This window comes from Aestuariimicrobium soli, assembly GCF_051192575.1.
Classification (GTDB): domain Bacteria; phylum Actinomycetota; class Actinomycetes; order Propionibacteriales; family Propionibacteriaceae; genus Aestuariimicrobium; species Aestuariimicrobium soli.
Genome location: NZ_JBPJSQ010000006.1, coordinates 1 through 56,052, shown reverse-complemented (window position 1 = coordinate 56,052; position 56,052 = coordinate 1). Strand labels below are relative to the sequence as shown.

At 70.7% G+C, this 56,052-nt stretch carries 52 protein-coding genes and 1 pseudogene (1 of these 53 only partly in view); 24 read left to right on the top strand and 29 right to left on the bottom strand.

Translation table 11 applies throughout. The annotated features are described in order from the left end of the window. On the bottom strand, positions 1-255 hold the 5' portion of the coding sequence (locus ACSDQ9_RS07065) for an NAD-dependent epimerase/dehydratase family protein (protein ID WP_435145439.1). It extends 30 nt beyond the left edge of the window; 255 of the gene's 285 nt are visible here — the first part of the coding sequence; the start codon lies at positions 253-255; its stop codon lies off the left edge, out of view. Next, on the bottom strand, positions 252-614 hold the full coding sequence (locus tag ACSDQ9_RS07060; protein ID WP_435145436.1) for an NAD-dependent epimerase/dehydratase family protein: 363 nt from the start codon (positions 612-614) through the stop codon (positions 252-254). The genes ACSDQ9_RS07065 and ACSDQ9_RS07060 overlap by 4 nt, the downstream gene beginning before the upstream one ends. Between ACSDQ9_RS07060 and ACSDQ9_RS07055 the strand changes: the two are divergent. Together ACSDQ9_RS07055 and ACSDQ9_RS07050 are read left to right on the top strand one after the other, a co-directional pair. Further along, positions 540-836 (top strand): annotated as a pseudogene (locus ACSDQ9_RS07055) (TetR-like C-terminal domain-containing protein); the annotation flags it as partial. The gene ACSDQ9_RS07060 and the pseudogene ACSDQ9_RS07055 sit on opposite strands and share 75 nt — an antisense overlap. Before the next feature lie 29 nt (positions 837-865). Beyond that, the gene (locus ACSDQ9_RS07050; protein WP_435146356.1) at positions 866-1,027 is read left to right on the top strand and encodes a hypothetical protein; all 162 of its coding nucleotides are present in this window, start codon (positions 866-868) and stop codon (positions 1,025-1,027) included. 6 nt (positions 1,028-1,033) lie between these two features. Here ACSDQ9_RS07050 and ACSDQ9_RS07045 read toward each other — a convergent pair whose 3' ends face one another. Together ACSDQ9_RS07045 and ACSDQ9_RS07040 are read right to left on the bottom strand one after the other, a co-directional pair. Then, positions 1,034-1,897, bottom strand: coding sequence for a DUF4097 family beta strand repeat-containing protein (locus ACSDQ9_RS07045; protein WP_435145433.1), 864 nt, complete (start codon positions 1,895-1,897; stop codon positions 1,034-1,036). 14 nt (positions 1,898-1,911) lie between these two features. Further along, positions 1,912-2,367 (bottom strand): toxin-antitoxin system HicB family antitoxin, encoded by a 456-nt coding sequence (locus ACSDQ9_RS07040; protein WP_435145430.1) that lies wholly within the window; start codon positions 2,365-2,367, stop codon positions 1,912-1,914. Between the two features lie 150 nt (positions 2,368-2,517). Here ACSDQ9_RS07040 and ACSDQ9_RS07035 point away from each other — a divergent pair, with 150 nt between their 5' ends. Together ACSDQ9_RS07035 and ACSDQ9_RS07030 are read left to right on the top strand one after the other, a co-directional pair. Beyond that, positions 2,518-3,270, top strand: a complete 753-nt coding sequence (locus tag ACSDQ9_RS07035) for a spermidine synthase (protein WP_435146328.1) — start codon at positions 2,518-2,520, stop codon at positions 3,268-3,270. A gap of 30 nt (positions 3,271-3,300) precedes the next feature. Then, a complete protein-coding gene (locus tag ACSDQ9_RS07030) occupies positions 3,301-3,951 on the top strand; it encodes a class E sortase (RefSeq protein WP_435145427.1) in 651 nt (216 codons plus the stop codon). Between the two features lie 6 nt (positions 3,952-3,957). On the opposite strand, the gene pyrE is transcribed toward ACSDQ9_RS07030, so the two are convergent. Further along, entirely contained in the window at positions 3,958-4,491 is a 534-nt protein-coding gene (gene pyrE / locus ACSDQ9_RS07025; RefSeq protein ID WP_435145425.1) for an orotate phosphoribosyltransferase, read from the bottom strand. Positions 4,492-4,605: 114 nt separating this feature from the next. Between pyrE and ACSDQ9_RS07020 the strand changes: the two genes are divergently transcribed. Further along, entirely contained in the window at positions 4,606-5,637 is a 1,032-nt protein-coding gene (locus ACSDQ9_RS07020; protein WP_435145423.1) for a LemA family protein, read from the top strand. A gap of 167 nt (positions 5,638-5,804) precedes the next feature. Here ACSDQ9_RS07020 and ACSDQ9_RS07015 read toward each other — a convergent pair whose 3' ends face one another. Continuing rightward, on the bottom strand, positions 5,805-6,515 hold the full coding sequence (locus tag ACSDQ9_RS07015; RefSeq protein WP_435145420.1) for a DedA family protein: 711 nt from the start codon (positions 6,513-6,515) through the stop codon (positions 5,805-5,807). A gap of 72 nt (positions 6,516-6,587) precedes the next feature. Here ACSDQ9_RS07015 and ACSDQ9_RS07010 point away from each other — a divergent pair, with 72 nt between their 5' ends. From ACSDQ9_RS07010 to ACSDQ9_RS06995, 4 genes are all read left to right on the top strand, one after another. Further along, positions 6,588-7,196 carry a TrmH family RNA methyltransferase gene (locus tag ACSDQ9_RS07010; RefSeq protein ID WP_435146326.1) on the top strand — a complete coding sequence of 203 codons (609 nt, stop codon included), beginning with the start codon at positions 6,588-6,590 and terminating at the stop codon, positions 7,194-7,196. A 39-nt stretch (positions 7,197-7,235) separates the two neighbouring features. After that, on the top strand, positions 7,236-7,778 hold the full coding sequence (locus tag ACSDQ9_RS07005; RefSeq protein WP_435145417.1) for a hypothetical protein: 543 nt from the start codon (positions 7,236-7,238) through the stop codon (positions 7,776-7,778). Between the two features lie 126 nt (positions 7,779-7,904). Next, complete coding sequence (gene fbaA / locus ACSDQ9_RS07000; protein WP_435145415.1) at positions 7,905-8,930, top strand: class II fructose-bisphosphate aldolase; 1,026 nt, start codon at positions 7,905-7,907, stop codon at positions 8,928-8,930. A gap of 140 nt (positions 8,931-9,070) precedes the next feature. Continuing rightward, on the top strand, positions 9,071-10,375 hold the full coding sequence (locus ACSDQ9_RS06995) for a hypothetical protein (RefSeq protein WP_435145412.1): 1,305 nt from the start codon (positions 9,071-9,073) through the stop codon (positions 10,373-10,375). On the opposite strand, the gene ACSDQ9_RS06990 is transcribed toward ACSDQ9_RS06995, so the two are convergent. Continuing rightward, the gene (locus ACSDQ9_RS06990) at positions 10,332-11,102 is read right to left on the bottom strand and encodes a dienelactone hydrolase family protein (RefSeq protein ID WP_435145410.1); all 771 of its coding nucleotides are present in this window, start codon (positions 11,100-11,102) and stop codon (positions 10,332-10,334) included. The two genes, ACSDQ9_RS06995 and ACSDQ9_RS06990, sit on opposite strands and share 44 nt — an antisense overlap. 82 nt (positions 11,103-11,184) lie before the next feature. Here ACSDQ9_RS06990 and ACSDQ9_RS06985 point away from each other — a divergent pair, with 82 nt between their 5' ends. The 3 genes from ACSDQ9_RS06985 (at position 11,185) to ACSDQ9_RS06975 (ending at position 14,973) form a co-directional block, all read left to right on the top strand. Then, a complete protein-coding gene (locus tag ACSDQ9_RS06985) occupies positions 11,185-12,126 on the top strand; it encodes a hypothetical protein (RefSeq protein ID WP_435145407.1) in 942 nt (313 codons plus the stop codon). A 294-nt stretch (positions 12,127-12,420) separates the two neighbouring features. After that, complete coding sequence (locus tag ACSDQ9_RS06980) at positions 12,421-13,515, top strand: hypothetical protein (protein WP_435145404.1); 1,095 nt, start codon at positions 12,421-12,423, stop codon at positions 13,513-13,515. A gap of 219 nt (positions 13,516-13,734) precedes the next feature. Continuing rightward, a complete protein-coding gene (locus tag ACSDQ9_RS06975) occupies positions 13,735-14,973 on the top strand; it encodes a vWA domain-containing protein (protein ID WP_435145401.1) in 1,239 nt (412 codons plus the stop codon). A gap of 151 nt (positions 14,974-15,124) precedes the next feature. Here the strand turns inward: ACSDQ9_RS06975 and ACSDQ9_RS06970 are convergent, their stop codons facing one another. The 12 genes from ACSDQ9_RS06970 to ACSDQ9_RS06915 form a co-directional block, all read right to left on the bottom strand. Beyond that, positions 15,125-15,340 (bottom strand): hypothetical protein, encoded by a 216-nt coding sequence (locus ACSDQ9_RS06970; protein ID WP_435145400.1) that lies wholly within the window; start codon positions 15,338-15,340, stop codon positions 15,125-15,127. Positions 15,341-15,352: 12 nt separating this feature from the next. Next, positions 15,353-17,248 (bottom strand): gamma-glutamyltransferase family protein, encoded by a 1,896-nt coding sequence (locus ACSDQ9_RS06965; protein ID WP_435145398.1) that lies wholly within the window; start codon positions 17,246-17,248, stop codon positions 15,353-15,355. 130 nt (positions 17,249-17,378) lie between these two features. Next, positions 17,379-18,965 (bottom strand): peptidoglycan-binding protein, encoded by a 1,587-nt coding sequence (locus ACSDQ9_RS06960; RefSeq protein ID WP_435145395.1) that lies wholly within the window; start codon positions 18,963-18,965, stop codon positions 17,379-17,381. A gap of 45 nt (positions 18,966-19,010) precedes the next feature. After that, entirely contained in the window at positions 19,011-21,650 is a 2,640-nt protein-coding gene (locus ACSDQ9_RS06955) for a hypothetical protein (protein WP_435145392.1), read from the bottom strand. A 7-nt stretch (positions 21,651-21,657) separates the two neighbouring features. Next, the gene (locus tag ACSDQ9_RS06950) at positions 21,658-23,919 is read right to left on the bottom strand and encodes a hypothetical protein (protein WP_435145391.1); all 2,262 of its coding nucleotides are present in this window, start codon (positions 23,917-23,919) and stop codon (positions 21,658-21,660) included. Positions 23,920-24,119: 200 nt separating this feature from the next. Continuing rightward, entirely contained in the window at positions 24,120-26,552 is a 2,433-nt protein-coding gene (locus ACSDQ9_RS06945; protein ID WP_435145389.1) for a CHAT domain-containing protein, read from the bottom strand. After that, a complete protein-coding gene (locus ACSDQ9_RS06940; RefSeq protein ID WP_435145386.1) occupies positions 26,553-27,020 on the bottom strand; it encodes a hypothetical protein in 468 nt (155 codons plus the stop codon). 5 nt (positions 27,021-27,025) lie between these two features. Continuing rightward, a complete protein-coding gene (locus ACSDQ9_RS06935; protein WP_435145384.1) occupies positions 27,026-27,595 on the bottom strand; it encodes an RNA polymerase sigma factor in 570 nt (189 codons plus the stop codon). Continuing rightward, positions 27,592-29,169: a S8 family serine peptidase gene (locus tag ACSDQ9_RS06930; protein ID WP_435145381.1), complete on the bottom strand. Its 1,578-nt coding sequence runs from the start codon at positions 29,167-29,169 to the stop codon at positions 27,592-27,594. Before ACSDQ9_RS06930 ends, ACSDQ9_RS06935 begins: the two co-directional genes overlap by 4 nt. A 201-nt stretch (positions 29,170-29,370) precedes the next feature. Beyond that, positions 29,371-30,804, bottom strand: a complete 1,434-nt coding sequence (locus ACSDQ9_RS06925; protein ID WP_435145379.1) for a glycoside hydrolase family 32 protein — start codon at positions 30,802-30,804, stop codon at positions 29,371-29,373. A gap of 126 nt (positions 30,805-30,930) precedes the next feature. After that, positions 30,931-31,629 carry an N-acetylmannosamine-6-phosphate 2-epimerase gene (locus tag ACSDQ9_RS06920; protein ID WP_435145376.1) on the bottom strand — a complete coding sequence of 233 codons (699 nt, stop codon included), beginning with the start codon at positions 31,627-31,629 and terminating at the stop codon, positions 30,931-30,933. A gap of 8 nt (positions 31,630-31,637) precedes the next feature. Next, positions 31,638-32,570 carry a dihydrodipicolinate synthase family protein gene (locus ACSDQ9_RS06915; protein WP_435145373.1) on the bottom strand — a complete coding sequence of 311 codons (933 nt, stop codon included), beginning with the start codon at positions 32,568-32,570 and terminating at the stop codon, positions 31,638-31,640. A 145-nt stretch (positions 32,571-32,715) separates the two neighbouring features. On the opposite strand from ACSDQ9_RS06915, the gene ACSDQ9_RS06910 reads away from it, so the two are divergent. The 4 genes from ACSDQ9_RS06910 to ACSDQ9_RS06895 all read left to right on the top strand — a co-directional run bounded on the left by ACSDQ9_RS06910 (position 32,716) and on the right by ACSDQ9_RS06895 (position 36,526). Beyond that, positions 32,716-34,227 carry a methylmalonyl-CoA carboxytransferase subunit 5S gene (locus tag ACSDQ9_RS06910; protein WP_435145371.1) on the top strand — a complete coding sequence of 504 codons (1,512 nt, stop codon included), beginning with the start codon at positions 32,716-32,718 and terminating at the stop codon, positions 34,225-34,227. 68 nt (positions 34,228-34,295) lie between these two features. Continuing rightward, entirely contained in the window at positions 34,296-35,843 is a 1,548-nt protein-coding gene (locus ACSDQ9_RS06905; protein ID WP_435145368.1) for an acyl-CoA carboxylase subunit beta, read from the top strand. Between the two features lie 14 nt (positions 35,844-35,857). Continuing rightward, entirely contained in the window at positions 35,858-36,133 is a 276-nt protein-coding gene (locus ACSDQ9_RS06900) for a hypothetical protein (protein WP_435145367.1), read from the top strand. A 30-nt stretch (positions 36,134-36,163) separates the two neighbouring features. Then, entirely contained in the window at positions 36,164-36,526 is a 363-nt protein-coding gene (locus ACSDQ9_RS06895) for a biotin/lipoyl-containing protein (RefSeq protein WP_435145364.1), read from the top strand. A 169-nt stretch (positions 36,527-36,695) separates the two neighbouring features. On the opposite strand, the gene ACSDQ9_RS06890 is transcribed toward ACSDQ9_RS06895, so the two are convergent. From ACSDQ9_RS06890 to ACSDQ9_RS06860, 7 genes are all read right to left on the bottom strand, one after another. Further along, positions 36,696-38,678, bottom strand: coding sequence for a PhoX family protein (locus ACSDQ9_RS06890; protein ID WP_435145361.1), 1,983 nt, complete (start codon positions 38,676-38,678; stop codon positions 36,696-36,698). A gap of 216 nt (positions 38,679-38,894) precedes the next feature. Next, entirely contained in the window at positions 38,895-40,604 is a 1,710-nt protein-coding gene (locus tag ACSDQ9_RS06885) for an NAD(P)/FAD-dependent oxidoreductase (RefSeq protein WP_435145358.1), read from the bottom strand. A 35-nt stretch (positions 40,605-40,639) separates the two neighbouring features. Further along, positions 40,640-42,499, bottom strand: a complete 1,860-nt coding sequence (locus ACSDQ9_RS06880) for a cation:proton antiporter domain-containing protein (RefSeq protein ID WP_435145355.1) — start codon at positions 42,497-42,499, stop codon at positions 40,640-40,642. Between the two features lie 67 nt (positions 42,500-42,566). Beyond that, the gene (locus tag ACSDQ9_RS06875) at positions 42,567-43,136 is read right to left on the bottom strand and encodes a Gfo/Idh/MocA family oxidoreductase (protein ID WP_435145352.1); all 570 of its coding nucleotides are present in this window, start codon (positions 43,134-43,136) and stop codon (positions 42,567-42,569) included. After that, positions 43,064-43,420 carry a Gfo/Idh/MocA family oxidoreductase gene (locus ACSDQ9_RS06870; protein ID WP_435145349.1) on the bottom strand — a complete coding sequence of 119 codons (357 nt, stop codon included), beginning with the start codon at positions 43,418-43,420 and terminating at the stop codon, positions 43,064-43,066. The genes ACSDQ9_RS06875 and ACSDQ9_RS06870 overlap by 73 nt, the downstream gene beginning before the upstream one ends. 2 nt (positions 43,421-43,422) lie before the next feature. Next, positions 43,423-44,178, bottom strand: coding sequence for an SDR family NAD(P)-dependent oxidoreductase (locus ACSDQ9_RS06865; protein ID WP_435145346.1), 756 nt, complete (start codon positions 44,176-44,178; stop codon positions 43,423-43,425). A gap of 18 nt (positions 44,179-44,196) precedes the next feature. Continuing rightward, positions 44,197-45,192, bottom strand: coding sequence for a phosphotransferase family protein (locus ACSDQ9_RS06860; protein WP_435145343.1), 996 nt, complete (start codon positions 45,190-45,192; stop codon positions 44,197-44,199). 222 nt (positions 45,193-45,414) lie between these two features. Between ACSDQ9_RS06860 and ACSDQ9_RS06855 the strand changes: the two genes are divergently transcribed. After that, on the top strand, positions 45,415-46,164 hold the full coding sequence (locus ACSDQ9_RS06855) for a phosphoglyceromutase (RefSeq protein WP_435145340.1): 750 nt from the start codon (positions 45,415-45,417) through the stop codon (positions 46,162-46,164). 95 nt (positions 46,165-46,259) lie between these two features. On the opposite strand, the gene phoU is transcribed toward ACSDQ9_RS06855, so the two are convergent. Then, on the bottom strand, positions 46,260-46,928 hold the full coding sequence (phoU, locus tag ACSDQ9_RS06850) for a phosphate signaling complex protein PhoU (RefSeq protein WP_435145337.1): 669 nt from the start codon (positions 46,926-46,928) through the stop codon (positions 46,260-46,262). Positions 46,929-47,211: 283 nt separating this feature from the next. Between phoU and ACSDQ9_RS06845 the strand changes: the two genes are divergently transcribed. Both ACSDQ9_RS06845 and ACSDQ9_RS06840 read left to right on the top strand, forming a co-directional pair. After that, positions 47,212-48,465 (top strand): sensor histidine kinase, encoded by a 1,254-nt coding sequence (locus ACSDQ9_RS06845; protein WP_435145334.1) that lies wholly within the window; start codon positions 47,212-47,214, stop codon positions 48,463-48,465. Then, entirely contained in the window at positions 48,462-49,139 is a 678-nt protein-coding gene (locus ACSDQ9_RS06840; protein ID WP_435145331.1) for a response regulator, read from the top strand. Before ACSDQ9_RS06845 ends, ACSDQ9_RS06840 begins: the two co-directional genes overlap by 4 nt. Before the next feature lie 3 nt (positions 49,140-49,142). Here the strand turns inward: ACSDQ9_RS06840 and ACSDQ9_RS06835 are convergent, their stop codons facing one another. Further along, positions 49,143-49,646 carry a hypothetical protein gene (locus ACSDQ9_RS06835; protein WP_435145328.1) on the bottom strand — a complete coding sequence of 168 codons (504 nt, stop codon included), beginning with the start codon at positions 49,644-49,646 and terminating at the stop codon, positions 49,143-49,145. A gap of 247 nt (positions 49,647-49,893) precedes the next feature. Between ACSDQ9_RS06835 and ACSDQ9_RS06830 the strand changes: the two genes are divergently transcribed. From ACSDQ9_RS06830 to ispF, 3 genes are read left to right on the top strand one after another with little or no spacing between them, the layout of a single operon-like run. Next, on the top strand, positions 49,894-50,379 hold the full coding sequence (locus ACSDQ9_RS06830; protein ID WP_435145325.1) for a CarD family transcriptional regulator: 486 nt from the start codon (positions 49,894-49,896) through the stop codon (positions 50,377-50,379). A 36-nt stretch (positions 50,380-50,415) separates the two neighbouring features. After that, positions 50,416-51,153, top strand: coding sequence for a 2-C-methyl-D-erythritol 4-phosphate cytidylyltransferase (gene ispD, locus ACSDQ9_RS06825; protein ID WP_435145322.1), 738 nt, complete (start codon positions 50,416-50,418; stop codon positions 51,151-51,153). Further along, a complete protein-coding gene (gene ispF / locus ACSDQ9_RS06820) occupies positions 51,150-51,620 on the top strand; it encodes a 2-C-methyl-D-erythritol 2,4-cyclodiphosphate synthase (protein ID WP_435145319.1) in 471 nt (156 codons plus the stop codon). Before ispD ends, ispF begins: the two co-directional genes overlap by 4 nt. A 44-nt stretch (positions 51,621-51,664) precedes the next feature. Here ispF and ACSDQ9_RS06815 read toward each other — a convergent pair whose 3' ends face one another. Continuing rightward, on the bottom strand, positions 51,665-52,876 hold the full coding sequence (locus tag ACSDQ9_RS06815) for a neutral zinc metallopeptidase (protein ID WP_435145317.1): 1,212 nt from the start codon (positions 52,874-52,876) through the stop codon (positions 51,665-51,667). A gap of 147 nt (positions 52,877-53,023) precedes the next feature. On the opposite strand from ACSDQ9_RS06815, the gene ACSDQ9_RS06810 reads away from it, so the two are divergent. Together ACSDQ9_RS06810 and ACSDQ9_RS06805 are read left to right on the top strand one after the other, a co-directional pair. After that, positions 53,024-54,763, top strand: coding sequence for a DUF2207 family protein (locus tag ACSDQ9_RS06810; RefSeq protein WP_435145314.1), 1,740 nt, complete (start codon positions 53,024-53,026; stop codon positions 54,761-54,763). A gap of 390 nt (positions 54,764-55,153) precedes the next feature. Beyond that, the gene (locus ACSDQ9_RS06805) at positions 55,154-55,969 is read left to right on the top strand and encodes an endonuclease domain-containing protein (protein ID WP_435145312.1); all 816 of its coding nucleotides are present in this window, start codon (positions 55,154-55,156) and stop codon (positions 55,967-55,969) included. The last annotated feature ends 83 nt before the right edge of the window (positions 55,970-56,052 follow it).

The following is a 56,052-nucleotide window of genomic DNA, read 5'->3' as shown; positions in this document are numbered from 1 at the left end:
CATGGCGGCGGCCAGGTCGGGCACGTACGTCCACGAATGCGGCTGACGAGGGTTGCCGATCATGGTCAGAGTGCGCTCCTTCAACAGCGGGACCATCAACCGCTCCCCGGCATGAGCCCCCCGCACACGCGGCCCGTAGAAGTCCGAGGCCACCACGCTGACGGTCGCGGTCGGGCTGGCCGATCGGGCTCGCAGCAGGTCGGAGCGCACCCCGGCCTTGCCCCCCGCCGCGACCCGCGGCGAGGCCTCGGTCATCGTCCGGCCGTGGGTGTCGCCGTAGGAGTACAGGCTCTCGGGAAGATCGCCGGCAGGTCGTGGTCGCCGGCTGCGGCCAGCACCACCCGTTCGGCGGCGGGCAGCTCGCGACGCCAGACCTGGGCGTCGTAGGCCGAGCCATGAATGCAGTGGAACACCGCGCTGCCGGGGCCGGCCCCCTCGAGAGCGGCGTCGAGCGCGGTGCGGTCGTTCACGTCGGCCCGGCGGCGTTCGATCAGGGGGTGGTCGGGCCCGCTGCCCGAGCGGGTGAGCAGGCGCACGTGATGGCCGGCGTCGGCCAGTGCGAGGGCAACGGTGGCGCCGACGGGTCCGGCGCCGGTGACGAGCTGGTGGTTCATGACATCTGCTCACCCTGCTGCTGGTCGACGGCTACACCGAGGCGGCCGATGCCGTGGGAGGCGCTGGCCGGCCTCGAGCAGGCACCACCCCGGCAGCGGTTCATCGTCCTCGGTCGGACGCTACGGGAGTGGTCGGCGCGTGAACCGGCGACGTGGGCGCTGCTGCACGGCAGCCCCGTGCCCGGGTATCTGGCGCCGGTGGAGCGGACGACCGGCCCCGGCACGCGGGTGGTGATGCGCCTGGTGGAGATTTGGCAGGCCGCCCACGACGCCGGTGCGCGTGTTGGGTCGGGCTGGTCGGCATCATCTCGGCCGAGCGGTTCGGGCTGCTCGGCGGCGACACCGTCCGCGCGACGGACGACCTGTTCGAGTACCAACTCGCCCGGCTGGGCGATCAGGTCGGCCTGCGCTGAGGGATCTCAGCTGACGGGAGACGTCTCCCGCAGCGAGATGTCGCCGGTGACGGTGGTCGCCCGAATCTCGAGGTGATCGGCACCCTCGCGCGGCTGGCCCGCCCCCTGCAGGTTCGACGACACCCGCCCGGTCAGGGTGTTCACGTCGGTCCACACGGGAATGCCCGGACGAACGCCGATGGTGATGTCGCCGGCGGCCGTGTTGGCCTTGAGGCCACCCCCGGTGAGCTCGCGCACGGTGATGTCGCCCGAACCGGTGTTGAGCTTGGCCTGGGCCTCGGGTGCGGTGTGCACGGTGGTGATGGTGATGTCGCCCGACCCGGTGTTGACGGTGCCGTCACCGGTCACGCGGGCCAGGGTGATGTCGCCCGACCCGGTGGATGCCTTCACCGACGCCGAGTTCTGGGCGACGCTGATGTCGCCCGACCCGGTGGTCAGCTCGAGGGTGCCGTGCACGGTCTGCACCGAGATGTCACCCGAGCCGGTCTTGGCCACCAGTTCGTGGGCCTCCGCGACGGTCACGTCGCCCTGGCCGGTGGTCATCCGTCCGCCGCCGAGGCGACCACTCACGCTGATGTCTCCCTGGCCGGTGTTGCCACGCACTCCCGAGTCGGCCGGCAGGGTGACCTTGATGCTCACCCGGTGGTTCTCGAACCAGCCGGCGCGCTGCAGGCGGCTCAAGTCGACCACCAGCTGGCCGTCGTCGAAGGTCGGCGTGAACGGGGTGAGGTCGAGCTCACGCTCGCTCTGCAGGTCGACGGTCGCCTCGGTGACCTCGGGCCGCAGGTCGACGACGATGTCGCCGCGCTGGGTCGAGAGGTTGGCCTGGATGGGGCCCTCGACGGCGAAGGTGGTGTGTTGTGACGTCATGATGGTGCTTCCTTTCAGACCCATCCGGTCATGCGGCGACCGGGATGGTGGTTGGTGCGGGGGGTGAGGGCCTGGCGCACCGCGTCGGTGATCCAGGTGTTGAGGGATTGGCCGAGGCCGTTGGCAGCCTCGTCCGCGCGATTCTTGAGCGATTCGGGCAGGCGCACCGTGATGCGGGTCAGCGAGCTGTCCTCGTCGTCGACCACGGGCTGATGAGGGATTTCGGTGCCGGTGCGGGTCACCGCGAAGTGCGGATCCCGGCCGGCCATACGCACCTCGACCACGGTGTCGCCCAGGGTCGCGGAGAGTTCCGCGGCGGCAGTGGCGAGCAGGTCGACGAGCGTGAGTCGCACCGACGGATCGAGTGCGACGAGCAGACGAGCGGCGGCGGCCTGGGCCTCGTCATTGCCCAGCGATGCGGCATTGGCGAGGTCTCGGCGGAGCGCCTCGACGTGGGGAGCAAGTTCCATGACATCAGTCTGACGTCACAATGACGCCATGTCAAGACATTGATGACGTCACGTGGTGTCAGGTCGTCCGTGGGTGGCTCGTGACACCATCGGAGGGTGAGTTTCGAACTGCTGCCCGACCCTGCCCAGCCGGGGTGCTGGATCGTGCGGATGGGCACGACCGACCAGTCGCACGTCGACCCGGACGACCCCACCCATCTCGAATTCGACTACATGCAGCGCATCGCGGTGCACCTCGATCACCACGCTCCGCCGGGGGAGCGGTACCGGGTGGTGCACCTGGGCGGCGCCGGGCTGACCTTGGCGCGCTACGTGGCGCACACCCGCCCGACCTCGCCGCAGATCGTCTGCGAGCCCGACGAGGCCGTCACCGCGGCGGTGCGCGAACAGATCCCGCTGCCGCGCAACTCGGGCATCAAGGTGCGGCCCGTCGACGGGCGAGCCGGGGTGGCGGCGATGCCCGACGACTACGCCGACGTCGTCATCGTCGATGCCTTCGCCGGCGCGCGTGTGCCGGCCGACCTGGTCACCGCGGAGTTCTTCGCCGACCTGCGCCGCATCTGCCGACCCACGGCGCAGGTGCTGATGAACGTCACCGACACCCATCCCTTCGCCTGGACGAGGCGAGTGGTGGCCGGGCTGCAGCTCTACTTCGGCGAGGTGACGCTGTCGACCGAGTCGGCGACGTTGAAGGGACGACGCTTCGGCAACGTGGTGATCGGCGCCTCGCGGGCGGCTCTGCCGATCGATGCGCTCAACCGGGCGGCGGCGGGCGCGCCCTTCCCCTACCGCGTGGTGACCGGTGACCACCTGACCTCGCTCGTCGGCGGGGCGCAGCCCTTCCACGACGGCGCCTCGGAGCAGTCGCCGCCGCCACCCTCGGGACGACTCGCGTTCCTCTGAGCGCCCCGGCGGTCGGGCAGAATGGCGCGCATGCCCCAGCCACGCCCGAAGGACTCCGCCCGACACGGGTGGTGGCGGTGGACCCTGATCGGACTGCTGGTGGTTGCCGTGGCCGTGGCGGGGGTGGGCGCCTGGTTCGGATTCGGATCGGATCTGCTGGCCCGCAGCCGGGCGCGCGAGGCGATGTCGAGATTCGCCGCCGGCCCCGCCCAGGCGCCGGCGGAATCGGCCCAGGCTCGTCCGGGGCAGGTGATCGGGGTGATCACGATCCCGCGGCTGGGACTGACCTGGCCGGTCGTGGCCGGCACCGACCGGCTCGGTCGAGGGCTGGGTTGGAACCCCGGCACCACCTGGCCGGGGGAGCCCGGCAACGCTGTGCTCGCAGGGCTGCGGCTCACCGGAGGCTCGCCGTTGCGGCACTTCCCCGACCTGCGCACCGGTGACCGCATCGTCCTGCGCATGTCGGACGGCTCGGGTGCCCTGCGCACCCTGACCTACGTGGTGAAGGTGGCTCCCGCGCAGCTCACGGTCGACCGCGACGACACCTGGGTGATGGATGCCGTGCCCGGGCACCCGTCCGCCGTGCCGACCGAGTCACTGCTGACGCTGGTGAGTTCGCAGGACCTCTTGGCCACCCGCGAACGTTCGGTGGCCTTCGCGGTGCTGCAGCCCTCGGCCTGAGCCGGGTCAGCCCTGCTGGTCGGCGGCGTCGAGGTCGGCCCGGGTGAGCACCGAGCGCACCTCGAGGCCCACGTCGGCGAGCGGATTCTCGCCCGCGGGGGAGCGGTCGATGGCACAGACGACGAGCTCGACGATGGCCCCGGCCTCGCGCAGCGCCCGGGTGGCGTCACGGACGGCCCCGCCGGTGGTGATCACGTCTTCGACCAGGGTGACTCGGCGGCCGGCGACGTCGGGGCCCTCGGCCAGCTTGCAGGTGCCGTACGTCTTGGCCTGCTTGCGCACGAACAGCGCCGGCAGCCCGGTCTTCGCGCTCACCATCGTGGCGATCGGCACACCGCCGAGTTCCAGACCACCCAGCAGCTCGGTGCCCTCGGGAACCAGACCGACCATCTCGGACGAGACCCTCTCCAGCAGCGCCGGCTGGGCCTCGAACAGGTACTTGTCGAAGTAGGTGTCGGCGACCTGTCCGGAGCGCAGGGTGAAGGTGCCCCGCAGGCGGCAGGTGGCGTTGATGTCGTGGGCGAGGGTCGGGTCAGCCATGTCGCCGAGCCTAGGGCCTGAGCGCCCGGACGAGTGATCGCTGACCACATCGACCGCCATCGGGGTTCGCCGATCACCGCGGTCGGGACCCACCCGGGCGCTAGGGTTGCGGGCATGGAATGGGTCATCCTCATCGTTGTCATCGCGCTCATCGCGATCGCCCTGCTGCTCTTCGTGGCTCCCTACAACAGCTTCGTCCGCATGCGGAACACGATCCAGGAGTCGTGGCGCCAGGTCGACGTCGAGCTCAACCGACGCTACGAGCTGATCCCGAACCTGGTCGAGACCGTGCGCGCCTACGCCGCCCACGAGCGCAACACCCTCGAGGAGGTCACCCGACTGCGCAACCAGGCCGCGTCGCTGGCCCACCAGGGTGGCAACGGCGAGGTGCCCTCGGAGCAGCGGGCCCAGGTGGAGGGTGCCCTGTCGGGTGCCGTGCGCAACCTGCTGGTCTCGGTCGAGGCCTACCCCGATCTCAAGTCGAACCAGAACTTCCTGGAGTTGCAGCGCGAGCTGACCGACACCGAAGACCGCATCGCCGCCGGCCGCCGGTTCTACAACGCCAACGTGCGGGCCTACAACACCAAGGTCGAGCAGGTTCCCAGCAACATCGTGGCGAACCTGTTCCACTTCGAGAAGGCGACCTACTTCGAGGTGAACGACCCGGCGGTGCGTCAGGCTCCCGACGTGAACTTCGGCGAGATCAGCTACCGCGCCGGTGACCCCCAGTCGCAGCCGTCGGCCCCGCAGGCGCTGCCGCAGCAGGCCAGCCAGCCCACCTGGCAGCAGAGTGCTCCCGAGCAGGCTCCGCAGCAGCAGTACCAGCAGGCTCCCCAGAATCAGGCTCCCCAGAATCAGGCTCCCCAGTACCAAGCTCCCCAGTACCAGCAGTCGGCGCCGCAGCAGGACTACCAGGCTCCCCAGTACCAGCAGCAGGCTCCTCAGTACCAGCAGGAGCAGGCCCCGCAGCAGCAGTACCAGCAGGCCCCGCAGCAGGCTCCCGAGCAGGGGGGCTACCAGCCGCCCCAGTATCAGCAGGGTGGCCAGTACCAGCAGGGTGGCCAGCCGGACCCCCAGTCGCAGGCGACTCCTCCCCAGCAGGGTGGTCAGCAGGGCTACCAGCCGCCCACGTACAACCAGAACTGAGCCCATCCGGCCAGAACCACAGACCGGCACCACATCCGGCCAGAATCACAGACTGGCACCGAAACGTTCGGCCCCCAGGAAAATTCCTGGGGGCCGAACGTTTTCCTGCGAGTTTGCGTGCAGCGGCGGCGGGGGAGAGGTAGCGGGGGAGAGGAACCCCGAGGGCCTCAGGCCGCCGCCGACTTCCTTCGGCCCATCAGGAACTCCACCGCCATCGGAATCACCGAGACCACCACGACCGCGATCAGCACCATCTCGATGTGGTCGTGAATGAAGGGCACCTGCCCCAGGAAGTAGCCGAGCACCGTCACTCCGGTCGCCCACAGCACCCCGCCGACGGCGGTCCAGGCGATGAAGGTGCGGAAGTCCATGCGGGCGACCCCGGCGATCAGCGTGACGAAGGTGCGCACCAGAGGCACGAATCGGGCCAGCACCAGCGCTCGGGCGCCATAGGAGTCATAGAAGTTCTGCGTCCGCTGCACGTGCTGCGGGTCGAAGACCTTGCCCATGAACCCCGTCCGTGGCTTGAACAGGGCGGGGCCGACGGCTCGTCCGAGTTGGTAACCGGCGACGTTGCCGAGCACGGCCACCACGCTCAACACCACGCAACTCACCACCAGAGTGGTCACCGGGGATCCGTACGCGATGGCGGGGGTCTGGGTGCCGACGCCCGCGATCAGCATGCCGACGGTGAACAGCAGCGAGTCGCCGGGCAGCAGCGAGAAGATGCCGCACTCGGCGAAGATGATGATCGCGACCACCCACAGGGCCCAGGGGCCAGCGAGTTCGATGATGCGTTCGGGGTTGAACCAGCTGGGCAGGAGCAGCGGGTGCAGGGCCACGAGGCCGTGGGCCGCAAGGGTCTGGAGAGCAAGCACGGCCCAACGGTAGCTTTGGGCGGCGTGAATGACGTCACCGGCAGCGAACCCGAAGACCCCACGGCGCCCACCGTGGGCGTGGGCCCCCACCCGAGTCCCTGGCCGGTCGGACCGGAGTCGGATCCCGACCGTTACGACCCCGACCTGCTCGCCCACGGTGACCGTCGCAACGTGCTCGACCGGTATCGGTACTGGCGCATCGAGTCGATCGTCGCCGACCTCGACCGCAGCCGGTCGGGGCTGCACATCGCGATCCAGAACTGGGAGCACGACTTCAACATCGGCTCGATCGTGCGCACCGCGAACGCCTTCAACGTGGGCGGGGTGCACATCATCGGACGACGTCGCTGGAACCGCCGTGGGGCCATGGTCACCGACCGCTACCTCAGCGTGCACCACCACGCCTCGGTCGCCGCGTTCGCCGACTGGCTGCACGAGCGGGGCATCACCCCGATCGGGGTCGACAACCTGCCGGGCTCGGTGCCGCTCGAGACCACCGACCTGCCCGCGGACTGCTGTCTGGTCTTCGGGTCGGAGGGTCCGGGGCTGACGGACGACCTGGTGGCGGCCTGCGACCGGCTGGTCGCCATCACCCAGTACGGTTCGACCCGCTCGATCAACGCTGGGGCCGCGGCCGCCATCGCGATGTGGGCCTGGGCCCAGCAGCACCGACGAGGCTGAGCTCGGCCACCACCCCGCCCGCCCCTCTAGCATGGGCCCATGCAGACACCCGAGGCATTCGTCGTCGGCTTCAACCCGGTGGCGAGCGCGACCCGCGTGGCGAAGGCCCAGTCCCAGCTGAAGTGGTCGTTGTGGATGCTCGTGCCCTACGTCGGGCTCGGCATCGTCTACTACTGGCTGGGGTCGGGCCCTGGGCGCACCACCACGGTGATCAGTGCGCTGGCGGTCAGCTTCGTGATCTGGGCGGCCTTCCTCGTCTGGCGCATCGTCAACCTGCGGTCGGCCCGCGCCGCCCTGGCCAAGGTGGGCTCCGGTGAGGCCTTCCGCATCGCGCACCCCGGGCTGGTCGTCGCCGAGTCGGGCGAGCAGATCGCCTGGGGCGACATCGCCGAGATCAAAGCTGTCGGACGACCTGCGGGTGCCGGCCCCGAACTGCTGGTGCGCCATCGTGGCGGGGAGTACCGGGTGCCGCTGAGCTTTCTCGACGCCATGCCCGGCTCGATCGATTCCGCCCTGCGCGCCTATTCCGGGGGCCGACGCGGGCTCGACCTGAACGAGCTCGACAGCGTCTTCTCGCAGTGATCGCGCCACCCCGGCGGTGAGCCGCAGGCTCGTCCGTCACCCACATTCCGACCCCGGCACCTGCCGACGCCTGGGGTTTGCCAGAATGGGACTCGAAGGCAGAGTCCGCACGTAGAAAGAGGCACCATGCCCATTGCAACTCCCGAGGTCTACACCGAGATGATCGACCGGGCGAAGGCCGGTTCGTTCGCCTACCCGGCGATCAACATCACCTCGTCGTCGACCATCACCGCGGCCATCCAGGGCTTCGCCGAGGCGGGCTCCGACGGCATCATCCAGGTCTCGACCGGCGGCGCCGAGTACGGCTCGGGTGCCACCATCAAGGACATGGTCACCGGTGCCACCGCTCTGGCTGCCTACGCCCGCGAGGTCGCCAAGAACTACCCGGTGAACATCGCGCTGCACACCGACCACTGCCCCAAGGAGAAGCTGGACGGCTTCGTCCGCCCGCTGCTGGCCATCTCGGAGGAGCGCATCGCCCGCGGCGAGGAGCCCCTGTTCAACTCGCACATGTGGGACGGTTCGGCCGTCGAGCTCGGTGAGAACCTCGACATCGCCGCCGAGCTGCTCGAGCGCACCGCCAAGGCCAAGGTCATCCTCGAGATCGAGGTGGGCGTCGTCGGTGGCGAGGAGGACGGCGTCTCGAACGAGATCAACGACAAGCTCTACACCACCGTCGAGGACGGGCTCGCGACCGTCGAGAAGCTCGGTCTGGGCGAGAAGGGCCGCTACCTGACCGCCCTCACCTTCGGCAACGTGCACGGTGTCTACAAGCCGGGTTCGGTCAAGCTTCGTCCCGAGGTGCTCAAGGAGATCCAGGACGCCGTCGGCGCCAAGTACGGTCGTGACAAGCCGTTCGACCTGGTCTTCCACGGTGGCTCGGGCTCGACCCCCGAAGAGATCGCCGCCTCGGTCGACTACGGCGTGGTCAAGATGAACATCGACACCGACACCCAGTACGCCTACACCCGCCCGGTGGTGGAGCACATGTTCCGCAGCTACGACGGCGTGCTGAAGATCGATGGCGAGGTCGGCAACAAGAAGCAGTACGACCCCCGCGCCTGGGGCAAGCTCGCCGAGGCCGGCATGGCCCAGCGTGTGGTCGAGGCGTGCGAGTACCTGCGCAGCGCCGGCACCTCGCTCGGCAAGTGAGCTGACACCCTTCGGGGTGAACCGACGACGGGGCCGCTCCTTCGGGGGCGGCCCCGTCGCCCTGTCTCCCGACGATGCGTCGCCGGCCGAATCGGCGGATTTGTGCGTCGAGTCGTGAGGTGGGGCCCAGATGGGGGCCGATGTCGCACAATGAGAGGGCCGCGACGCTGGTCGGGGCTTTCAGCTCGGGGGTGCTGGCAATGGGGGATGGTCGGGGAGCCACGCTGGCCGCACGCTGCGGTGTCGTGGTCGTGGTGATGGCGTTGTCGGCGTGCAGTCTGGTCACCCGGGCGAGCACCGCCGGTTCGAGTGTGTCCGGAACGCAGGTCACGCCCTCGTCCGCGGCGAGCGGGGAGCAGAGCTCGGCGTCCGAGCCGCCCAACTCGAGTGCCGACCCGTCGACGGGTGGGTCTGCGTCCAGCACCAGCGCGCCGGGCGGGCCCACCTCATCAGCGAGTTCGTCCGCGGGTTCGGGTTCGGCGCCGTGGATCACCCAGCCCGACGGCTGGAGCGCCGTCACCGTGGGCGACGTCGACGGGCCCGTCGACCTGCGCATGCTGCACCTCGACGGCCGGTCCACCACGGTCAACCGGCAGCCGGCCGGCACCATCGCCGCCGACCTGTCGCCCGACGCCCGCACCGTGTTGCTGGCTCGCCCCGCAGGTGACGACGCCATGACGGTCACCGTGGTCGACACCACGACCGGACGAACCCTGCACTCCTTCACCGGGCCCGTGATGCAACTGAGCTTCACCCATCCGCAGGGGCGGGCGCTGGTGATGCGCACTCGTCCGGACGCGCCGTGGACGCGGGTCAGCCTCGACGGGGAGACCCAGGTGGCGTTCACGGGCGCCAGTGCCGAGCACCAGTTCGTGCAGACGGCCGACGGAACCCTCGGCGTGGGGGTCAGCGGCGACCACCGCCTGACGGTGCACGACAACGCCACCGGCAAGGTCGTGCGCACCGTGCGCTGGCCGGCGGGGGCCACCGAGTGCGAGCCGCAGCGGCCGTTGGAAGACAACAGCGTCACCGTCGGCTGCGTCGACGGGGTGGTGTCGCAGGTCTACCGGCTCGACCCGCGCTCGGGTGCGCTGGCCTCCCTGACCCAGAACCTGCCCGACCACGACTCCGGCTACGGCCAGGTGTGGCAGACCGACCGCGGGCTGGTGGCCGCCCAGGCCACCTCGTGCGGATCGGGGCTGGCGGGCTTCTTCGGCGCCGACGCGGGTGTGCCCGCCGGCCAATGGCGACCGATTCCGGGGGTGGGTGGCGAGAACGTCATCGTCGGGTTCTTCCGCGGAGGTCAGACCGTGCTGATCGCCACGGCCGGCTGCGGCGGCGACGGCCCCCTGCAGCTGATCGTGCGGGCCAGCGACGGCTCGGGGTCCCCGACGACGCTGGTCAGTGACCAGACGTCGGTGCAGCCGTGGGAGAAGCTGGGGTGAGGGTGCGCCGCAGCAGGTGCTCCAGCTCCCGGTAGTGCCGCTCAGCTCCGGCCTCGTCGTAGGAGCTGGCATCGCTCATGGTGTAGCCGTGGGGTGACCCCGGGTAGATCTCGTTCGAGGCGGTGAGCCCGGCATCGGCGAGCGCTCGTCCGAGGTCGGCGACGTTGTCGGGGGTCATCGAGCGGTCCTGGTCGGCGTGGCCGAAGACGAACTCGGCCCTGGCGTGGGCGAGCGCGTGGTGCGGGCTGTCGGGGGCGTCGGTCACCAGGCCGCCGCCGTGGAAACCGCCGACCGCGACCACCTGCGGGTCGATCCCGGCGGCGCGCACCGCCAGCCGGGCTCCCATGCAGTACCCGGTCACGCCCACCTCGTCGCCGTCGCTCGCCTCGCGCAGGGCGGCCAGATAGAAGGGGATGTCGTGCTCGGCGAGGTCGGCGGTCAGCGACTGCACCCGCGGGCCGGCGTGCTCGAAGAAGGCCGCCCGGTTCTCGGGAATCGTCAGGTCGGTGGTGGGCGAGGTCTCGGCCGCCGTGCCCGAGCGCCAGAAGACGTTCGGTGCCAGCACCGTGAACCCCCAGGACGCGATCCGATCGCACATGCGCCCGATCTGGTCGCGGAGCCCCAGAGCGTCCATGAACAGCAGCACCCCCGGGCCCGCTGGGGTGGGGGTGGAGAGCCAGGCCTCCACGGGAGTGCCGTCGACGTCAATGGTGATCGACTGTGCCATGCCGCCGACGCTACTCCGGCGTCGGGCGGCTTCGGAGAAAAGCGCGTGCCCCGGTGCCCGCCCGACTGGCACAGTGGCGTGCATGTTCACCCCCCGCATCACCTGGCCCGACCTGCCCGCTCCCGTCCGTGACGAGGTCGAGCGCGCGATGGGCACGACGGTGGTCGAGTGGCGCGGGCAGACCGGCGGGTTCTCGCCGGGCACCGCCGACCGGTTGCTGCTGGCCGACGGCACGCGTGTGTTCTGCAAGGCCGTGGGCGCCTCGCTCAATGACGTCTCGCTCGAGCTGGTCCGCCGTGAACTGGCGGTCAACCGCCAGCTGCCACCCGGCCTGCCGAGCCCGCAGCTGCGCCACGGCGCCGAACTCGACCTCGACGGCGACCCCTGGTGCGTGCTGCTGTTCGACGACCTCGAGGGACGCCACCCCCACACCCCCTGGCACCCGGACGAACTGGCCGCGGCCCTGCAGGCTCTGGCCCGCGTGCAGGAAATCGTCGCGGGCGCCCCGGCCGGGCTGCCGACCGTCGACGAGCTGTTCGGCCCCGATCTGGCCCACTGGCCCGACGTGATCGCCGACCCGCCGGCCGGGCTCGACCCGTGGTTGGCGGAGCGACTGGACGACCTCGCGGCCCGCGGCGAGCGGGCGCGCGCGGCGTTGGCCGGTGAGGCCCTGTGTCAGCTCGACGCGCGCGCCGACAACATGGTCATCGACGCGACGGGACGGGTGTGGCTCGTGGACTGGCCCTACGCCAGCCGGGGCGCAGCCTGGGTCGACACCGTTCTGTTCGGGGCGACGGCCGCGATCGCGGGCGAGTGGTCGCCGGCGCACCAGAGCTCGGTGGACGTGGCCGCCGCTGCTCTGGGCTGCGACGGTGACCTACTGACCGATGTGTGGGCGGGTTTCCTCGGCTACTTCGTCTGGATCGCCGAGCTGCCTGCGCCGGACAATCTGCCGACCATCCGGGCCTTCCAGGCGTCGAGCCGGGATGCCCTCACCGGGCTGCTGAAGGAACGCCTGGCCTGAGCCGGTGAGTAGGGCGGGCCGCGAGGGTCGTCCGCATTCTTGGGAACTTCTTGGAATGAGCTGACCGCCGGGACGATGTCTGGGCCCGGTTGGCGCTGGCCCATTGCCACCGTGCCGTTGCGCCAAGACACTCTGACAAGCGATGATGCGCGGCTAGCAGGATTCGGGTTCACCCCGGAACCCGGCGATTTCAGGGCATTCTCACCCGGATTCTGTGAACCATGTCAGAGGCCCGTGCGTGTTCAGGACGTGCTCGACAACGCGAGCGACATTCGTCCACGAAAGGCACTGACCATGAAGATCTCGATCCTCGCCAAGACGATCGCTGGCGCCGCCGCCATGGCCACCTGCGCCACCGCTGCCGTCGTCACCGCAGCTGTTGTCACCGCCCCGGCCGCCCACGCCGAGACCTCGCCGTGGGAGGACAAGCCGATGGGCTGGACGGCGATCGGGCTGACGCCGCAGGGTCGTCCGGACGCCCGTATTCGCGTCGGACTGGCCTCGCCTGCCGGCGACCAGGTGATCTTCGGAAGCTTCCCCGCCCACTCCGAGGTGCGTGACCTCTCGGGCGATGCGCGCACCCTGATGGTGCAGGTGCCCGAGCGCCACCGCACCCAGTTCTCGTTCTACGACACCGTCTCGCGCCGCAATGTCGGCCACGTGCGGGTCACCGGCGACGTCTTTGGGGCCCGGCTCGACCGACCCGGCAATCGCGTGCTGGTGAGCACCACTGACTCGCCCGTGTGGGTGTCGTACCACCGCACCGGCGGCGACGCGATCCTGCTGAAGGGCATCTCGAGCCAGCACGAGCTGACCGAGAGCCTCGACGGCGCCTACGTCTTCGGCATCAACGCCCAGAACAAGCTGCAGACCACCGACAGCCACACCGGACGAACCGTGCGCGCCGTGGCGCTGCCGTCGGGCTTCGTCGAGTGCAACCCCGGGCGTGCGCTCGACGACACCCACATCTCGGTGAACTGCGCTGACCAGAACCAGTCCGGTTCTGTCTTCTCCTACGACCGGACGACCGATCGCTTCACCAACCTCGCCGCGAACCTGCCGGCGAACGCCACCGGCTACACCGGCGCCTGGCAGACCAAGATGGGCCTGCTGGTGGGCCAGCGCAACGCCGAGTGCGGGCCGGTTCCCGGCTGGGTGAAGGGCTCGACCTGGACGAAGGTCAACGGCGCCACCGACCAGGTGCGCGTCGACACGTTCTTCGCCGACGGCAGCGAGGCCGTGGGGGTGCAGGGCGGCTGCGGCGATTCGTCCATGGAGCTGGTGAGCGTGCCCACCACGTTCGACGGTGACTTCACGCCGATGGCCGGCTCGCACACCAACCCCGGCTGGGAGCTGACCAGCTACGACGTGCAGGACGACCTGCAGTGAGCTGATCGGCATGGATGCCGCGTGAAGTTTCCCGGGTCGACAGTGACGCAGTCCCTGTCGTCCCGGGACAGGCGTTTCCTACGCTGATCGCCGCAAGGCCCCACCATCACGCACCACCCTTCCCATTGAGAGCGGGAAACATCCATGTTGCGGTACGTCAGAAAGTCAGTCGCTGCGGTCTTCACCGCGGCCGTTCTCTTCGCCATTCCCACGGCGGCCATGGCAGACGGCTCGGTCGATCCGGCCAGCGTCACCCAGGCCTCCGATCCCGGCACCACCATCACCGTCACCAAGACCATCACTACCCCGGCGATTCCGCCCAAGCCCGACATCGTGCTGGTCGCGGATGCCACCGGCTCGATGGGCACCGCCATCAACAGCGTCAAGACCGAGATGGCCAACATCGTCAACACCGTCAAGGCCGCCCAGCCCGATGCCCAGTTCGCGGTCACCAGCTATCGCGACGAGGGTGACGCCTACCTGTTCAACGTCGCCTCCGACCTGAGCAGCGACGTGCCCACTCTGCAGGCGGCCATCAACAGCATCTCCGCCGGCGGCGGCGGTGATGAGCCCGAGGCACAGCTGAACGCCCTCTACCAGATCGGTGGTGGCGGCGACGCCATCGCCTTCCGGCCGGGGTCGTCCCGCATCATCGTCTGGTTCGGCGACGCCCCCGGGCACGACCCGAGCAACGGCCACAGCCTGGCCGATGCGGTGACCTCCCTGAATGACGTCAGCGCCCGGGTGATCGCCCTCAGCGTCGGCGCCAACCGCCTCAACCTGACCGGTCAGGCCACGACCATCACCGGCGCCACCGGTGGCGTGCTCCTGTCGGGCATTCCGGCCGAGGGCACGGCCGGTGCCGTCCTCGAAGGGCTCGGCAACCTGCCCGCCGAGGTGACCACAAGGACCACCTGCGATCCCGGGCTCTCGGTCAGCTTCGACCCGGCCCTGCCGCAGACGGTGACCAGCGGTGAGAACCTGGTGCTCACCGAGACCATCACGATCGCGGGCAGCGCAGCCCAGGGTGCCACCCTGACCTGCTCGACCACGTTCATGGTCAACGGCTCCGACGCCGATCACCTCACCCAGTCGGTGGCCATCACGGTCAACGACGTGACCCCGCCGACGATCAGTTGTGGCCCCGGCGTCAACCCCGACGGCACCACGCCCACCAACTACCTGTCGTCGGGCTTCTACCAGATGGTGGCCGCCGACAACCTGGCCGGCGTCACCGTGACCGCGAGCGACACCAAGACCGGCACCGTGTTCGGAACCTACGCCGCCGGTTCCTACTTCAAGTTGACCCAGTCCGTGGGAGGCTCCCCGAGCGTCGGCCCGTTCGACGGCATGGTCGACTACCAGTTCAAGGTCAAGGGAGATCTCCTGCTGACCGCGACCGATGCGGCTGGAAACACCGCGACTGCCACCTGCAAGGTTCCGCCGAAGCAGAAGTGACGACTGCGCGAACGAGCAGTTCGCCAGCCCGCAGGGCCTGAGCAAGCCGGACGGCGCCGAGGAGACTCGGCGCCGTTCGTGCGTCCCCGGGGCTCAGTCGGTGCGCGTCAGTCGGGGCGCGTCAGTCGGTGCGCGAGGTCAGGGGCGGCCGTCACCAGGGGCTGGAGCTCACCGGATGGGCGGCCCGCTCGGCCGCAACCTCGGGGTTGAGCTCACCATCGGCATTGCGCGGAGTCCAGGTCTGGTCGTGCGTCCATTCGGAGTCGCACGACGAGCAGATGAAGACCTCCCGGTGGTCGATCTGGTCGCCCGCGGGGCCCCAGTTGCACGTGCCCTGGCAGTCGCCAGACCTCAGTTCTCGTCCCATGCAGACAGTGTGTCAGCGGCCGGCGGCGTAACTCTGCATTCCGCGGGGATTCGCACCGGCCAACAGCTGGCCCGTGTGCGGGTGCCGGGCCACCGCGCTGAGCCGGCCCTCGCTCCAGGGGGCGCCGACCTGCACCTGGTGGCCGCGCCGGTGCAGGCCGCCGACGACCTCGGGCGAGGTGTTGCCCTCGACCACGAGGGTGTTCGGCAGCCACGCGCGCGGGTGGAACGAGCCCACCACGTGCTCGGTGTGCCAGTTGGGCGCATCGATGGCCGCCTGCAGGTCGAGCCGGCCTCGTCCGTTCTTCAGGCTGGCCTCGAAGTCGTGCGCCAGCCTGACGAACAGGTGGAACGACCACTGGTCCTGCTGGTCGCCGCCGGGGGTGCCGAAGGCCAGGGTCGGACGACCGCCGTAGTGCGCGATCGAGGGGGTCAGGGTGGTGCGGGGCCGCTTGCCGGGGGTGAGGGTGTTGGGCAGGCCCTCGTCGAGCCAGGCCATCTGCAGCCGCGTGCCGAGCGGGAAGCCGAGCTCGGCGATCACCGGGTTCGACTGCAGCCAGCCGCCCGACGGGGTGGCCGCGACCATGGTGCCCCACTGGTCGACGACGTCGATGTGGCAGGTGTCGCCGCGGGTCTGGCCGTTGCTCGACACGTGCGGGTCGGTGGGCTGGGGGTCGTGTGGCTGCGGGTCGGTGGGCTCCTGATGCTGCACGGTCGGCTCCCCGAGACCGTTCATCGTCGGCTGCACCGACTCGCCCCGCAGCAGCCGCCGCACGTGGGCGGGCACCCGCGCGGGGATGCCGTCGAACGGTTCGCCGGGCACCCAACCCAGCGAGGCGGTGTCGCGGATGAGCGAGCGACGCACGGCCGTGTAGGCACCGTCGAGCAACAAGGCGAGCGGGGTGGGCAGGGTGTCGCCGTACCAGGCGTCGCGGTCGGCGAAGGCCAGCTTCGCGCCCTCGACGAGGCGGTGCACGGTGGCGGCGTCGAAGTCACCCGACCCGGTGGTGGTCAGGTCGGAGGGGGTCAGGTCGTCGAGCAGGGCCAGCTGCTGCAGGAAGGCCGGGCCCTGGCTCCACTGGTCGGCCTTGTGCACCGTCCAGTCGCCCCACGAATGGCTGACCGTGGGCTCCCAGGTGGGCTCCCAGCGCAGTTGCTCGTCGGGCTCCCACCGGGCGGCGTGCTCGGTGCCGGTCGCGTCGACGGTGGGCGTGTTGGCCGCGCGGACGAAGGCCTCCGCGATGAACCCCTGTCGCCACACCTGGCGGGCCCGCTCGATGCGGGTCTCGCGGTCACCGCCGCCGGCCTCGGACTCGGCGAGCCAGCGCTTCCAGGTTGCCGCCAGGGTGGGGTTGACCAGGCGTTCGTCGGGACTGGGGGCCAAGCCATGCGGCAGGTAGACCTCGGCGGAGGTCGTCCAGTGGCGGGTGAACTGCTCGCGCACAGCCTCGACGGTGCGGCCGATCTGGGGGATGGGGAAGTGCCCCTTCTCGGCCAGCCCGATGGCGTGGTCGAGCACCCCTTCGAGACCCCAGGTTCCCTTGTCGCGCAGCAGCACCAGCCAAGCGTCGACGGCGCCGGGCACGGCCGCGGCGAGGGGACCGGTGCCCGGCACGAGGTCGAGTCCCAGCTCGCGGTAGGCGGCGGCGGTGGCCTGGCTGGGGGCGGGGCCCTGCCCGCACAGCACCAGCGGATCCCCCTCGGCGGGGCTGAAGAGAATGGGTGCGTCGCCGCCGGGGCCGTTCAGGTGGGGCTCGACCACGTGCAGGGTGAAGGCGGCCGCCACGGCGGCATCGGCGGCGTTCCCGCCGCGCTCGAGCACGCTCATGCCGGCGGCCGTGGCCAGCCAGTGGGTGGTCGAGACCATCGCGAAGTCGCCGGAGAGGGTGGGGCGGGTGGTGAAGGCCATGCCCCGACGCTATCGCGGTGGTGAGAAGGCAGGGCGAGCCAGAACTTGGTTCCAGTTGCCTGAGCTGGCCTCTGCGAGGGCTCTGGGCGGAACTGGAACCGAGTTCTGGTTGTCACTGAGCGGCCACCGGTCAGCCGAGGGCCGCCCAGGTCATGGGTCCCACCACACCGTCGGCGGTCAGGCCTCGGCTGCGCTGGAACGAGCGCACGGCCGACTCGGTGGCGGGTCCGAACTGTCCGTCGGCCACCAGGGAGTAGCCGCAGGCATTGAGCTTCTGCTGCAGGGCGACCACGTCTGGGCCGGTGGAACCGCGGCGGATGGTCGGGCGGTTCTGGGTCGACCCCGATGAGCCCTGCTGGCCCCCGTTCTGCTGGCCCCCGTTCTGCTGGCCCCAGCCACCGTTGTTGGTGGGCCCCGGGTCGGGCTGTGGGTTGGGCTGGGGCTCGGGCTGCGACCAGGGATCTGGCTCGGGCTGGGGGTCTGGCTCCGGCTGCGGGTCTGGCTCCGGCTGCGACCAGGGGTCCGGTTCGGGCTGGGGCTGCGGATCGGGCCGGGCCGGTCCTCCCTCGAGCGCCGCCCACGTGTTCGGCCCGACGACGCCATCGGCGGTCAGCCCGTGGTCGGCCTGGAACTGCTTGACCGCCCGGGCCGTGTTGGAGCCGAACTGGCCGTCGACCGACAACCAGAACCCGAGCCCACTCAGCTTCTGTTGCAGATAGGTGACATCGGCGCCCGACGACCCGATCCGGAGCGTGGGTCGGGTCGTGCCCACCTGGCCTCCACCACCCGAACCTCCGGAACCGCCAGAACCTCCCGAGCCACCAGAGCCCCCGCCCCATCCGGACGCCGCCGGGGCCGCCACCGTGAACGGCTTCTGGGCCAGGAACTCCGGCGTGACGTGCCCCGACGTGTCCAGGTTCGGCACCTGGTCGGAGGGCAGCCGCGCGGCGATCGCGTTCTTGAAGGACGCGTAGTCACCCGAGAATTGCCCGCCCCGCCAGACAGCCAGCAGCGCCTCGGTGAAGGCACCGTTGCCGTCGCCGTCCGACGACAGCTGGTAGTCCTGACAGCCCGAGATCAGCACGACCTGGGCGGCCACGTCGACCGAGCGGGTCGGCCCGGCCAGCGTCTGCACCGTCGAGTACAGGTCGCGGCGGTTGGCCTGGTCGGCGAGGGCGTCGCTCAACGGCAGCGCCTTGGGTCGCAGCGGTTCCACGCGCACCCCGTCGGGCCACAGTTCCTTGCCCAGCGGGTTGCGCACCAGCGCCTCGCGGGTGGCGATGTTGAGGATCGAGCGGGTGACGGTGCCGGAGTGGCACGAGTCCGAGATCACGAAGACCCGCACCCCGGCGGCGAACTGGGCATACATGCGGGACAGTTCGTCGTCCAACACCTGGCGGTCGTAGCAGCACCAGGTCTCGTCGTAGCCGTCGTCCTCGTCGCCGTTCTCGTCGCGGATCTGGCCGCCGTGGCCCGAGTAGGTGATCAGCACCAGGTCGTCGGCGGTGGCCAGCCGGGTCAGCTGCCCGATCGACTGCAGCACCCTCGTCGAGGTGGCCTGCTGGTCGAGCAGTTGCATGGTCTGGAAGCCGGCCCTCTGGGCCAGCGTCTGCATGTCGTTGGCGTCGTTGATGCACCCCGCGAGGGTGGCGACGTTCATCTGGTAGGCCTGATTGTCGACCACGTTGAGGCCGATGTGCAGGGAGTATCCGGTCATGGGAGTGGTTCCTTTCCGTGAACCTGGGGTGGGTGGTCGAGCGGGTCAGACGGGAGTGGGGACGGCGATCAGCACGCCTTGGGTGCGCACCGGCCACGCCACTGGGGGAGCGGCGATGCGGGTGCCGTCCGCCTGCACGGCGGTGGCCGTCCAGGTCAGCACCGGGTCGGCTGCATAGCTGGTCAGGGGCAGGACGAACTGGCGCTCGCCCTGTCGTTGGCGCGCGGTCAGCACGAGCACCTCGGGACGATGCCCGAGCAGTTCGCAGGAGACCTCGAGCCCGGCCACCTGGGTCAGGTCGCCGGTGGCGATGAAGGTGACCCCCAGATTGAGGTCGTCGATGTAGCTGCGGTCCTCGTCCAACGACTCGGTGCCGGGCTCGGACTGCCAGTCGAGGGTCAGATCGCCGCCAGTGGTCGTGGTCGGCGTGCCGCTCGGCAGGTCGACGGTGGCGGTGGCGCCCGGGTCGAGCACCAGCCCCGGCGACGCCACCACGGTGCCGGCAGCCAACACCGCCGCGACCGACACCCGGCGGGTCGCCCGATTGACCAGCGTCAGCCGGTCGGCCGTGCGGGTCATCTCGACCGGGCCCTCGGGGGGCCCGACGACACGGGTCAGGTCGAGGCGCAGCGTCGAAGCGACGTCGTCACCGCCCGGCAGCCGGTAGCGGGCCGACCCCACCAGCCCCGAGCGGGTGAGCAGGGTGCGCAACGTCTGCACGCCCGGCACGTCGGTGGTGAGCAGCACCGTGAACCCGGTGTCGATCGGCATGCACTCGACCGCCATCGTGCTGGGCACGGCCCACGAGATCTCGGGGGTGAGCCCGGCCCGCCAGGGGTCGACCAGATCGACCGGACGACCGGCCCGCACCCCCAGTTCCGCGGCGATCCGCGCCCGATCGGCGGCGGTCAGCGGGGGCTCGAGGGCGGCCGCCAGTACGCAACGGATGTTGGCGGGATTGTCGACGTCGAGCACGGTCGACAGCAGCAGCGTGGGCGCGAGGGGGTCGTCCGGGTCGAGGAGTCGGCGTCGTCCGATCTGGTGGTTCTCGGCGAGCACGAGGTAGCGGCCGGGTTGGGTGAGCGACCGGAACAGTTGCACGCCGGTCACCGAGGTCGCCGGCTCCCGCTGCCAGGTGCGGTACTCGGTCTCACCGAGCCGCAGGGCGGGCTGGCAGCCGATCGCCCGCCAGCCGTCGCCGGGGGCGGTGCCGAGTTGGCGGTAGAGCTGGCCGTGGTCGGCGCAGGGCAGCATCGCCGGCACCTGGAGGGCCACCGTCGACTGCACCCAGGTGTGCCGGGCGACGGCCACCTCGTCGACGGCATGCAGGTCTTGCAGCGCTGGCTGGATGCGCAGCTTGGCCTTCGCGAGGCTGGCGAGATGGGTCGAGGCCAGCGTGCGATCGGGCTGATCGAGCTTGCGCAGGGCCACCTGCGGACGAGTGGCCAGGATCGGGTAGCGCTGAAGCTTCAGTCCCTCGACGCGGACGTGGGGCCCGGTCGCCTCGGGGCGCCAGCCGGCGTGCGCCAGCGTCACCACCAGCTGCGCGGGGCTCTCCTGGAAGCCGGGCGTCGACAGCGACCCGTAGGCCAGCCGCGCCCAGGTGTCGGCGAGCACGAACCGCACCGTCACCGTCGACCCGGACTCACCGAAGGTGCCGTTGACCACGGTCTCGCTCGCGGCGACCACCTCGGCCCGGGTGGCGCCGAGCTCGTCCCGGAAGGGCAGCGACAGCCCGACCTGCACCGCGCACGGCACGGGCTTGAGCGTGGGGTCACCGGCGGCATGCCACGCGGCCAACGTCGCCTCGGACGGCCCGGCCGCCAGCGTCAGGGTCACGGTGGCCTCGAGGCCGGTGGTGCCGTCGGACTGGTGACCGGCGGTGCGCAGGTCGAAGGTGAACGGGGAGTCCTCGGCGTCGACCCCTGCGGCCGGTGCCACCAGCGTGACCTCGGGCAGGTACCAGCGGGTGTCGTCCCCCTTGTCGGCGAGCAGTGGTTCACCGCTCAGCACCGGCCCGGTCTCGGCGGGGGTGACCGGGAACATCACCACCAGACCCGGGTCGAGCCGAAGTCCGCTGATGGTGCCGTTGATCGGCGTCAGGGTGGCCAGCGGGGTCGGCGCGACCACCTGGGTGAGAGGCGCCACGGCCTGGGCGGTCAGTCGCATCAGCGGCATCGCCATGGCGTCCCGGCTGGCGCGGGCCGATCGCGGACGAGGCACCTGGTCGCCATCGACCGTGATCAGGTGCAGCACGTCGTCGGGTCGTTCGGCCACGACGGGGGAGAGCAGTTCCAGCAGGTTCACCCGCCACTGGCCGGCGAGGCCGTCATCGCGGCGGGCCTCGACGCGCACCACCGGGTCGTCCGATTGGGGCGTGGTGCGCCCGGCGGCCAGCCCGGTGAGCAGGCGTCGGGCCTGCTCACCGGCGACGCTGGCCTGCAGCGCCGCTTGGCCGAAGGGTCCGCGCGACTCGACGGTGGCGGCGTCACCGTCGGGGCTGGCGAGGGTGAACCTCACCCACGCCAGCCGGTCGAGGCGGCACACCAGGTCGAGGGTCAGACTGACCCGGAGCACCGCCTCGGTGATCGCCTCGTGCGGCGCGGGGGCGTGGTCGAGCAGCACGGTCACGTTGGCGAGCGCCACCCCCCGTGGATCACGCCGCACGTCGACGATCGTGGACATGGCCGCCTCACACCCGGTAGCCGAGGAAGGTGGCGGGCGCAGCCGAGACCGTGCGGGTGACGGTCAGCTCGCGGGTCACGGGCGCCGTCAGCGGTTCGTCCTGCGGAGCCCCCTGGGCCTCCGCGGTGGGCTGGTCGCCCTGGTCGTACCCGTTCTGGTCGGCCCCGGTCTCGTCGTCGGCACCCGTCTGGTCGGGGTCGGCATCGGCCGGCAGTCCGCGGCCCAGCTGGCGCAGGGCATGCACCCGGTCGTCCGTCAGGGCACGCGTGGTGACGCCGGGATCGTCCGGCATCGGCACCTGCACGATCATGGGGCCGTTGCCGTTCGACTCGACCCACGGACCGGTCCACGACTGGCCCTTGCGGAACAGGGTGCCCTTGACGGTCGCGGTCACCTTGTAGCGGTAGTAGGGCAGCAGTGCGGGATCGCCCGAGAAGACGGTCCAGCTGCGGTCGGCGTCGAGGTCGTCGAAGCCCCACCGGAACCGCACCGGCGTCATGCCGAGCGACTCGTACTGGGCGTCGGTGGCCTCCATCAGCACCTCGACGGTCTGGGACTTGTCCTCGAGCATCGCCCCCAGCGAGATCGGCCCGACGGCGATGCGTCCGGCGTTGTCGGCGCGCACTTCGAGGGTGGTGTCGTTGAGCAGGGTGCCGTTGGGCTCGGGGTCGAGGTCGATGACATTCTTCTCGATCTGCACACGGTGGTACGGATCGGCCGTCTCACTGGGCGGCTCGGCCAGGTGCACCTTGCGCTTCACGAACGTCTTGTCGGGCGTCCAGCCCGAGGGAGCCCCCTGCACGTCGGCGGCCTCCTTCTGGGCGGTCTGGAACTTCCAGGTCGGATCGTTGCCGTCGGACGACGAGAAGCTGTGCCCCTCCCAGTTGATGGCGCCGGCCGTGTTGGGGTAGCCGATCTGGGCCGACAGGAACTGCACGGTCTTGTCGTCCCAACTGGCCACCGGACGAACCACCCGCGCCAGTCGGCGGGGCCAGTCGTCGAGGTAGACGGTCATGAAGTACTTGCGCTCGCCGTCGGGGTCGGCCTTGATCTCGTCGGCCATGCCGGCCAGCGACGACGAGACCGTGTGGTCCTGCAGGTAGGCGAACTGCTTGGTCTCTTCGTAGTGCAACTCGAGATGGGTCTCGTCGCGGCGGTACTTCAGCGCCAGCCCGACGCCCCACGGGGAGAAGAAGCTGGAGCCCGACTCGGCCTTGGCGGCCTCGACCTGCGGCTGCGGCGGGTCGAAGATCACCTTCTGCGCCATCTCCATGAACTTGTTGAAGACGAGGTCGGAGCGCTCCTCCATCAACTTGCCGATCTCGTCGGCCCCGGGAAGGGTGGTGTCGACCTTGATGTCGACCTTGATGTCGCCCGACTTGCGCAGGTTGTTGAACTCGGCCTGGGCATCGACCTTCGCCCACAGGTAGCGGCCGGAGGCGGCCGCCGAGAAGTGGCTGAACACCGAGTCCCAGTTGCCGTCGATCTTGATGGTGCACACCGGCGACCAGACCTTCAGCTTGTAGTTCTGGATGACGATCAGCGGGCTGGCCGTGCCGTGGAACCCGGCCCAGGCGACCGACGTGGGGTACTTGCCCAGCAGTCCCGAGAAGGCGTGGGTGCCGGTCGGGTCGATCGAGCCCGAGCCCTGCCCCTGCATGACGCAGTACCAGGGGTCGAGGTTGTTGTCGGTGGTGACCGGCGGCATCGGTTCGGCGTCGCGCTTGAGCGCCTTGCTGGCCGGCATGCCGATGGCGCGGAAACCGCCCGATCCCAGACTGCGAGTGCCGGGATCCTGGGTCGGGAAACCGCTCCCGGTCGGCGCCAGGTTCGACACGCTGGTGGTGGTCTGGGCGATGATGGCCGGCCGGAAGGTCGGCGGCTTGCTGCGGCCCTTCAGCCCCCAGAACGCATCGGTCGACTCGGCGAACTGGGCGGTGATGGCGTCCTCGGCCTGACGTCGAGTGGCCTCGGGCAGGGCGCCGGTCACCGAGAAGGTGAGCATGCCGCCGGCGACGTCTCCGCCGCCACCGATGACGCCCTCGCCGCCGGTGCCCGAAAAGCGCAGCAGGTTGAACAGGTAGTCGCCCTTGTCGGGGCCGTCCTTGCGGGCCATGCGCACCTGGTTGGGAATGTAGTAGAAGACCGGCGACTCGCCCGCCGCGATCAGGTCGCGGTTGCACACGTCGGGCAGGTAGAGGACGGCGTACCCGTCCTTGACGATCGGTTGGGTGCCGCCGGCGTAGGTCGGACCCATTGCCTGGACCATGGTTCAGCCTTTCCTCGTGGGATGAGGTGGGGACGCTGTCGTCCTCACCTCTTGCAAGAGGAGCCCGCACCGCGGGTGATACCCCCGACTCAGACGGGTGCCGACCGGCGCGCGCCAACGGGGGCAGCCACGAGCGGGTTCGGTAGCTGAGAGCTACGGAAGGCCATCGTGGCTGCCCCAGTTGGCAGGACCCCGCCGGGTCAGCCGGCGCGCCACCCCGAACCGAAGCAGGTGTAGGCGCCGGCCGCCGGGTCGGCCGCCGTGGCCTCGGCGAGTGCGACCGCCGCCTCGGCGCCGGCGGCCAAGCGGGCGTGGTAGCCGTCCATCACGGTGGCCGCCAGATCGTCGGCGATGGGTGCCACCGGCGCGACCACGCAGGCCACCCCGCAGGTGAGCAGCGTGTGGGTGAACCCCAGCGGCTGGTCGCCCGGACGATGGGTGGCGCGGCCGATCTCGCAGGCCGACAGCACCACATGGCTGGCGCGAACGGAGGCGCCCTCGAGTTCGTGGGCCCACACCGGGCCCTGGTCGGTCAGCAGGTTCGAGAACAGCGGGTTGTCGCCGCGGTGCTCGCCGTGGGCCGCCACGTGCACGACATCGGCCTCGGTGAGCGCGTTCACCAGCCCGATCACCGGCGCTCCGGACCAGCGCCGGTCGACGGCCGCGGCCTCCCGCGGGGCAGCCGGCAGGTCGGGCCCGACCACGCAGGCCACCCGGGGATCGGCCACCCGCTGCGAGGTCAGGGCCCAGCTCGACGCGGTGGGCGCCACCGTGACCGGACGCCCCACCCACGGCGGCAACGACCCCCACGGCAGCCCCGAGAGCGCTCGCGACGGCACCACCACCAGCTGGCCCACAAGCTCACCGAGCGGCTCGACCACCCGGTGGGTGAGCTGGTCAAGATGGGCACTCAGCGACGCGCGCACCGCCCCCGACAAGGGGTGGGCGTCGCCCAGTCGGGCGTGCGCGGCGAGGTCGGCGCGGGTCGCCTCGACCAGATCGACGACCTCGGTCACCGACCCGAGGTCGACCAGTCGGGTCGGGGCCTGCGACAACACCACGGCGGCCAGCCGCTCCCCCCGACGCACGGCGACCACCACCGTCGCCCCCGCGCGGTGCGCCGCCGCGCGCAGGGCGGCGTGCCCCAGGGTCGTCACCCGGTCGGGCAACTCGGCCACCCTGGCCCACGAGTGCTCCCGCAGCGTTCGCTCCAGGTCGCCGATCTGTCTCAGCGTGACGGCGTCGCCCGGCTGCAGTTCGGCGCGCAACACCCGCAGTCGCGACGCGAGGTCGGCGAGCACCGAGTCGTCCGCGGGGCGAAGTTGGGGCGGGGCCCCGCGGGTGGCCGCGCGCCAGCGTTCGCTGGTCTCGAGCAGCGCCACCGCGCCGCGTCCGCTGGCGAGCTCCAGGTCGAGTTGGGCGGCCTCCTCACCGTGCACCGCCATGGCCGTGCGCAGGTCGAGGCTGGCCAGCCCCAGCTGCGCGCGGACCAGCCGCCTGCTCGCCGTGCGCAGCACCCTGCGCGCGCGATCCGGATCACCCCCGGCCACCGACTGTCGGGCCTGGGCCAACCGGGCCGACGTCTGCTGCGACAGCGCCGGTGCTCGCACCAGGGCGGCCAGGTCGCGGGCGAGGTCTCGTCCGAGCTCGGTGTCGGGGGTGATGCGGGCGATCTCGTCGCCGACGGCGCTGCGCACGGCCACCTCGGACGACTGGCGGGTCGTCTGCAGGTCGGCCGCCCGACGGGCGTCGTCGCGCAGGTCGAGTGCGTCGTCGAGGGTCGGACGAGTGGCCACCTGCAGCAGGCGGGCCCGGCGCTCCCAGAACTCCTCGGCCCGGGCGGCGAAGGCGGCGGCGGCGCGGCTGGCGGCCAGGTGGGCCTCGTCGGGGTGACCCAGCAGCAGGTGACAGCGGGCCAGGGTGACGTCGATCTCGGCGGCCTGCCGGTCGCCCTCGGCGTCGGTGCGCGCGGCCTCCAACCGGTCGCGGGCGTCGGTGAGCAGACCCGACTCCATCAGCACGCGGGCCTGGTCGAGCCGCAGCACCGACCGGTTCAGGTCGACCGGCATGTCGTCGGCCTGCTGCATGGCCGCGAGTGCGGCGGGAATGTCGCCGCGCAGGAAGAGCACCCAGCCCAGGTTGTGGCGGGCCATGAACTCCAGCGGGCCGACTCCTTCGGCGGCCGCCAGTTCGGCGGCCGTGGAGAGGTCGGCGATCGCCTCGGGGTAGTGGGCGACCTGCGAGGCGATGGTGCCCCGGTTCATCAGCAGGCGCATGCGATCGGCCACGGGGAGTGCCTCGGGGTCGACCCTGGCCAGCGCGCGAGCGGCGGCAGCCAACTCACCTGAGCGCGCCAACAGGATGCCGATCTGTGACTGGGCGGTCGCCTCGACGGCCGCCAGTCCCGCTGCCTGGGCATCGCCGACGACCGCCCGCAGCGCCCGCTGGGCAGGGCCGGGCCCGTCACGCTCGAAGACCACCCACGCCTGCGAGACCCGCACCCTGAGCCGCAGCTCGAGCCGGTCGGCGGGGCAGGCTGCGAGGGCACGCCCGAGCAGCACCGCAGCCTCGTCGGTGCGGTGCTCGTTCAGGGCCGTGCGGGCCTGCTCGTACAGCTCGTCCGGGTCGTCCACTCACACCTCGATGGGTGGGGTGACCACCGGTCTGGCCGCCGCCCGCACGGGGTGCACCAGGAAGTGCACGGGGCCGTGCGGCACCTCGTCCCAGACCAGTCGCCCGGTGGCGTCGGAGGTGCGACTGGTCGAACCCGACTCGGTGACCAGCTCGACCCGCACGCCGCCGCCGGTGACCCAGCCGTCGATGCGCACGGACCCTCCGCTGGGGCCGTCGTCCTCGGCGATCAGCACGGTCAGGCTGATGGTCGAGCTGGTGAAGGTGATCGTGTCCGCCCGGACGGGGCCGCCGCGGGCCAGCGCCAGGTGCTCGTCGGTGATGGTGGCCAGTTCGGCCTCCATCGCCTGCATGGACAGGGCGAAGTGCAACCGCTCGAGCAGGCCGTGCGGTAGGGGATCGTGGGCGGCCTCGGCGGTGGCGATCCGGGCGAGCAGCAGCAGGTCGTCGTCCGTCAGATTCTCGTTCATGGCAGTCACCAGCTCCAGCGCGGGTCGGCGGACAGGGAGGTGCGCAGGGCCGCGAGGCATCGTCCGCGCGTGGGGCCGATCGACCCGACCGGCATGCCGAGCGCCGCCGAGATGCCGGCATAGTCGGCGGTCTGGGCGTGGGCGACCACGCGCAGCAGCGCCTGGCAGCGGGGGTTGAGGCGGGCGACGTGGTCCCACAGGGTGCGATTGGTGTCGTGCGCGATCGCTTCGGCGGCCGGGTCGTCGGTGGCGACGACCACCTCGGGCTCGGGTGCGGTGGTGCGAGTGCGCCGCTTGACCCGCCAGGCGTCGCGCCGAACGGTGGTCAACAGCCAGGCCAGCACGGTCTGCGGATCCCGGATCGAGGCCTGCGAACGGACGAGCGTCAGCCAGGCGGTCTGCACCGTGTCTTCGGCCTCCTCGGGGGTGAGTCCCGCCGAACGGGCCACCGACCACAACACCGGGGTGACCAGGTCGACGAGATCGCGCATCCGTTCGGGACGACCGGCCAGGTGGTCGCGGAAGGCCTCGGCTGCGGCGTCGGCCAGCGAGGTGCGGGGCAGGGTCGAGGTCATGGCCGCCACCCCACCGTCTGCTCGAGGGCCGCCCACGCCCGCCGCACCTGGGTGTCACGGTCACACTCGGACAGGGACGGGTCGTCCGCCAGCCGGGCGGCCAACTCGGCGGCCAGCACCGGGCCGGCGAAGGAGGTGCCCGACCAGATGGCGAAGCCACCGGCGAAGTTCTCCGGGTCGATGGTCGCCCGACGCAGTGCCCCGTCGTCGAGACCGGCGCTGGCCTGAAGTTCACCGTCGAGATCCTGCGGCACCGTGCTCACCACGGCTGCGCCGGCGCGATGGGCCGAGACCCAGGGCCCCGCATTGGAGAAGTAGGCCACGGTCGTCCGATCGGGGTTGAGGGCGGCCACGCAGGTGAGCGGCACGACCCCGGCATCGAACCGCGACCCGGCGGTGGGGTCGACCACCGGGGCGAAGGCGGCTGGGTACAACGGATCGGTGGTGGCCTGGTTGCCCGCCGAACACACCACCGCGACGCCTGCCCGACCGAACTGGTCGAGCAGGGCACGCAGCGGGGCGTCCTCGAGCGCGTCGTCGGGGTCTTCGTGGTAGTAGCCCAGCGAGAGCGAGAGCACATCCACGAGGTCGTCGGTGGTGCCCTGGTTGAGGGCATCCAGGTGGCGCACCAGCAGCAGCGCCAACACCTGGATCAGCGCACCCTCGGGCATGCGTCCGGTGTCGTCGAGCAGCGGGATCACCTGCACCCGCGCCTCGGGAGCCAGCTGGCGCAGGATGCCCGCGATGAAGGTGGCGTGCCCGGCGTCGACCGGAACCGACCCGTCCAGCGGGTTGCGCGCGGGGGTCGGGAGGGCCGCGGGCACATCACCGTTCAGGCCCAGCCGCAGGCCGCAGGCGTGCACGACATCGGTGGCGAAGGTGGGGTCGGTGAACCAGGAGTGAGCGCCCAGCGCGGTGTCGGGCACCACCACGACGGGGTGCCGCTTCAGCGACCGACGACGCAGCGCCGGATCGGGCAGCACCACGGCGACGGGGGAGCGGCCGCCGCTGCCGGGCTGGGTGTACTGGGCCGCAGGGGGCGCCCCGGCCGGCATCGACACGTAGTAGGGCATCGACACGTAGTACGGCATGGAGACGTAGTAGGGCATCGAGACGTAATAGGGCATGCCCTGGTAGTCGGGCGCGGCCAGCGAGAGCAGGTGGTCGAGAGCCAGCCCGCGGGCAACCTCGGGGTCGGCGCGCCGGGCGGCCTGCAGGATCGGCCACGCGTCGATCGGTTGGTCGCCCCCCACCAGTCGGGCCGTCGTCACCCACACGGGGTCGAGTGCCTCGGCGTGGCGTTCCGCGATCGGCGCGAGCAGACGATCGGTGCGCATCGCGGCGGTCAACCGGGTGGGTTTGCGGGTGGCGATCGGCGACTCCAGCACCACCTCGATGCCGCGCTCGGCGGCCACCTTCGTGAGCAGTTCCAGGGGTGCATCCTGCCCCCGGCCGGGCAGACCACGGACGAGCACCACGTCACCCAGATAGAGGGTGGGACGAGGCGGTCGTCCCGAGGGCAGCGGTGACGAGGTGAGCGGGTCGAGAACCCGTAGGAACGAAGCGGGCGTCATGGGCACGGGATCCTCCCGAGGAGTGCAGGAATCGTTGTTGAGCAGGAGCGCCCCAAGGTGCCCGTGATACATGCGCGGGGGTGCGGCGACCATCCCGACCACCCGTGCCCCCGACCCCATTGCACACCCCGCGGGGTGGTCAGCGGGAGAGGCCGTCTCAGATACGCACCCTCCCTCTCACGGCCGGCTCAGACGCGCGAGTCAGCTCAGGCGGGCGACCCTCACCCTCGCCACCGTGCCGGTCCACGACAACGGACGAGCGCCGCTCTCGCCCAGGGCCAGACTGGCCAGCGCCGTGCGGCCCCCGTCGCAGAACAGCTCGAGGGAGCCGTGGTCGGTCAGGATGCCGACCTCGAGCTCGGTCAGGCCGGGCCGCAGGGGTGCGCGCACCGCCTTGGCCGGCAGCTCGTTCCCCGAGGGCAGCGGCAGCGGTGCCCGGGTGAGCGTCAGCTCGTCGCCGACCCAGCTGAGGCGGTGGGAGCCGATGGTGAGCTCCTGCTGGTCGGTGAGGGTGAGTGCGGTGAACCCTACGGCGGGCGCCGTGAACGTGCCTCCGGGGCCGCCGGCAACCTTCACCAGCGCCTGCTCGCCCAGGCGGTCGAACAGCTCCCGCACCGGCCACTGGCGCAAGGTGCCCGCCCGCGCCGGGTCGCGGTCATCGGCCACCCACGACACCTCGCGGGGCACCGTCAGCATGCCCGGGAAACCGTCGTCGGCGAGGGTGAAGGCGTAGTCCCAGTTGTCGTGCCAGCCCATCATCACGGTGCGCGGCAGCGCCCCGGCGGGCCCACCCGGTGTGGCCGGCACTCCCGAGAAGGTGACCGAGGCGTAGTTGTCGCTGCCCCAGTCGAGCCAGCAGCCGTCGGGCCAGGCGGGGTCGCCACCCGACGAGGGGTGGGCCTCGTCCGCCGTGAACGTGACGCCGTCGAAGTCGCCCAAGAACCAGCGGGTGCCCGAGCCGACCTGGATGGCGCCGGGATTGACCGAGACGATCATGATCCAGCGGCGGCGGCCGTCGACCTCGAGGGGGAACAGGTCGGGGCATTCCCATTGCGGGCTGACGAGGCCAGGGAAGCGGAACTCCGAGAGCGGCGTCCAGTGCTGCAGGTCGTCGGAGCGGTACAGGACCACCGCGTTGTCGACGGCCTCGACCGCGGCCAGCACCCAGTACGCCTCGTCGTCGCCCTGCCAGCGGACGACCTTGGGGTCGCGAAAGTGGGCGGAGTTCCGGTCGAGCACGGGCGACTCGGAGCGGGTGAAGTGCACGTGGTCACGCGAGTGCGCGACGAACTGGGTCTGCAGCCCGGCGTGCGGCGAACCCGGCTCGTGGGCGGCGGTGTAGAGGGCCACGAGCGCACCGGCGCCGAACCCGGCGGTGTCGTCGACGTCGTGCACCGCGGAACCCGAGAAGCAGGCGTGGTCGGCGGTGTTCGGCAGGGCGACCGGCTGCGGAGTCCAGGTCAGCAGATCGGTCGAGGTCGCATGCCCCCACGACATGTTGCCCCAGCTCGGGCCCGACGGGTTGTGCTGGAAGAAGGCGTGCCAGACGCCGTCGGCGTGCACCAGGCCGTTGGGGTCGTTGATCCAGGTGTCGGCCATCAGGTGGAGGGCCGGGCGGGTGGCGGGCAGACTCATGCGCCCATCATGGCCGGTCGCCCCGGCTCCGGCTGCCACCCTTCGCGAAGTTTGTCATCAGGGCCGGCCCAGCGGGGGCCAGCCGGTATGGGCAGCGGGGGGATCCAGGCCCGCCGGCCGGGGACCTCAGCCGGTCAATGCCTCGACGAACCAGCCGGTGATCGACGTCGGGTGGGTGATGGCCGTGCCGACCACCACCGCGAACGCCCCCGCCTCGAGACAGGCCCTGGCCTGAGCGGGGGTGTGCACGCGGCCCTCGGCGATGACCGGGTGGTCGGGCAGGGCGGCGGCCAGCGAGGCCAGCAGCTCGAGGTCGGGCCCTTCGGTGGGCGGACGCGCGTCGGTGTAGCCGGCCAGCGTCGTGCCGATCAGCTCGGCCCCGGCCTCGGCGGCTGCCAACCCCGACTCCAGTGAGTCGCAGTCGGCCATCACCGGAGCATCGGTGACCTCGCGCAGTCGGCGCAGCGTCTCGGCCAGCGTCAGTCCGTCGGGGCGGGGCCTGAGGGTGCCGTCGAGAGCCACCACGTCGGCCCCCGCCTCGGCGACGGCGACGGCGTGCCGCAGCGTCGGCGTGATGAACGGGGCCCCGGCCGGGCCGTCCTTCCACAGGCCGATCACCGGCACCTCGACCCCAGCTTCGACCAGTCGGGCCCGCACCAGTCGAGCCCGCACCAGGGCGATGTCGTCCAACCCCTGAGCGCGCACCGCCGCCGCCCCTCCCCGGACGACGGCCTCGGCCACCTGCGCCATGGTCTCGGCGTGACGCATCGGCTCTCCCGGGTAGGCCTGGCAGCTCACGATCAGCCGACCGCGCAGCGCGGCCACCCACGGCCTCACAGCAGTCCCGCCGTGACCAGCCGCTCGCGGATGCGGCCGACGGCGGGGCCCTCGATGGCCGCCATCGGCGCCGACATGACGTTGGTGCTGAGCACTCCCAACTCGCGCAGGGCCGTCTTGAAGGCCCCCACGCCGGCGGCCGGCCCCACCTTGTCGGAGGGCTCGAACACGATCTCGAACAGGGCAGCGAGCCGGTCCTGCTCGAGGCGAGCCGACTCCCAGTCACCGGCCGCAGCCGCCCGGTGCAGGCGCACGTAGCCGGCCGGATCGACATTTCCCAACCCCGGGACGACGCCGTCGGCCCCCGCGAGGTAGGCCCCGTCGACGACCACCTCGTGGCCCGTCAGCAGGCTCAGCGGTGACCCTTGGGCGCGGTTCAGGGCGACCAATCGGCGGAAACCGACATCGTCACCCGAGGAGTCCTTCACCCCGGCGAGCACACCGTCGGCGCCCAGTGTCACCAGCAGGTCGGCCGACAGCTTGGTGTGCACGCAGACGGGAATGTCATAGGCGAACACGGGCAGGTCGGTGGCCGCCGCCAGGGTGCGGAAGTGGGTCTCGATCTCGTCCGGTCCGGTGATGGCGTAGAACGGAGCCGTCGCGACGATGCCCTGCACGCCGGCGGACTCGGCGGCCCGCACGTGCTGCAGCACCCGCGAGGTCTGCATGTCGATCACGCCGGCGAGCACGGGTACCCGACCGGCGACCGTCTCGACCACGGCCGCCAGCACCTCGGCCCGGCACCGGTCGTCGAAGAAGGCGACCTCACCGCTGGAACCCAGCGCGAAGATGCCGTCGACCCCGGCCTCGAGCAGGTGCGCGACCAGCCGCTCGAGCGAGACCCGGTCGAGGTCTCCGTCGAGGGTCAGCGGGGTGAGCAGCGGGGGTACGACGCCGGTCAGGCGGGGGCCTGCAACACCTGGATTCATGGGCGGCAACCTTTCGTCGCCACGACCCTGCCACACCCCCGGCCGACAACGGCACACGAGCACCACCATCGTCCCAGATCGGTCACGGGCGCCAAGCGGGACCCCCGCCCAATCGACGCGCTGGAGCAAAAGTAGTGTGAGCGTCATGAGCGAGCACAAGGCCGGCAGCCTCCGCACCATCGGCGTCACCGAGGTCGCGCTGCGCGACGCCCACCAGAGCCTGATGGCCACCCGCATGGCGATGGAAGACATGGTCGACGCCTGCGCCGACATCGACGCGGCCGGCTACTGGTCGGTCGAGTGCTGGGGCGGTGCCACGTTCGATGCGTGCATCCGCTTCCTCAACGAGGACCCGTGGGAGCGGCTGCGCACCTTCCGCCAGTTGCTGCCGAACTCGCGCCTGCAGATGCTGCTGCGCGGCCAGAACCTGCTCGGCTACCGCCACTACGAAGACCTGGTCGTCGAGAAGTTCGTGGAGAAGTCGGCCGAGAACGGCATGGACGTCTTCCGTGTCTTCGACGCCCTCAACGACCCCCGCAACATGGAGCGGGCGATGAAGGCGGTCAAGGCCACCGGCAAGCACGCCCAGGGCACCATCTGCTACACCATCTCGCCTCTGCACACCGTCGAGGGATATGTGAAGCTCGCCGGCCAGCTGCTCGACATGGGAGCCGAGTCGATCGCTCTGAAGGACATGGCCGCCCTGCTCAAGCCGCAGCCCGCCTACGAGATCGTGCGCGGCATCAAGGAGACCTACGGCGACGTGCAGGTCAACGTGCACTGCCACGCCACCACCGGCGTCACTCTGGTGAGCCTAATGAAGGCCATCGAGGCCGGCGCCGACGTGGTCGACACCGCGATCTCGTCGATGAGCCTGGGCCCCGGCCACAACCCCACCGAGTCGCTCGTCGAGATGCTCGAGGGCACCGAGTACACGACCGGGCTCGACATGGGTCGCCTCGAGAAGATCCGCGACCACTTCGCGGGTGTTCGTCCGAAGTACGCCGAGTTCGAGTCTGCGACGCTGGTCGACACCGACATCTTCTCGTCGCAGATCCCCGGCGGCATGCTCTCGAACATGGAGTCGCAGCTGAAGGCGCAGGGCGCCGGCGACCGCATTCGCGAGGTGATGGCCGAGGTGCCGATCGTGAAGGCCGATGCCGGCTACCCGCCGCTGGTCACCCCCTCGAGCCAGATCGTGGGCACCCAGGCCGTGTTCAACGTGCTGATGGGCCGCTACAAGGTGATGACCGGCGAGTTTGCCGACCTGATGCTGGGCTACTACGGCGAATGCCTCGGCGAGCGCAATGCCGAGGTCGTCGAGATCGCCAAGGCGCAGGCCAAGAAGGAGCCCATCTCGGTGCGTCCGGCCGACCTGCTCGAGCCCGAGTGGGACCACCTGCAGGAGCAGGCCGCAGCACTTCCGGGCTTCAACGGCTCCGAGGAGGACGTGCTCACCAACGCCATGTTCCCCGGCGTCGCCCCGAAGTTCTTCGGTACCCGTGCGGACGGCCCGAAGAGCGTCGGCAAGACCGCCGAGCAGCTGGCCGCCGAGAGGTCCGCGAACGACTCGAGCGCGAACGCGGTGCGCGGCCCGATCACCTACAACGTGACCCTGGCCGGACGAACCCACGCGATCAAGGTCGAGCAGGCCTGAGCGCCCGGCCGAACGACCTGCACCACCACCCGCGACGACGAAACCCGCGACGACGAACAGGATGGACCATGGCTGAAGCGATGGAGAAGTTGATCACCCAGCTGCACGAGCGCCGCGCCCAGGTGGAGCTCGGCGGCGGCGAGAAGCGCCTGGAGAAGCAGCGCTCGCAGGGCAAGCTGACCGCGCGCGAGCGCCTGGAGGCCCTGCTCGACCCCGGCACGTTCCAGGAGGTCGGCGCGTTCCGCCGCAACCGCACCACCGCCTTCGGCATGGACACCGCCGACATGCCCGCCGACGGCGTGGTCACCGGCTCGGGCGCCGTGCTCGGCCGGCCGGTGAACGTGGCCAGCCAGGACTTCACCGTGGCCGGCGGGTCGGCCGGTGAGACCCACTCGATCAAGGTCGCTCAGGCCCTCAAGGAGTCGCTGAAGAACGGCGCCCCTTTCGTCTTCATCAACGACTCCGGTGGTGCCCGCGTGCAGGAGGGCATCGACTCCCTGTCGGGCTACGGCCAGGTGTTCTACGCCAACGTGCTGCTCTCGGGTGCCGTGCCGCAGATCTCGATCATCGCCGGCCCGTGCGCCGGTGGCGCCGCCTACTCGCCGGCCCTGACCGACTTCATCATCCAGACCCGCAAGGCCCACATGTTCATCACGGGGCCGAACGTCATCAAGCAGGTCACCGGGGAGGAGGTCACCGCGGACGACCTGGGTGGTGCCGACGCGCAGATGGCCTCCGGGGTGGTCAGCTTCGTGGCCGATGACGACGAGCAGGCCATCCTGATCGCGAAGAAGCTGTTGAGCTTCCTGCCGCAGAACAACTCCGAGGAGCCGCCGATCGTCGACCCCGACGAGAACGTCGAGCCCCAGACCGAGCTGCGCGAGGTGATCCCCGACGACAGCCGCAAGGGCTACGACGTGCGCGACGTCATTCGCCGCATCGTCGACCGCGAGGACTTCCTCGAGGTGCAGGCCGGTTTCGCCCCCAACCTCGTGGTCGGTTTCGGACGAGTGGTCGGCCAGAGCGTCGGCTTCATCGCCAACCAGCCCTCGGTGATGTCGGGCGTGCTCGACATCAACTCCTCCGACAAGGGATCGAAGTTCGTCCGGTTCTGCAATGCCTTCAACATTCCCGTCGTGAACCTGGTCGACGTGCCGGGCTTCCTTCCGGGCGTGGCGCAGGAGACCGGCGGCATCATTCGCCACGGCGCCAAGATGCTGTACGCCTACTCGGCGGCGACGGTGCCGAAGATCACCGTCGTGATGCGCAAGGCCTACGGCGGCTCGTACCTGGCCATGTGCTCCAAGGACCTGGGCGCCGACCGGGTGTTCGCCTGGCCGACCGCCGAGATCGCCGTGATGGGCGCCGACGGTGCCGCCGCGGTGGTCTTCAAGAAGGAGATCGCCGAGGCCGAGGACCCCGCCAGCCGGCGGGCCGAGCTCGTCGAGGAGTACCGGACGACCTTCAGCTCGCCCTACATGGCGGCGGCCCACGGACTCGTCGACGACGTCATCGACCCCGCCGACACCCGCTACCAGATCGCCACGGCGCTCGCGCAGCTGGTCAACAAGCGCGAGCTTCGTCCGGCCAAGAAGCACGGCCTCGGGCCGGCCTGATCGGGGGACTGGAGATGACCGACAAGCCCGACACCAGCGCCGCCGACCTGGCGGAGCTGAAGGCGCTGCTGGTGCAGCTGAACGACCGCGTGGCCGGCCTCGAGGGCGAGATCGCGACCCTGAAGGCGTCGCAGGTCGTGCCCGACGACGTCGTGATGGCCATCAGCGCCGCCGTGGCCGCCTACCTCGGCCACAAGGCCAAGGTGCGCGCCATCCACCTCTCGGGTGGGCACCGCTGGGCCACCGAGACCCGCAACCGCACCCACGACCGCTCGGTCGGCCGGCGCTGACCCCAGACCAGTTGCAAGTCAGGAGACATCATGAAGCTCAAGGTGACCGTCAACGGAACCGAGTATCTGGTCGACGTGGAGGTCGAGGAGGAGGAGCGGACGGCGCTCGGCCCGATCGTCATCGGCGGTGGAGCGATGAGCGCCCCGGTGCGGACGACCGCCTCGGTTCCCGCCGCGGCCGCCAATGCCGTGGTGGCCCCCCTCGCCGGATCGGTGGCCAGGGTGATGGTCGAACAGGGCCAGCAGATCGAGGCCGGCGCCGTGCTGCTGGTGCTCGAGGCCATGAAGATGGAGACCGAGATCACCGCACCGGCCGCGGGCACGGTGGACGCGGTGCTGGTGAAGGCCGGCGACGCCGTTCAGGGTGGGCAGGCACTGGTCGCCCTGGCCTGACGGGTCTGGCCTGACGGGTTCCGGCCTGACGTTCCGGCCTGATCGGATGCGGGCCTGATCCCGCCACAGGACACTCGCGTTTGCCTCCCAGGCGTGCCTTTGCCCTTGTTGCGGCAGCGGCAAAGGCAGGTTCGGCAGGCAAACCGCTCAGGCCAACCCGCACGCGGGCTCAGGCCTGGATGACCTGCACCACGGCCGGACGAGGCTGCCCCACCCCGGTGTAGGGGAAGGTCGTCACCACGTGGTCGGGGCTGGCGCCGTCGACCTCACCGGGGTGCTGCACCGCGACCAGCACCGACTTCTCGTCCTCCATGATCCAGGGGCCACAGGTCTCGGCGCCCACGGGCACCGAGAGGAACTGGCACAGCTTGCCCTTCTCGGGGCCGTCGACCGGCATCATGAACAGGCCGTCGCAGTGGTTGAGGGTGCCGGGCTGACCGTCGGTCGAGATCCACAGGTTGCCGCCCTGGTCGAAGGTGACGTTGTCGGGGCAGCTGATGGGGGTCACCGCGGACTTGTCGTAGCCGTTGAAGTAGGTGGTCGCATCGTCGGGGTTGCCGCAGATCAGCACCAGCTTCCAGGTGAACGAGGCGTCGGCGTGGCCACCGGCACTGGGGGTGAGCTCGACCACGTGGCCGTGCTTGTTGCTGGCGCGGGGGTTGGCCTCGTCCACCTGCGACGGCACGCGGGCCGTGTTGTTGGTCATGGCCATGTACAGGCGGTTGTTGACGGGGTTGACCTCGACGTCCTCGGGGCGGTCCATCTTGGTGGCGCCGACCTTGTCGGCGGCGATGCGGGTGTACACGAGCACCTCGGCCACCGACATGCCCGCGACCTTCGACTGACCGTCGACCACGAGCGGCAGCCAGGTGCCGGTGCCGTCCCACTCGCCGTCGGCCGTGCCGTCGCCGGTGAACGAGGCGACGTACAGGTCGCCCTCCTCGAGCAGGGTGAGGTTGTGGGCCTTGGCCTGCTTCGAACCGCCCGGGGCGAACGTCTTCGACGAGACGAACTTGTAGACGTACTCGAAGCGGGCATCGTCGCCGGAGTAGACGACCACGGTGCCGTCGGGGTCGACCGTGACGGCGGCGCCCTCGTGCTTGAACCGGCCGAGAGCCGTGTGCTTCTTCGGGGTCGAGGTCGGGTTCTCGGGGTCGATCTCGACGATCCAGTTGAAGCGGTGCACCTCGTTGGGCTCGGTGGCGACCGCGAAGCGGGCATCGGCTCGCTCCCAGCCACGCCCGCCCGAGGTGATGGTGTAGCGCCTGAGGCTGTCGAGGCGATCGGCGGGGGCGCCGGTGGCGTTGAAGTACTGGTCGACGTTCTCCTCACCCGACAGGATGGTGCCCCAGGGGGTGACCCCGCCGGCGCAGTTGTTGAGGGTTCCGAGCACGCGGGTGCCCGACGGGTCGGCCGAGGTCTTGAGCAGGTCGTGGCCGGCGGCGGCGCCGGTGACCTCGAACTCGGTGTGGGTGTGAATGCGGCGGTTGCGCTTGCCGGTCACGACGGGCTGCCAGGCGTGGTTCGGGCTGCGGCGCTCGACCTCGACCACCGTCATGCCGTGGGCGGCCATGATCACCTCGAGCTGGGCCGTCGTGAGCGAGGCCGAACCGGTGTAACCACGGAACATCAGCTCGTCGTTGGTGTATTCGTGGTTGGCGACCAGCGTGGCCTTGGTGGCGCCCCGCGACAGGATCGCGAGGAAGTCGTTGTTGTAGCCGAACTGCTTCAGCTGGGCGTCGACGGTCTGGCGTTCGAAGTCGAAGGCCGGGGCTCCCGGCAGCACCGCGTCGCCCCAGGCGATCACGGGCTTCCACTGCCAGCCGGCGGGCACGACGACATCATCCGTCGCGGCGGGCTGGGGAGCGATCCCGGTGAAGCGGTCGGCCACCAGCCGGCCGCCGCCGGGCCGGCTGACGGTGTCGTCGCCCTGCGCGAACGCGGGGGCCGCCACGCCGGCCAGGCCCAGGCCGAGCACGCCGGCCAGAGCGGTGCGCCGCGACACCGAGGCGGCCACGACGTCACCGAAATAGGCGTTGGACGAGTCATTGGCGTCGGGCTTGGCGCACGCGTCGCCGCACTTGTAGTGGCAGGTCATTGCGCTGCGTCCGCCCTCGTGGGAGCGGGTCAGCAGGGGCAGGAGAGAACGCATGGGGGAGTCCCTTCGGGTGGTTCCGTTCGCTCGTCCGACCGGAGTGGAACGGTGCGGGATCCGCGGGGTTGGCGGCGGACCTCACTCGAACGTAGGCACCCCAGTGGGCATCGGAACCGCCCTGCGGTGAACTCCCCGTGACGTTTGGGTGAGGCCCTCAATACGTCGGACGACCCTTGCGAAAAAGCCCCGCAGGTCGGGTGGGGGGATGCCCCCTCAGTCGCCCGCGGCGGCGGAGGCTGCCAGGTGCGCGTGGATCAGGGAGACGACGGCCGCCCCCTCGCCCGTCGCCGAGGCGACCCGCTTCATCGACCCCGACCGCACGTCACCGGCGCAGAAGATGCCGGGCACGCAGGTGGCCAGCGGGGCCGGCGGCTGGTCGTCGAGCCAGTGGTCGCTCGGCACGTCGGCCCCCGTCTGCACGTAGCCGCGCTCGTCCACGCAGATCTGGTCGGGCAGCCAGTCGGTGTGCGGGTCGGCGCCGAGCAGCAGGCACAGCGATCGGGCCGGCAACGACTCCCGTTCGCCGGTGAGCACCTGCTCCACCTCGATGGCGGTCAGCTCGTCCCCCTCGACGGTGCCACCGACCACCCGGCTCGAACCCCGCACGGTCACCCGGGGGTTCCAGGCCAGCTCGTCGATCAGATAGCGCGACATGGTCTCGGTGAGATCGGGGCGGCGCACGACCACCGTCACCGAGCGCGCGAACCGGGCCAGGTGCACGGCGGCCTGCCCCGCGGAGTTGCCACCGCCGACCACGACCACGTCCTGACCCTCCATCTCGGCGGCCATCGCGATGGCCGCCCCGTAGTGCACCGAGCGGCCGACGAGCTCCTCGAGTTCGGGAAGTCCGAGCCGGCGATAGGTGACCCCGGTGGCCAGCACGACCGCCCGGGCCCGCACCGCACCACCCTCGGTGTGCACGGTGTGGGGTTCCCCGGGGCCCGGTGACGGGGTGATGCCGGTGACCGGCCAGCGTGTGAAGAACCGGGTGCCGAACCTGATCGCCTGACCGCGGGCCCGCTGGGCGAGGCGCATCCCCGATATCCCGCGCGGGAAGCCCAGATAGTTGCGGATCATCGAGCTCGATCCGGCCTGCCCGCCGACCACCTCGCTCTCGATCGCGATGGTCGACAGCCCCTCGCTGGCGGCGTAGACGGCGGCGGCCAGTCCCGCCGGTCCGGCGCCCACGATGACGACGTCGACCACCTCGTCGACGGCGATGTCGTCGGGGCGGCCGTAGAGCCGTTCGGCCACCTGGCGCACCGACGTGCAGGGCGTCACCTCGCCGGTGTGCGGCTGCCGGATCAGCGGCCACTGGCCGACCAGCTTCGGGGCCTCGGCGAGGGCCTCCTGTCCGGTGACCGAGTCGGGGGTGTGCACGCCGAACGGGGTGCCGGTGCGCAGCAGGAACTCGCTCAGCTCGCGCACCAGGGCGTCGCGGGTCGGGCTGATGATCTGCAGGGTCTCGACCACGGCGGCCTGCGTGGCCGACCAGTCGTTGAGCAGTTCCACGATGGCCGAGTGGAACTCCTCGTCGCGCGGGCCCCGGGGCAGCAGCAGGTAGGCATCGGCCTTGCCCTTGGCCACGGCGGCCCGCAGGGTCGGGGCCACCTGGAGGAAGCGCGACCAGGGGGTGACGATCACCCGACGGCTGTTCGGCACCGCCTGCCGCAGCGCCTGCAGGGCCAGGTACCAGGGCTGGCCGTCGATCTCGTCCTCGACCACCACCAACGCCACCCGGCCACCGGCGCTGGTGATCTCCGCGACGACCCGGGTGGCCTCGTCCCCGCTGCCGCACAGCCGCACGTCGTACTCGTGGGCGTACCGCTGGAACTGGGTGCGCAGCACGTCGACGTTCTCGGACGAGACGCACAGGATCGCGGGCTCACTCAGGGCTTGATCAATGAGGGCGGGCTCACTCATGACAGTGATCATGCACCCGCAGACCCAGCCACCACTCAGGAGGTGCGCGAGTGCACGTAGCACCAGCGCCAGTTCTCGCCGGGCTCGGCCGACTCCATCACCGGGTGCCCGGTGGCGCGGAAGTGGGCCGTGGCGTGCTGCCCGACGGACGAGTCGCAGCAGCCGATGTTGCCGCAGTCCAGACACTGGCGCAGCGCCACCGGCGTCAGCCCCTCACGCTCGCAGTCGAGGCAGACCGGGTCGGCCGCGGTCTCGACGGCGGCCCGACTGAGCAGGTCGTCGCAGTCGCCGCCCTCGACGCCCAGGCTGCCGCCGCGCACGGTCGATCGTTCCTCGCTGGCGACGTCGATCATCGACTCCTCGAGGTCGAGCATGCCCAGCACCTCGCGCACCACGTCGGAGGGGGTGTTGCCCTCGCTGCGAATCTCCAGCACCCGCTCGCGCTCAGCGCCGATCATGGCCAGCCGGGCGCGGGCGTACTGCTCGCTGGGCGACTCCTCGTCCCCCTGGGTCGACAGCCGCTCCCAGGCCGAGAACGAGCGCTGGTCGACCCGACTACGCAGCAGGTCGACCACCTGATGGGTGTTGTCGACGGCGAGTTCGTCCAACTTCTGGTGGGCGGCCGCCCCCGCCTGTTGCAGCAGGGTGGCGCGGGCGAGAGCGTCGACGGCGGGGTCGGGGGGACGAACCTTCAGCGCGCGGGTGAGTGCCGGCAGGGTGAGGCCCTGCCCGAACAGGGTGCCGAGCACGACGGTGAGGGCGATCAGCAGCAGCACGTCGCGGTGCGGGGTCTCGGCCGGCAGGATGAACGCCGCCGCCAGGGTGACCACGCCCCGCATGCCGGCCCAGCCGATCACCACCCCGTGACTGCCCGGGCTGCGCCGGTGCTCGGGTCGCCGCCGGTTGCGCACGGCCTGCAACACCAGCACGAAGACGAGGCGGACGACCACCACGCAGGCCAGGGTGGCGGCACACACGCCCGCCACGGTGAGCCACGACATGCCCGACTCGGCGACCTCGCCGACGATGCGGCGGGCCTGCAGTCCGATCAGCAGGAAGACCGCGTTCTCGAGCAGGAACGAGATGGTGCGCCAGTTGAGGGTCTCGTTGAGCCGCGACTGGGCGGTCTGCACCACGGGCGCCTTGTGGCCCAGCAGAATGCCGGCGACCACGACCGCGATCACTCCCGAGGCCTGCAGTTCCTCGGCGATCAGGTAGGCGGTGAAGGGAGTGACGAACGACACGGCCGTGTCGAGCAGGGCCGACGACAGCAGCTTGCGCACCTTGGCGACCACCACGAAGACCAGCAGGCCGATCAGCAACCCGCCGCCGGCGGCGACCAGGAAGTCGAGGGTGACCCCCTGCCAGGTGACCGCCGCGGCCATGGCGACGATGGCGGTGCGCAGCGCCACCAGAGCCGAGGCGTCGTTGAGCAGCGATTCCGCCTCGAGGATCGACACGACGTCGCGGGGCAGGCCGATCCGGCGCGCGACCGCGGTGGCGGCCACGGCGTCGGGTGGGGCGACGACCGCCCCGATCGCCAGCGCCACCGCCCAGCCGACCTCGGGCATCACCAGCATCACCACGCCACCGACGGCGACGGTGGTGACCAGCACCAGCACCACCGACAGTTGCAGCACGGGTGCCAGATTGGCGCGCAGATCGGTGATCGAGGTCTGGATCGCGGTCGCGTAGAGCAGCGGGGGCAGCAACCCGAGCAGCACCACCTCGGGGGAGAGGTGGATCTCGGGCACCCTCGGCACGAACGACGCGGCCACCCCCAGCGCGATCAGCATCATCGGGGCGGCGATGCGCAGCCGGTCGGCCAGCGCGGTGCCCGCGATGACGACCCCGGCGATGCCCAACAGTTCGATCAGCGTCTCCACGGGGGCCATTGTTGCCTGCCCGGACGACCCCGGGCGCCCGTCCGCCGAATGACCGCCGGTCGTCCGCCGAAGCGGCTCAGTAGTGCGGCACCTCGACGGGATCGCCGCCGTGCATCGCCGACTCGTGGGCGCAGATGCCCGGGGCCGTGATCCGGGCCGCCATCCGCGCGTCGACGGCGGGGGCTCGTCCGTCGGCGATCGCCCCCACGAAGGCGTGCACGAGGTGCGGATGTGAGCCGCCGTGATCGCCGCCCAGGTGCGGGTGCAGCGCCTCCGGCACCAGGTCGGGGCGTTCATCGGGCTCGAGGCGGGTGACGCTGGCCGAGCGTCCGCGTTGTTCCAGGGCGGACGAGCCGAGGCACCGCACCCGCGTGACCCGGGCCTCGGCCAGCACCAGCAGCGGTGCCAGGGCGTGCGTCGAGTAGCGCATCGACGGGTAGCCGAGCCAGTAGTGGGGGTAGCCGTCGAGGTTCTGCAGGTGCTCGCCGGTGGCATAGCTGATCCGCCCCAGCGTGCCGGCGTCGCGCAGGTCGCGGGCCGCGAAGAACTCCCGGGTGGCCAGGGCCGTCTCCATCATCGTGTAGCTGCCCGGGGAAGTGTCGGCCAGCGCGACCAGATCGGCCAGGTCGGCCAGCGAGGTCGCCATCGGCACCGCCGAGGCGCAGTGCGCCCGCTGGTCAGCACATGCCGCACCTGGTCGTGATGGAAGCGCACGGGGGAGAGCACGTGCACCGCGTCCCAGAGCCCGCCCGCCAGTGCCTCGTCGAGGTCGCGATAGCCGTGCTCGAGGCGCCGGTCGGTCACCACCGTCGCGCGCAGGGCGTCGTCCGGCTCGACGACGCCGACCTCACCGACCGCCGGGTGCGACTGGTAGATGGGCACGAAGTGGCGACCGAAGCCGAGCCCGACCACCAGTACGTCGAGGGCCACGCTCACGCCCTCCCGACGGGCTCGCGGTGCACCTTGTGGTTGGCTGCCTGGGCCCGCGGACGAACCACCAGCCGGTCGATGTTCACGTGCGGCGGCCGCTCGGCCACCCAGCCGATCATCTCGGCGATGTCGTCGGCGGTGAGCGGGGCGGCCACCCCCTGGTAGACGGCGTCGGCCCGCTGCTGGTCACCGCCGAAGCGCGTGAGCGAGAACTCCTCGGTGTGCACCATCCCGGGTGCGATCTCGCAGACCCGGATCGGCTCGGACACCAGCTCCAGCCGGAGCGCGCCCACCATTGATCGCTCCGCGGCCTTCACCCCGCAGTAGCCTCCGCCACCCTCGTAGGGCGCCCCGGCAGCGGTCGAGGTGATGAAGATCAGGGTGCCCTCGGCGCGCCTGACCGCCGGCAGCAGGGCCTGAGTCACACGAGCGGCCCCGATCACGTTGGCGGCGTACATCTGCTCCCACTGGTCGAGCTCGGTCTCGGCCAGCGGCTCCTGCCCGAGCGCGCCTCCGGCATTGTTCACCAGAAGGTCGACCCATCCACCGGACTCGTCCACCACCTGAACCAACCTCGCCACCTGATCGGGGGCGGTGACGTCGCAGGTGACGGCGATGCCGCCGATTTCGTGGGCCAGCGCTTCGATCCGATCGGTGCGGCGGGCCACGCACACCACCTTCCAACCGTTCCCGGCCAGCCAGCGGGCCGTGGCCGCCCCGATCCCGGACGAGGTTCCTGTGACGACAGCGATGGGCATGACCCAATTCTGTCGCATTCAGCGCTGCCCCCGGGGGGGCTGGCCGCCCAGCTCGAGCAGGTCGGCCTCGAAGCTGCCGTCGAGCACCCGCTGGAGTCCGATGATCGGATCCTTCGTCCAGGTCTGCCCCGGCTGCCAATGATGCAACTGCACCAAGTGCCACATGGCTTCGGCGACGACCAGCCGGTTCACCAGCCCCGTGATCTGCAAGAGGTCGGGATGGGTCTCACGCAGTCCGGTGAGCAACTCCACCTGGTCGTACTCCCGGGCCGAGCGCAGCAGCATGTCGAGTTCCATCGACCGCGTGCCCAAGCGTGACCCCTCGAAGTCGACCAGCGAGAGGGTGCCGTCGTCCGCGACGAGCACGTTGCGCAGATGCAGGTCGGTGTGGACGAAGATCTGGTCCTCCACCGGCTCGAGCGGCAGATCGGCCACCAGCGCGTCGATGCGGTCCAGCAGGGGATCGGTGCCGGCCACGTGACCGCGTGCGCTCGCCACCAGGGATCGGGCGTGCTCCTCCGGAGCGTGGTAGGCGTCCCGCCAGCGTCGTTCCGCGACCGCCAGGTCAGACCACGGGTTGGCCATCCACGGTTGCCGGGGCAGTGCGTGGAGAACCCGCAGCGCCCGGCCAAGGTCTCGTCCGACGTCGACCCGTTGGGCAGAGGTCAGGGAGGCCCACCGGGACTCGACATGGGCGCCCGGAAGACGCGTCACCACGAGGTACTCCCCGCCACTGTCCCGCTGGCCGTGGGCCAGCACTCGGGCGTGGGGAATGGTGGGGGGAAGGTGCTCGAGCACCTCCGCCTCATGGGCGAAGGCGTCGACCAGTCGTCCCGTGTTCAACCTCACGACCAGGTCGCCGCTCACCACGACGAGATTGGCGAACCCGTCGACGGACTCCAGTGGGCGATCGTGGGGCAACCCGTGGTGAGCGAGGATCGCACGCACCTCGGCGGCGATCGATGGGGCAGTCGTCACGGACGGGCCGGGGGCCCCGGAAGGGGGAGTGCGCATCGGGGTAAGGTACCGACCCCGCTGTCGGCGCGACAACGCCCGCAGGGGTGAACACGACACCACCGATCCGGAGCAGGTGCGTTCGTCCGAGACCGGTGGGAGCACGAGGTGGCCGCCGTCCACGAGCTCGAACGTCACCGAGCCGTGAGGCGGCAGGGCTGTGAACCAGCAAGTGGTGAACTAGCCCGAGCCGGGCGGGCCCGCGTCGATAGACTCGCCAGCATGAGCTACAACCTTGTGCTGCTCCGCCACGGCGAGAGCGAGTGGAATGCCAAGAACCTGTTCACCGGCTGGGTGGACGTCGACATCAACGAGAAGGGTGTCGGCGAGGCCAAGAAGGCCGCCGAGCTCCTCAAGGCCGAAGACCTGCTCCCCGACGTGCTGCACACCTCGGTGCTGCGTCGCGCGATCCACACCGCCTACCTCGCGCTCGACGGGTGCGACCGCCACTGGATTCCGGTGAAGCGCAGCTGGCGCCTCAACGAGCGCCACTACGGCAAGCTCCAGGGTCTCAACAAGACCGAGATCCGCGACCAGTTCGGTGACGAGCAGTTCATGCAGTGGCGCCGCTCCTACGACGTGCCGCCGCCCCCGATCGATGTCGACAACGAGTTCTCGCAGTTCAACGACGCTCGTTACGCCGACATCCCCGAGGCCGAGCGTCCGCTGACCGAGTGCCTCAAGGACGTCGTCGCGCGCATGCTGCCCTACTGGGAGTCCGACGTGAAGCCCGACCTGGTGGCCGGCAAGACGGTGCTGATCACCGCCCACGGCAACTCGCTGCGGGCGCTCGTCAAGCACCTCGACGGCATCTCCGACGATGACATCGCCGCACTGAACATCCCCACCGGCATCCCGCTCTACTACGAGCTCGACGAGAACTTCGCCCCCGTCACCCCGGGCGGTCGCTACCTCGACCCCGAGGCCGCCGCCGAGTCGATCAAGGCAGTGGCCAACCAGGGCAAGAAGTGAGTCACTGACTCCGACCACGGACGAACGCGAACCGCGCGGCACTCGACCTGGGTGCCGCGCGGTTCGCGTTTCGTCCGGGGTCGATTCCCGGCGACTCAGTAGGTCGAGGGCCAGTTGGCGCCCTCGGGCACCTCGCCGGTGAGCACGAGCACGATGCGACGGCCCATGGCGACGGCGTGGTCGGCGATCCGCTCGTAGTAGCGGCCCAGCAGGGCCACGTCGACGGCGGCCTCGACACCGTGGTTCCAGTCGTTGCCCAGCAGCAGCTTGAACTGGTCGCGGCGCAGGGTGTCCATCTCCTCGTCGCGCTCGACCAGCTTGAGGGCGGCGTCGGCGTCGCGACCCTCCAGGGTGGCGCAGGCGACCGTGATCATCTCGTCGGCGACCTCGGCCATGCGCGCGAAGTTGGCTTCGAGATCGGCGGGCACGGCGCGCTCGGGGAAGCGCATGCGGGCGATCTTGGCGACGTGGGCGGCGAGGTCACCCATGCGGGCCAGCTCGAAGGTCATGCGCAGCACCGCGACGCAGGTGCGCAGCTCGCCCGCGACCGGCGACTGGCGGGCGAGGAGGTTGAAGGCGCGGGTCTCGAGCGACTCGGCCTGCTCGTCGATGTGGACGTCCTCGGCGATCACCCGCTCCGCCACCGACTGGTCGGCGGTCAACAGCGCCACGGTGGCGTCCTTCAGCGCGGTCTGGCCGTTGCGGGCCAGGATCACGAGGTCGGTGATGAGGCCGTCGAGTTCGGCGTGGTAGCTCGCGCGCACGGGTGCTCCTGAAACAGTCAGTGGGTACGTCTGATGCCTCCAGCCTAGTCAGGGCCGTCGATCAGCGTCCGGAACCGCTCGGCCCCATTGGCTGCTTGTGGCTTGGCTGCTTGTGGCAGGCATCGGGCATGAGCCTAGGGTCGCTCGGTGGCGTCCCGACCACCCAGCACCTGAATCGGGGGTGAACAGTGCCTGAACAGCGTGTGCCCACGGGCGCTGGGTGCGGTCCGCCGGCCCGCTCCGGGGCTGAGCGCCGGGGGTTCACGTCCTATGCTCGTGAATCGTGAACCCCTGGCTCGCCCTGCTGCTCGGTGCTCTGCTCGGCGCCGTCGTGACGGGTGCCGTCTCGGCCCTGCTGCGCAGGCGCCGTCGTCGGCGCGAAGCGTTGCGGCACGAGGTCACCACGATCAACCCGCAGCTGGGCCTGATGCTGGGCGTGCTGCGCAGTGCCGGGGTGATCGTCGGTTCCCACGACGAGGTGGCCCACTCGAACGTGCTGGCCCGCACCTGGGGCCTCGTCCGCGGTGACCGGGTGTCCTTGACCGAGGTGCTCGAACTGGTGCGCGAGGTGCGCCGCACCGACCGCGCGATCACTCGCGACGTCGAACTCAAGCGGGGCCTCGGTACCCCGGTGATGCACCTGACCGTGCGCGTGGCACCGCTCGAGGACGGCGCCATCATCGTGCTTGCCGAAGACCGGTCGCCCCTGCTGCGGGTCGACGAGACCCGCCGCGACTTCGTCGCCAACGTCTCCCATGAACTCAAGACCCCCATCGGGGCGATCTCATTGCTGGCCGAGGCCCTGCTCGAGGCCGCCGACGACCCCGGCGCGGTCGTCCATTTCGCGGAGCGCATGCAGTTCGAGGCCGGGCGTCTCTCGGAGCTGGTGAAGCAGATCATCGCACTGTCGCGGTTGCAGTCGGACGACCCCATGCTCGCGGCCTCGCCGGTGGCCATCGGGGACCTGTCGGCGATCGCGATCGACCGCTGCCGGGCGCTGGCCAAGGCCAAGGACATTCGCATCCTCACCTTCGGTGACGGCGACGTCGAGATCCTCGGTGACGCCGATCAACTCGCCGAGGCGGTCACCAACCTGCTGCAGAACGCCATCGCCTACTCCGACGCGCACTCGCGGGTGGTGATCACCCACCGCCGGGTGCCCGACCCCGACCAGGATCTGGCCGAGATCGCCGTCGCCGACAACGGCATCGGCATCAAGCCCGACGAGCAGGAGCGCATCTTCGAGCGGTTCTACCGCGTTGACTACGGACGAAGCCGCGACCAGGGCGGCACCGGCCTGGGGCTCAGCATCGTCAAGCACATCGCCGCGGTGCACGCCGGCACGGTGAACGTGTGGAGCCAGGTGGGGCAGGGGTCGACGTTCACCCTCAGCTTCCCGGTGCTCGCCGACGACCAGCGTGACCAGTCCGAGTCGTTGGAGGGTTTCCCCGACGGCGTGCGACAGGGCAGTCTTGGTTCGACCTCCGCTGGGGCGCCCCAGTCGGACGATTCCCCCTCCCGAAAGGTGACCCGATGACCCGCATCCTCATCATCGAGGACGAGCAGTCCTACCGCGAGGCGACGGCGTACATGCTGCGCCGGGAGGGCTTCGACGTCACCGAGGCCGCCGACGGCGATGCGGGGATCGCCGAGTTCGACCGCGGTGGGGCCGACCTGGTGCTGCTCGACCTGATGATGCCGGGCATGCCGGGCACCGAGGTGTGTCGTCAGCTGCGTCGGCGGGGCAACGTGCCGGTGATCATGGTCACGGCCCGCGACAGCGAGGTCGACAAGGTGGTCGGGCTCGAGTTGGGGGCCGACGACTACGTCACCAAGCCGTTCAGCCATCGCGAACTGGTGGCCCGCATTCGCGCCGTGCTGCGCCGTGGTCAGGAGTTCGACCTCGCTCCCGACGTGATCGAGGGCTCGGGGGTGCGCATCGACGTCGAACGTCACGAGGTGAGCGTGAACGGTGCCCCGGTGCGGTTGGCGCTGAAGGAGTTCGAACTGCTCGAGATGCTGCTGCGCAATGCCGGCCGGGTGATGACCCGTGGGCAGTTGATCGATCGCATCTGGGGCGCCGACTACGTGGGCGACACCAAGACCCTCGACGTGCACGTCAAGCGGCTGCGCGCCAAGATCGAGGCCGATCCGGCCCATCCCGTGCTGGTCGTCACCGTGCGCGGCCTGGGCTACAAGTTCGAGGGCTGAGGCTCAGCCCTGCGGCTGGGCGCTGGCGTAGTCGGGCTGGTCGGCATCGACGACCGGCACCAGCACGGTCAGCTCGCCGGCCTTCTCGAAGGTGAAGGTGAGCCGCGCGTAGAGGCCGGGGACGAGGTCGTCCGAGCTGAGCGCGATCTTCTTCTCGGTGAGGTTCACGAACGTGCCGGCGGGCAGCTGGATGGTGGTCGAGCCGGTCTGCAGGGCCCCGAGGTCTTCGAAGTTGGAGCCGGTGGCCGACCCCTTGATGGCCGTGAGGGTGTCGCCGCTGGCGCTGTCGAGCGAGCCGGCGAGCACACCCTTGCCGTCCTTGGCGACGACCGTGACCGCGCGCAGGTTGACGCCCTGCTGCTCGGCGTTGATGCCGATGCCGGGGGTGTAGGGGGCGGCCACCTCGGTCGAGACGCAGCCCGACAACGCGCCCGCGCCGATCAGGGCGGCGGCGATGCCGAGGCCGAGGCGACGTGCTGCGGGCATGCGGCGGGGAGCGGTGCTCATGATTCCTCCACGGGCGATCGAGGGTGGACGGTCGGCGCAGGTGCAGTCGACCCGTCGGCGACAGCCTAGCGAAAAGTGATGCCCTGCGTTTGGGCAAGTCAGGCCGACGATGGCCGCGTCGAGCACACCCAGGCCGCGTTTGTCAAGGGTTCGGTGGAACCCCGATTTCGCCTCTGGCTAGGACGAACGCTTCGTGGCTGGCCCCGGGGGCGTGCTAGACTGGGTTCTGCGAAAGGGGTTCCAACTCATGACTTTTACGGTCGGCGAAACGGTGGTCTATCCCAATCATGGGGCTGCTGTCATTGAAGACATCGAGACCCGCCAGATCAAGGGCGAGGACAAGCTCTATCTGGTGCTGAGGATCATCGGACAGAATGACCTGGTGGTGAGGGTGCCCGCGTGCAACCTCGACCTGGTCGGCGTGCGTGACGTGGTCGACGCGGACGGACTGGAGCGCGTGTTCAGCGTGCTGCGGGCCCCGCACACCGAGGAGCCGACCAACTGGTCGCGTCGGTACAAGGCCAACCTCGAGAAGCTGCACTCGGGCAACGTGATGAAGGTGGCCGAGGTCGTCCGTGACCTGTGGCGCCGCGAGCGCGAGCGAGGCCTCTCGGCCGGCGAGAAGCGCATGCTGGCGAAGGCTCGCCAGATCCTGGTCTCGGAGCTCGCTCTGGCCGAGAAGGTCGAAGAGGATCGCGCCGAGGTGCTCCTCGACGAGGTGCTCGCCTCCTGACCCGTGCGCGTCGGTGCTCCCACTAGAGTCCGACGCGTGAACACATCAGACCTGACGGAGCCGGTCGTCGCCGTGGTGGTGGCGGCCGGCTCCGGCGTTCGTTTCGGGGGGTCGACCCCGAAGGCGCTGGTGTCGCTGGCCGGGCGGCCACTGGTGCGCCACAGCGTCGAGGCGCTGGTCTCCGGCGGCGCCGCTCGCGTCGTCGTCGTGACGGCGGACGACCTGCGCCCCGACTTTGAGGACGCCCTGAGGGGAGTGGGCGTCCCGGTCGACTTCGTCGGCGGGGGTCGTCGCCGGCAGGACTCGGTGCGCGCCGGTCTGGAAGCGCTGGCTGGGGCAGGCGTCACCTCCGCAGTGGTGCTGGTGCACGACGCCGCCCGCCCGCTGGTGCCCACCGAGGTCGTCGCCGGTGTGGTGGCCGCGGTGGCCGAGGGCGCTCCCGCGGTGGTGCCGGCCGTGGCCGTCGTCGACTCGATCCGCTCGCTGTCGCCGCACGGGGGGTCGTCCGTCGTCGACCGCTCGCTGCTGCGGGCGGTGCAGACGCCCCAGGGGTTCGACCTGACCGCCCTGCTGGCGGCCCACCGGGCGATCGCCACCTCGGCGGACGAGCTCACCGACGACGCCGCGGTGATGGAGCGGGCGGGGCACGCGGTGAGCCTGGTCGAGGGCAGCCGGGACTCTCTGAAGGTGACCGAACCGATCGATCTCGATCTGGCCGAGGCCGTGTTGGCCCGGCGGAAGCTAGCTGGCCAGCTGAACAAGGGAGCACGATGAAACTGCGCACCGGAATCGGCACCGACGTGCACCGGTTGGTCGAGGGGCATCCGATGCACTGTGCCGGGTTGGCGTTCCCGGACGAGCCCGCCGGCCTCGCCGGGCACAGCGACGGCGACGTGGCTGCGCATGCCCTGTGCGACGCGCTGCTGTCGGCAGCCGGGCTGGGCGATCTCGGCTCCAACTACGGCACGTCGTCGCCAGAGTGGGCCGGGGCGAGCGGGGTCGCGTTCGTCCGCGAGACCGCCCGGCGGGTGCGCGAGGCGGGCTTCGAGGTGGCCCACGCCGCTGTTCAGGTGATCGGCAACCGGCCGCACATGGCGGCTCGCCGCGAGGAGGCCGAGGCCGTGCTCTCCGAGGCGCTCGGCGGGCCGGTGAGCGTGTCCGCGACCACGTCTGACGGGCTGGGGTTGACCGGGCGCGGCGAGGGGGTCGCGGCGATCGCCACGACGCTGCTCATCGGATGAGTCAGACCGGCTGAATCACCCGGCTGGGTCAGCCGGGATGGGGGTCACTTCACCAGGTTGGCGGGCGCCACGTAGGTGTTGCAGGCGCCGACCTTGGTCGAGGCCATGCCCATCTCGGCCCAGTACTGGCGGGAGGCGCCTCGTCCGTGGTTGCCGACGATGTCGGGCTTGCCCGACAGGGTGTCGTCACCGATGGCCACCATCGTCTTGCGGATGTTCTCGAGGTCGGCCTCGGTCATGCCGCGCGACTGGGCGACGGAGCCCAGGAAGAGCCCGGCGAGGCAGTCCGCCTGCACCTCGAGGCGCCGGTTGATCTCCAACGACTGCGTCTTGGGCAGGTTCTGGATCATGTACGACGACGAGGCGCCGATGCCGGTGCGGTACTGCACGGCGTGGCCCACCTCGTGGGCGATGACGGTCTCGATGACGAATCGGCCGTCGGCCACGGCCGGGGGGAGCACCTTGTTCAGGTCGGTCGCGAGGTAGATCTGCTGGTTCGCGCCGCAGTAGAAGGCGTTGCCCGTGGGCACCTTGCCGCAGGGGGTCGTGATGCTCGTGGAGTAGACGTTCGAGACGGGGCGGACGAAGGTGTAGCCGGCGCTCTGCAGGGTGGGATCCCAGACGCGAGCCAGGCAGGCGGTGAGCTCGTCCATGGACTGCTTGATCTGCGCCTTGCTCGACGAGGCGAGCTTGATCTCGGTCATCTCGCAGCGGGTCGGGCTGGGCACCGTGGAGTTGTAGACCGCGTTCTGCTTGGTGAACTTCTCGAGGTCGGACTCAACCTTGGGCAGCGGAATCTCGGGCGGGTTGGCCTCGGGCGGGGGAACCTTGTAGTCCTCCTGCTGGTACTGGGTGTTGGTGGGGTTGGTGCCACCGCCACCTGTCAGGCTGCGCACCGCCGCGGCGACCACCGCGATCAGGATCACGCCGACCACGGCGGCGATCAGCAGCTTCAGCAGGGGGCCTCGTCCCTTGGGCTGCTGGGGGCCCGGAACGGGATACATGCTGCCGGGGCGGTGGCCGCCGGCCGGCGCGGGGTACTGGCCCGGCTGCTGCCACTGGCCGCCCCACTGGCCCGAGGGCTGAGCCTGCTGACCGTAGCCCTGGCCGCTCGCGCCCCACTGTCCGTTCGTTCCCCACTGGCCGTTCGTTCCCGACTGCTGGGGCGAGCCATGGGGTCGTTGTCCGGTCGGTGCGCCCCACTGGGCACCCCCGAATCCTTGATTGGCCTGCTGGCCCCACTGCTGCTGCGTCACGGCGCCCAGACTAGCCGGGCCGGGTGGCACGCCGAGTGCGCCGCGACTCGTCCGGTGACGGAACCTTCCCTGTGGAATAGTGAGCACCACCTCGTCCCCGCGTGCCCGGCCGCAGCAGCGCGCCGCACGCACAAGAAAGGCCTTGCGTTGAACGGATCGCTCCTGACCCGCCACGACCGACGATCGGCGTTCGGACGAAACTGCGCAGCCGCCCTGGTGGTGGCGGGTGCCCTCGTCGCGGGACCGCTCGCCGGGTCGGCCCACGCGGAGTCGACCGCCAAGAGCTTTGTCGTCGACGGCTCCGTCGACGCCGGCGGCGTGCTCACCCTGAAGGAGACCATCACGTTGGGCGAGGGCGCCCCCGGTGAGATCTCGCAGCGGATCGCCACGACCGCGCCCGGTGAGCACAAGACCGAGTACCGCTACGAGATCGGGGGGCTGAAGGCGACCGCCGGCGGCACCGATCTGGGCGCCGCCGTCTCGGACGACGCCGGCTACAAGGTGATTCGCATCGACACGGCCAAGGCGCAGGGCAAGCCGATCGAGATCAGCTACACCGTCAAGGGAGCCACCCACGCCGACCCGAAGGTGTCGGGACGCCCCGACACCACCACGCTCGACTACCGCGTGCTGCAGGGGCTCTCGATCGGGGTGGACGAGGTGACCGGCTCGATCATCGCGCCCACGCTGGTGCGCCAGGTCGACTGCAAGGCCGGCCCGCCCGTCAACCCGACCGCGTGCACCTCGTGGACCGGCGGTACCGGCGAGGAGCCGAACCCCACCTTCACCGACGGCCCTCGCGGGCCGGGTGAGGTCGTGCAGGTGTCGTTCACCACGCAGGCCGCCGGCATGGCGGTCACCGAGGACATCGACTACGAGTGGAGCCTCGACCGCGCCTTCCAGCCCAACCTGACCAGCCTGCTGCTGGCGCTGGGCACCCTGCTGCTCGGCGCGCTCGGGCTGTGGGCGCTGCACCGGCGCACCGGCCGCGACGAGGCTGCCGTCAGCCACCCGACGATGGTCGCGGAGTTCTCGCCGGTCGGGGAGGGTGAAGAGGAGTTCCAGCTGGTCGAGGACCTTCGTCCGGGTCAGATCGGCACGGTCGCCGACGAGAACGTCGACCCGGTCGACGTCACCGCCACCCTGATCGACCTGGCGGTGCGCGGTCACCTGCGCATCCACGAGTTGCCGCGGGAGTCGGCCCACAAGTCGATCGACTGGGCCTTCGAGCGCCGCGAGGGTGGCCGGGGCGAGCTTCACCCCTACGAGCAGACCCTGCTCGACGCCGTCGCCCCCGTCGAGGGGCCGCAGGTGAAGGTGTCGTCGATCTCGTCGGCCGTGTCTGCGGTGATCCCCCAGGTGCAGGACGAGCTCTACGACGACGTCGTCGCCCAGGGATGGTTCGACAAGCGCCCCGACGAGGCCCGCAACGGCTGGACCCTGATCGGGTGGATCGCGCTCACCCTCGCCGTGCTGGTGGCCGGCCTGTTGGTGGCCTTCTCGACGCTGGGCCTGTGGGGGCTCGCGCTGATCGCCATCGCCGCCGGGGTGGTCTTCCTGGCCCCGCAGATGCCTCGCCGGTCGTCCAAGGGATCGGAACTGTTGGCGGGCCTGCACGCGCTGGCGAACGATCTGCAGCACCACCGCACCGATCGCATGCCGAAGGGGCGTGAGTACCACGAGCTCTCGGAGCTGCTGCCCTACGCGGTGGTGCTGGGTGGACGAGGCCGGTGGTTGGAGGCCCTGGTGGCCGCCGACGACGATGCCCACGCCGACCCGACCGATCTGGACTGGTACCACGCGCCCGAGACCTGGCACCTGGCCGACCTGCCCGACTCGGTCAACGCGTTCATCACCACCGTGCAGGGGCATCTCTTCGGCCGCTGAGGTGGGGGCGCGGGTCTCGACCCTGCGCTGACCTCGACCTCGTCCTGATCCCGACCCCGTCCTGATCCCGACCCCGCACCGATCCGAAACGGCGTTACCCTGCGCGTTCTTGCCACTGGATGGCAAGAACGCGCAGGGTAACGCCGTTTCCGCTCGGTGTGGTCAGGAGAGGTGGTGCGGTGGGGCGGCGCGGGTCCGGAGTTGTCCACAGGTCGCGGACGGGTGCAAGCGTCATCCACAGGCTCGAGAACGTGGTGGGACGAATCGGGTCCCGCTGACCACAGTCCCAGTGTGACTCGCTCATCTGTAACCCGCTCAGCTGTCACCCACTCACTGGGGGACCTCGCCCGCGAACTGCACCGCCGGGGAGGCTGTCTACGCGTCACCGACGTGCCACACCTGGCCAACCAGGCGCGCCGAGCTGTCGCGCGCGGCGAGTGCTTCCGCCCCTACCCGGGCATCCTGATGGCCCGCTCGCTGGAGCACGATCTCGACGCCTGGACCCGGGCCACCCTGCTGTGGAACCCGAATGCCGTGCTGCTCGGACGATCCGCCGCCCGGGTCACCCACTGGCCGACCGCGCGCCTCGAACGGGTGCAGGTGTCGGTGCCACGGCTGCGGCATGCTCCGCGGGGACCGGTGCTCATCGAACAGGAGGTCTGGCCCGATGCGCTGCTCGAGCACGACCGGGTCGCCGCCACCCTGACTCCTGAGGCGGCGGTGCTGTGGTGTGCCGAGCGAGACGATCTCGAGCCCGTCTTCCAGGCCCTCCGGGAGGCCTGCGTCACCGTCGACAGTTTGCAGGCGACCGCCTGCCTGGCGCCCTACGGGAGGCAGCGGCGGTGGCTCGACCTGGCGGCCGAGCTGCGAGACTCCCCGTGGTCACACCCGGAGCTCGACCTGCACCGACACCTGCGCACGGGTGGGCTGCGCGGCTGGCGGGGGAATCACCGGATCCGGGTGGGCCGCAGGACGTACGTGGGCGACGTCGTCTTCGTGCGCGCCCGGCTCATCGTCGAGGTCGCGAGCAGCCTGCACCACGGCCACGATCACGCCATCGAGATGGACTACCGGCGCCACAACGCCCTCAAGGTGGCGGGCTGGCGACTGCTCTACGTCACCCCGGCTCGCCTGCGCCGGGATCCGCAGGCGGTGCTGGACGAGATCCGCGCCCTGCTGGGCCAGCGTGAGGTGGGCCAGCGGTGAACCCCCCCTGCACACCGAACCAAAACGGCGTCACCCTGGAGGGTCTTTTTTCCCCACAGTAAGAAACTCCCCCGCTGTAGCAC

Bases quoted from the DNA above. Each gene is read 5' to 3' on its own strand.
- ACSDQ9_RS06995 (WP_435145412.1), top strand. From the start codon at position 9,071: ATGTCGCACAATGAGAGGGCCGCGACGCTGGTCGGGGCTTTCAGCTCG.
- ACSDQ9_RS07030 (WP_435145427.1), top strand. From the start codon at position 3,301: ATGCCCCAGCCACGCCCGAAGGACTCCGCCCGACACGGGTGGTGGCGG.
- ACSDQ9_RS06925 (WP_435145379.1), bottom strand. From the start codon at position 30,804: ATGAGTCTGCCCGCCACCCGCCCGGCCCTCCACCTGATGGCCGACACC.
- ACSDQ9_RS06985 (WP_435145407.1), top strand. From the start codon at position 11,185: ATGTTCACCCCCCGCATCACCTGGCCCGACCTGCCCGCTCCCGTCCGT.
- ACSDQ9_RS06950 (WP_435145391.1), bottom strand. From the start codon at position 23,919: ATGGTCCAGGCAATGGGTCCGACCTACGCCGGCGGCACCCAACCGATC.
- ACSDQ9_RS06955 (WP_435145392.1), bottom strand. From the start codon at position 21,650: ATGTCCACGATCGTCGACGTGCGGCGTGATCCACGGGGGGTGGCGCTC.
- ACSDQ9_RS07020 (WP_435145423.1), top strand. From the start codon at position 4,606: ATGGAATGGGTCATCCTCATCGTTGTCATCGCGCTCATCGCGATCGCC.
- ACSDQ9_RS06865 (WP_435145346.1), bottom strand. From the start codon at position 44,178: ATGCCCATCGCTGTCGTCACAGGAACCTCGTCCGGGATCGGGGCGGCC.
- ACSDQ9_RS06855 (WP_435145340.1), top strand. From the start codon at position 45,415: ATGAGCTACAACCTTGTGCTGCTCCGCCACGGCGAGAGCGAGTGGAAT.
- ACSDQ9_RS06970 (WP_435145400.1), bottom strand. From the start codon at position 15,340: ATGGGACGAGAACTGAGGTCTGGCGACTGCCAGGGCACGTGCAACTGG.
- ACSDQ9_RS06965 (WP_435145398.1), bottom strand. From the start codon at position 17,248: ATGGCCTTCACCACCCGCCCCACCCTCTCCGGCGACTTCGCGATGGTC.
- ACSDQ9_RS06840 (WP_435145331.1), top strand. From the start codon at position 48,462: ATGACCCGCATCCTCATCATCGAGGACGAGCAGTCCTACCGCGAGGCG.
- ACSDQ9_RS07060 (WP_435145436.1), bottom strand. From the start codon at position 614: ATGAACCACCAGCTCGTCACCGGCGCCGGACCCGTCGGCGCCACCGTT.
- ACSDQ9_RS06890 (WP_435145361.1), bottom strand. From the start codon at position 38,678: ATGCGTTCTCTCCTGCCCCTGCTGACCCGCTCCCACGAGGGCGGACGC.
- ACSDQ9_RS07005 (WP_435145417.1), top strand. From the start codon at position 7,236: ATGCAGACACCCGAGGCATTCGTCGTCGGCTTCAACCCGGTGGCGAGC.
- ACSDQ9_RS06915 (WP_435145373.1), bottom strand. From the start codon at position 32,570: ATGAATCCAGGTGTTGCAGGCCCCCGCCTGACCGGCGTCGTACCCCCG.
- ACSDQ9_RS07035 (WP_435146328.1), top strand. From the start codon at position 2,518: ATGGGCACGACCGACCAGTCGCACGTCGACCCGGACGACCCCACCCAT.
- ACSDQ9_RS06990 (WP_435145410.1), bottom strand. From the start codon at position 11,102: ATGGCACAGTCGATCACCATTGACGTCGACGGCACTCCCGTGGAGGCC.
- ACSDQ9_RS06930 (WP_435145381.1), bottom strand. From the start codon at position 29,169: ATGACGCCCGCTTCGTTCCTACGGGTTCTCGACCCGCTCACCTCGTCA.
- ACSDQ9_RS06895 (WP_435145364.1), top strand. From the start codon at position 36,164: ATGAAGCTCAAGGTGACCGTCAACGGAACCGAGTATCTGGTCGACGTG.
- ACSDQ9_RS06910 (WP_435145371.1), top strand. From the start codon at position 32,716: ATGAGCGAGCACAAGGCCGGCAGCCTCCGCACCATCGGCGTCACCGAG.
- ACSDQ9_RS06860 (WP_435145343.1), bottom strand. From the start codon at position 45,192: ATGCGCACTCCCCCTTCCGGGGCCCCCGGCCCGTCCGTGACGACTGCC.
- ACSDQ9_RS06960 (WP_435145395.1), bottom strand. From the start codon at position 18,965: ATGACCGGATACTCCCTGCACATCGGCCTCAACGTGGTCGACAATCAG.
- ACSDQ9_RS06935 (WP_435145384.1), bottom strand. From the start codon at position 27,595: ATGACCTCGACCCTGCCCCGCACCTCGCTGGCCGACGCCGCAGCCGAG.
- ACSDQ9_RS06900 (WP_435145367.1), top strand. From the start codon at position 35,858: ATGACCGACAAGCCCGACACCAGCGCCGCCGACCTGGCGGAGCTGAAG.
- ACSDQ9_RS06830 (WP_435145325.1), top strand. From the start codon at position 49,894: ATGACTTTTACGGTCGGCGAAACGGTGGTCTATCCCAATCATGGGGCT.
- ACSDQ9_RS07040 (WP_435145430.1), bottom strand. From the start codon at position 2,367: ATGGAACTTGCTCCCCACGTCGAGGCGCTCCGCCGAGACCTCGCCAAT.
- ACSDQ9_RS06905 (WP_435145368.1), top strand. From the start codon at position 34,296: ATGGCTGAAGCGATGGAGAAGTTGATCACCCAGCTGCACGAGCGCCGC.
- ACSDQ9_RS06875 (WP_435145352.1), bottom strand. From the start codon at position 43,136: ATGGCGACCTCGCTGGCCGACCTGGCCGATCTGGTCGCGCTGGCCGAC.
- ispF (WP_435145319.1), top strand. From the start codon at position 51,150: ATGAAACTGCGCACCGGAATCGGCACCGACGTGCACCGGTTGGTCGAG.
- fbaA (WP_435145415.1), top strand. From the start codon at position 7,905: ATGCCCATTGCAACTCCCGAGGTCTACACCGAGATGATCGACCGGGCG.
- ACSDQ9_RS06885 (WP_435145358.1), bottom strand. From the start codon at position 40,604: ATGAGTGAGCCCGCCCTCATTGATCAAGCCCTGAGTGAGCCCGCGATC.
- ACSDQ9_RS06835 (WP_435145328.1), bottom strand. From the start codon at position 49,646: ATGAGCACCGCTCCCCGCCGCATGCCCGCAGCACGTCGCCTCGGCCTC.
- ACSDQ9_RS06975 (WP_435145401.1), top strand. From the start codon at position 13,735: ATGGCAGACGGCTCGGTCGATCCGGCCAGCGTCACCCAGGCCTCCGAT.
- ACSDQ9_RS06940 (WP_435145386.1), bottom strand. From the start codon at position 27,020: ATGAACGAGAATCTGACGGACGACGACCTGCTGCTGCTCGCCCGGATC.
- ACSDQ9_RS06980 (WP_435145404.1), top strand. From the start codon at position 12,421: ATGAAGATCTCGATCCTCGCCAAGACGATCGCTGGCGCCGCCGCCATG.
- ACSDQ9_RS07045 (WP_435145433.1), bottom strand. From the start codon at position 1,897: ATGACGTCACAACACACCACCTTCGCCGTCGAGGGCCCCATCCAGGCC.
- ACSDQ9_RS06880 (WP_435145355.1), bottom strand. From the start codon at position 42,499: ATGGCCCCCGTGGAGACGCTGATCGAACTGTTGGGCATCGCCGGGGTC.
- pyrE (WP_435145425.1), bottom strand. From the start codon at position 4,491: ATGGCTGACCCGACCCTCGCCCACGACATCAACGCCACCTGCCGCCTG.